The sequence below is a fragment of the Gardnerella lacydonensis genome, assembly GCF_048545055.1.
Taxonomy (GTDB): domain Bacteria; phylum Actinomycetota; class Actinomycetes; order Actinomycetales; family Bifidobacteriaceae; genus Bifidobacterium; species Bifidobacterium vaginale_C.
Window position 1 is genome coordinate 1 of the sequence record NZ_JBKQXT010000003.1, and the last position, 57,671, is coordinate 57,671.

Annotated in this window: 48 protein-coding genes and 2 tRNA genes (1 of these 50 running past the window's edge); 39 read left to right on the top strand and 11 right to left on the bottom strand. The window is 41.1% G+C overall.

Features of this window, described 5'->3' with window-relative positions; all coding sequences use genetic code 11:
• Positions 1 to 296: 296 nt before the first annotated feature.
• Entirely contained in the window at positions 297 to 1,679 is a 1,383-nt protein-coding gene (locus ACJV45_RS03890) for a hypothetical protein (protein WP_419397693.1), read from the top strand.
• A gap of 680 nt (positions 1,680 to 2,359) precedes the next feature.
• Here ACJV45_RS03890 and ACJV45_RS03895 read toward each other — a convergent pair.
• The 3 genes from ACJV45_RS03895 to ACJV45_RS03905 all read right to left on the bottom strand — a co-directional run bounded on the left by ACJV45_RS03895 (position 2,360) and on the right by ACJV45_RS03905 (position 5,531).
• Positions 2,360 to 3,190, bottom strand: a complete 831-nt coding sequence (locus tag ACJV45_RS03895) for a carbohydrate ABC transporter permease (protein WP_353582610.1) — start codon at positions 3,188 to 3,190, stop codon at positions 2,360 to 2,362.
• Positions 3,190 to 4,134, bottom strand: a complete 945-nt coding sequence (locus ACJV45_RS03900) for a carbohydrate ABC transporter permease (protein WP_419397694.1) — start codon at positions 4,132 to 4,134, stop codon at positions 3,190 to 3,192. The genes ACJV45_RS03895 and ACJV45_RS03900 overlap by 1 nt, the downstream gene beginning before the upstream one ends.
• 143 nt (positions 4,135 to 4,277) lie before the next feature.
• Positions 4,278 to 5,531 carry an ABC transporter substrate-binding protein gene (locus tag ACJV45_RS03905; protein WP_019261463.1) on the bottom strand — a complete coding sequence of 418 codons (1,254 nt, stop codon included), beginning with the start codon at positions 5,529 to 5,531 and terminating at the stop codon, positions 4,278 to 4,280.
• A gap of 311 nt (positions 5,532 to 5,842) precedes the next feature.
• Between ACJV45_RS03905 and ACJV45_RS03910 the strand changes: the two genes are divergently transcribed.
• From ACJV45_RS03910 to ACJV45_RS03940, 7 genes are all read left to right on the top strand, one after another.
• On the top strand, positions 5,843 to 7,474 hold the full coding sequence (locus ACJV45_RS03910; protein WP_419397695.1) for a glycoside hydrolase family 31 protein: 1,632 nt from the start codon (positions 5,843 to 5,845) through the stop codon (positions 7,472 to 7,474).
• A gap of 94 nt (positions 7,475 to 7,568) precedes the next feature.
• Complete coding sequence (locus tag ACJV45_RS03915) at positions 7,569 to 8,681, top strand: LacI family DNA-binding transcriptional regulator (protein ID WP_020761706.1); 1,113 nt, start codon at positions 7,569 to 7,571, stop codon at positions 8,679 to 8,681.
• A gap of 46 nt (positions 8,682 to 8,727) precedes the next feature.
• Positions 8,728 to 9,462, top strand: coding sequence for a hypothetical protein (locus ACJV45_RS03920; protein WP_020761705.1), 735 nt, complete (start codon positions 8,728 to 8,730; stop codon positions 9,460 to 9,462).
• A complete protein-coding gene (locus ACJV45_RS03925; protein ID WP_419397696.1) occupies positions 9,449 to 12,250 on the top strand; it encodes an HAD-IC family P-type ATPase in 2,802 nt (933 codons plus the stop codon). Before ACJV45_RS03920 ends, ACJV45_RS03925 begins: the two co-directional genes overlap by 14 nt.
• Positions 12,251 to 12,395: 145 nt before the next feature.
• Positions 12,396 to 13,898, top strand: coding sequence for an L-serine ammonia-lyase (locus ACJV45_RS03930; RefSeq protein WP_410311847.1), 1,503 nt, complete (start codon positions 12,396 to 12,398; stop codon positions 13,896 to 13,898).
• 260 nt (positions 13,899 to 14,158) lie between these two features.
• Complete coding sequence (locus ACJV45_RS03935) at positions 14,159 to 14,566, top strand: FKBP-type peptidyl-prolyl cis-trans isomerase (RefSeq protein WP_004112263.1); 408 nt, start codon at positions 14,159 to 14,161, stop codon at positions 14,564 to 14,566.
• A gap of 66 nt (positions 14,567 to 14,632) precedes the next feature.
• Positions 14,633 to 15,112 (top strand): GreA/GreB family elongation factor, encoded by a 480-nt coding sequence (locus ACJV45_RS03940; RefSeq protein WP_004112265.1) that lies wholly within the window; start codon positions 14,633 to 14,635, stop codon positions 15,110 to 15,112.
• Between the two features lie 163 nt (positions 15,113 to 15,275).
• Here ACJV45_RS03940 and lexA read toward each other — a convergent pair whose 3' ends face one another.
• Positions 15,276 to 15,995, bottom strand: coding sequence for a transcriptional repressor LexA (gene lexA, locus ACJV45_RS03945; protein WP_004112267.1), 720 nt, complete (start codon positions 15,993 to 15,995; stop codon positions 15,276 to 15,278).
• 171 nt (positions 15,996 to 16,166) lie between these two features.
• Between lexA and ACJV45_RS03950 the strand changes: the two genes are divergently transcribed.
• The 3 genes from ACJV45_RS03950 to nrdR are packed head-to-tail and all read left to right on the top strand — an operon-like array spanning position 16,167 to position 17,275.
• Complete coding sequence (locus ACJV45_RS03950) at positions 16,167 to 16,535, top strand: LysM peptidoglycan-binding domain-containing protein (RefSeq protein ID WP_016821296.1); 369 nt, start codon at positions 16,167 to 16,169, stop codon at positions 16,533 to 16,535.
• Between the two features lie 45 nt (positions 16,536 to 16,580).
• A complete protein-coding gene (locus ACJV45_RS03955; RefSeq protein ID WP_032812494.1) occupies positions 16,581 to 16,772 on the top strand; it encodes a hypothetical protein in 192 nt (63 codons plus the stop codon).
• Between the two features lie 53 nt (positions 16,773 to 16,825).
• Positions 16,826 to 17,275, top strand: a complete 450-nt coding sequence (gene nrdR, locus ACJV45_RS03960) for a transcriptional regulator NrdR (protein ID WP_004116911.1) — start codon at positions 16,826 to 16,828, stop codon at positions 17,273 to 17,275.
• A gap of 74 nt (positions 17,276 to 17,349) precedes the next feature.
• Here nrdR and ACJV45_RS03965 read toward each other — a convergent pair whose 3' ends face one another.
• Positions 17,350 to 19,626 carry a HelD family protein gene (locus ACJV45_RS03965; RefSeq protein ID WP_016821300.1) on the bottom strand — a complete coding sequence of 759 codons (2,277 nt, stop codon included), beginning with the start codon at positions 19,624 to 19,626 and terminating at the stop codon, positions 17,350 to 17,352.
• A 229-nt stretch (positions 19,627 to 19,855) separates the two neighbouring features.
• Between ACJV45_RS03965 and mraZ the strand changes: the two genes are divergently transcribed.
• From mraZ to tuf, 16 genes are all read left to right on the top strand, one after another.
• Positions 19,856 to 20,629, top strand: coding sequence for a division/cell wall cluster transcriptional repressor MraZ (gene mraZ, locus ACJV45_RS03970; RefSeq protein ID WP_004122312.1), 774 nt, complete (start codon positions 19,856 to 19,858; stop codon positions 20,627 to 20,629).
• Between the two features lie 11 nt (positions 20,630 to 20,640).
• A complete protein-coding gene (gene rsmH / locus ACJV45_RS03975; protein ID WP_410311848.1) occupies positions 20,641 to 21,702 on the top strand; it encodes a 16S rRNA (cytosine(1402)-N(4))-methyltransferase RsmH in 1,062 nt (353 codons plus the stop codon).
• Positions 21,702 to 22,334, top strand: coding sequence for a hypothetical protein (locus ACJV45_RS03980; protein WP_410311553.1), 633 nt, complete (start codon positions 21,702 to 21,704; stop codon positions 22,332 to 22,334). Before rsmH ends, ACJV45_RS03980 begins: the two co-directional genes overlap by 1 nt.
• Positions 22,334 to 24,427 carry a peptidoglycan D,D-transpeptidase FtsI family protein gene (locus tag ACJV45_RS03985; RefSeq protein WP_410311554.1) on the top strand — a complete coding sequence of 698 codons (2,094 nt, stop codon included), beginning with the start codon at positions 22,334 to 22,336 and terminating at the stop codon, positions 24,425 to 24,427. The genes ACJV45_RS03980 and ACJV45_RS03985 overlap by 1 nt, the downstream gene beginning before the upstream one ends.
• Before the next feature lie 28 nt (positions 24,428 to 24,455).
• Positions 24,456 to 25,718, top strand: a complete 1,263-nt coding sequence (locus ACJV45_RS03990) for a UDP-N-acetylmuramyl peptide synthase (protein WP_119675364.1) — start codon at positions 24,456 to 24,458, stop codon at positions 25,716 to 25,718.
• Positions 25,719 to 25,811: 93 nt separating this feature from the next.
• On the top strand, positions 25,812 to 27,542 hold the full coding sequence (locus ACJV45_RS03995; RefSeq protein WP_180946762.1) for a UDP-N-acetylmuramoyl-tripeptide--D-alanyl-D-alanine ligase: 1,731 nt from the start codon (positions 25,812 to 25,814) through the stop codon (positions 27,540 to 27,542).
• Positions 27,539 to 28,642: a phospho-N-acetylmuramoyl-pentapeptide-transferase gene (gene mraY, locus ACJV45_RS04000; protein WP_004116897.1), complete on the top strand. Its 1,104-nt coding sequence runs from the start codon at positions 27,539 to 27,541 to the stop codon at positions 28,640 to 28,642. The genes ACJV45_RS03995 and mraY overlap by 4 nt, the downstream gene beginning before the upstream one ends.
• A gap of 77 nt (positions 28,643 to 28,719) precedes the next feature.
• Positions 28,720 to 30,297, top strand: coding sequence for a UDP-N-acetylmuramoyl-L-alanine--D-glutamate ligase (gene murD, locus ACJV45_RS04005; RefSeq protein WP_419397697.1), 1,578 nt, complete (start codon positions 28,720 to 28,722; stop codon positions 30,295 to 30,297).
• Positions 30,284 to 31,612, top strand: coding sequence for an FtsW/RodA/SpoVE family cell cycle protein (locus ACJV45_RS04010; RefSeq protein WP_419397698.1), 1,329 nt, complete (start codon positions 30,284 to 30,286; stop codon positions 31,610 to 31,612). The genes murD and ACJV45_RS04010 overlap by 14 nt, the downstream gene beginning before the upstream one ends.
• 140 nt (positions 31,613 to 31,752) lie before the next feature.
• Complete coding sequence (locus tag ACJV45_RS04015) at positions 31,753 to 32,979, top strand: UDP-N-acetylglucosamine--N-acetylmuramyl-(pentapeptide) pyrophosphoryl-undecaprenol N-acetylglucosamine transferase (RefSeq protein WP_415683956.1); 1,227 nt, start codon at positions 31,753 to 31,755, stop codon at positions 32,977 to 32,979.
• 2 nt (positions 32,980 to 32,981) lie between these two features.
• Positions 32,982 to 34,493: a UDP-N-acetylmuramate--L-alanine ligase gene (gene murC, locus ACJV45_RS04020; RefSeq protein WP_419397699.1), complete on the top strand. Its 1,512-nt coding sequence runs from the start codon at positions 32,982 to 32,984 to the stop codon at positions 34,491 to 34,493.
• A gap of 82 nt (positions 34,494 to 34,575) precedes the next feature.
• Entirely contained in the window at positions 34,576 to 35,709 is a 1,134-nt protein-coding gene (locus ACJV45_RS04025; RefSeq protein ID WP_016821320.1) for a cell division protein FtsQ/DivIB, read from the top strand.
• Between the two features lie 279 nt (positions 35,710 to 35,988).
• Positions 35,989 to 36,360, top strand: a complete 372-nt coding sequence (rpsL, locus tag ACJV45_RS04030; RefSeq protein ID WP_003813881.1) for a 30S ribosomal protein S12 — start codon at positions 35,989 to 35,991, stop codon at positions 36,358 to 36,360.
• Between the two features lie 3 nt (positions 36,361 to 36,363).
• Complete coding sequence (rpsG, locus tag ACJV45_RS04035; protein ID WP_004112309.1) at positions 36,364 to 36,834, top strand: 30S ribosomal protein S7; 471 nt, start codon at positions 36,364 to 36,366, stop codon at positions 36,832 to 36,834.
• Between the two features lie 42 nt (positions 36,835 to 36,876).
• Positions 36,877 to 39,006, top strand: coding sequence for an elongation factor G (gene fusA / locus ACJV45_RS04040; protein ID WP_410312314.1), 2,130 nt, complete (start codon positions 36,877 to 36,879; stop codon positions 39,004 to 39,006).
• A 170-nt stretch (positions 39,007 to 39,176) separates the two neighbouring features.
• On the top strand, positions 39,177 to 40,376 hold the full coding sequence (gene tuf / locus ACJV45_RS04045) for an elongation factor Tu (protein ID WP_004122287.1): 1,200 nt from the start codon (positions 39,177 to 39,179) through the stop codon (positions 40,374 to 40,376).
• 334 nt (positions 40,377 to 40,710) lie between these two features.
• On the opposite strand, the gene ACJV45_RS04050 is transcribed toward tuf, so the two are convergent.
• Positions 40,711 to 40,784, bottom strand: a tRNA-Lys gene (locus ACJV45_RS04050).
• A gap of 147 nt (positions 40,785 to 40,931) precedes the next feature.
• Between ACJV45_RS04050 and xseA the strand changes: the two genes are divergently transcribed.
• The 6 genes from xseA (at position 40,932) to ileS (ending at position 47,184) form a co-directional block, all read left to right on the top strand.
• Positions 40,932 to 42,278, top strand: a complete 1,347-nt coding sequence (gene xseA / locus ACJV45_RS04055; RefSeq protein ID WP_419397700.1) for an exodeoxyribonuclease VII large subunit — start codon at positions 40,932 to 40,934, stop codon at positions 42,276 to 42,278.
• Positions 42,279 to 42,392: 114 nt separating this feature from the next.
• Complete coding sequence (locus ACJV45_RS04060; protein ID WP_419397701.1) at positions 42,393 to 42,701, top strand: exodeoxyribonuclease VII small subunit; 309 nt, start codon at positions 42,393 to 42,395, stop codon at positions 42,699 to 42,701.
• Between the two features lie 49 nt (positions 42,702 to 42,750).
• A tRNA-Arg gene (locus tag ACJV45_RS04065) sits at positions 42,751 to 42,823 on the top strand.
• Between the two features lie 82 nt (positions 42,824 to 42,905).
• Positions 42,906 to 43,208 (top strand): type II toxin-antitoxin system RelB/DinJ family antitoxin, encoded by a 303-nt coding sequence (locus ACJV45_RS04070; RefSeq protein WP_004124722.1) that lies wholly within the window; start codon positions 42,906 to 42,908, stop codon positions 43,206 to 43,208.
• On the top strand, positions 43,205 to 43,510 hold the full coding sequence (locus tag ACJV45_RS04075; protein ID WP_353582624.1) for a type II toxin-antitoxin system RelE/ParE family toxin: 306 nt from the start codon (positions 43,205 to 43,207) through the stop codon (positions 43,508 to 43,510). Before ACJV45_RS04070 ends, ACJV45_RS04075 begins: the two co-directional genes overlap by 4 nt.
• A 263-nt stretch (positions 43,511 to 43,773) precedes the next feature.
• Positions 43,774 to 47,184, top strand: coding sequence for a mupirocin-resistant isoleucine--tRNA ligase (gene ileS, locus ACJV45_RS04080; protein WP_419397702.1), 3,411 nt, complete (start codon positions 43,774 to 43,776; stop codon positions 47,182 to 47,184).
• A 78-nt stretch (positions 47,185 to 47,262) separates the two neighbouring features.
• On the opposite strand, the gene brnA is transcribed toward ileS, so the two are convergent.
• A complete protein-coding gene (gene brnA / locus ACJV45_RS04085; RefSeq protein ID WP_004122276.1) occupies positions 47,263 to 47,526 on the bottom strand; it encodes a type II toxin-antitoxin system BrnA family antitoxin in 264 nt (87 codons plus the stop codon).
• Positions 47,504 to 47,779, bottom strand: coding sequence for a BrnT family toxin (locus ACJV45_RS04090; RefSeq protein ID WP_004112325.1), 276 nt, complete (start codon positions 47,777 to 47,779; stop codon positions 47,504 to 47,506). The genes brnA and ACJV45_RS04090 overlap by 23 nt, the downstream gene beginning before the upstream one ends.
• A gap of 465 nt (positions 47,780 to 48,244) precedes the next feature.
• On the opposite strand from ACJV45_RS04090, the gene ACJV45_RS04095 reads away from it, so the two are divergent.
• The 5 genes from ACJV45_RS04095 (at position 48,245) to murI (ending at position 54,501) form a co-directional block, all read left to right on the top strand.
• Positions 48,245 to 49,132 (top strand): ABC transporter permease, encoded by an 888-nt coding sequence (locus ACJV45_RS04095; RefSeq protein WP_060787298.1) that lies wholly within the window; start codon positions 48,245 to 48,247, stop codon positions 49,130 to 49,132.
• Positions 49,129 to 50,136 (top strand): ABC transporter permease, encoded by a 1,008-nt coding sequence (locus tag ACJV45_RS04100; RefSeq protein WP_419397703.1) that lies wholly within the window; start codon positions 49,129 to 49,131, stop codon positions 50,134 to 50,136. Before ACJV45_RS04095 ends, ACJV45_RS04100 begins: the two co-directional genes overlap by 4 nt.
• A 141-nt stretch (positions 50,137 to 50,277) precedes the next feature.
• On the top strand, positions 50,278 to 52,026 hold the full coding sequence (locus ACJV45_RS04105; protein ID WP_419397704.1) for an ABC transporter substrate-binding protein: 1,749 nt from the start codon (positions 50,278 to 50,280) through the stop codon (positions 52,024 to 52,026).
• 16 nt (positions 52,027 to 52,042) lie between these two features.
• Positions 52,043 to 53,668 carry an ATP-binding cassette domain-containing protein gene (locus ACJV45_RS04110; protein WP_419397705.1) on the top strand — a complete coding sequence of 542 codons (1,626 nt, stop codon included), beginning with the start codon at positions 52,043 to 52,045 and terminating at the stop codon, positions 53,666 to 53,668.
• 50 nt (positions 53,669 to 53,718) lie between these two features.
• The gene (murI, locus tag ACJV45_RS04115; RefSeq protein ID WP_419397706.1) at positions 53,719 to 54,501 is read left to right on the top strand and encodes a glutamate racemase; all 783 of its coding nucleotides are present in this window, start codon (positions 53,719 to 53,721) and stop codon (positions 54,499 to 54,501) included.
• A gap of 56 nt (positions 54,502 to 54,557) precedes the next feature.
• Here the strand turns inward: murI and ACJV45_RS04120 are convergent, their stop codons facing one another.
• Positions 54,558 to 55,283: a vitamin K epoxide reductase family protein gene (locus ACJV45_RS04120; RefSeq protein WP_419397707.1), complete on the bottom strand. Its 726-nt coding sequence runs from the start codon at positions 55,281 to 55,283 to the stop codon at positions 54,558 to 54,560.
• Positions 55,284 to 55,364: 81 nt separating this feature from the next.
• Between ACJV45_RS04120 and ACJV45_RS04125 the strand changes: the two genes are divergently transcribed.
• The gene (locus tag ACJV45_RS04125; RefSeq protein WP_192381768.1) at positions 55,365 to 56,252 is read left to right on the top strand and encodes a PHP domain-containing protein; all 888 of its coding nucleotides are present in this window, start codon (positions 55,365 to 55,367) and stop codon (positions 56,250 to 56,252) included.
• 8 nt (positions 56,253 to 56,260) lie between these two features.
• Here ACJV45_RS04125 and ACJV45_RS04130 read toward each other — a convergent pair whose 3' ends face one another.
• Together ACJV45_RS04130 and ACJV45_RS04135 are read right to left on the bottom strand one after the other, a co-directional pair.
• On the bottom strand, positions 56,261 to 56,485 hold the full coding sequence (locus tag ACJV45_RS04130; RefSeq protein WP_004112344.1) for a DUF3107 domain-containing protein: 225 nt from the start codon (positions 56,483 to 56,485) through the stop codon (positions 56,261 to 56,263).
• A 99-nt stretch (positions 56,486 to 56,584) separates the two neighbouring features.
• Positions 56,585 to 57,671: the 3' portion of a phosphotransferase gene (locus ACJV45_RS04135; RefSeq protein ID WP_419397708.1), read on the bottom strand. It continues 467 nt past the right edge of the window; the window shows 1,087 of its 1,554 coding nt (coding positions 468-1,554); its start codon lies beyond the right edge, outside the window — the gene reads right to left on this strand; its stop codon occupies positions 56,585 to 56,587.

Consider the following 57,671-nt stretch of genomic DNA (forward strand, 5'->3'; position numbering starts at 1 on the left):
ATTCTTTAAAAACCTTGAAACAATGTGTTTTTACGGTTTTATTAGTGTTAATCCACAAATATTATGGTGAAAATAGTTTTTATTGTGGATTAGTTTGTGTGTAACATTATTTTTTTCTGTTTGTTTTATGTGATTGGGACTTGACTTTTTTAAACGGGGGGGGGGTATGTTAATAAGCAAACGCTAGCTGCTCCTAGTTTTGGCTGGTGTTTAAACCACTATTCACGTGTTGTGGATTGTGGAGCAAATTTTTCTCTGCGCCCCTAACGCAGAGGAGAAGAAGAAAGGAAATTAAAATGATGAATAAGAAGGCTATCGCCGCTTTCGCTGCTGGCGCTACTTTGCTTGCCGGCTTCGCAATGGCAACCCCAGCATTCGCTGAGACCGCTCCAAAGCAGGAAACCTGCACTCCAGCTGATGCTGCTAAGCTCGCTGAGCTTAAGTCTGCTGTTACCAAGGCTACTCGTGCTGTAAATGAAGCACAGTACAAGCTTGATGATGATCAGCCTGATTTTGATAAGGCTTCGAAGGAACTTACTGATGCTAAGGTTCAAGAAGCTAATGTTAAGTCTTACACCGAAGCTGAAAAGAAGGCAACTCAGGAATTCACTGATTACAAGACAGCTCATGCTGGCGACACCACTTCTGCAGCTTATCAGGCTGCTCAGCTTAAGGAAACTCAGGCTAAAGAGGATACCAAGAAGGCATTAAAGGATGCTAAGGAAGCTCTCAAGTCTGCTAATGAGTTCGCTGATCTTGATGCTGTAACCACATTTGTTGGCGGTAAGAAGACTGCTTTTGATAATGCTCGTACCAAGCATCTTGATTTGCAGTCTGCTTTAGATGAGGCTAAGGGTAAGTTGGATGCTGCTCAGAAGGCTCTCGATAAGGCTCAGTGCAAGGGCGAGAAGAAGGATCCAGAGAATCCTCCTGCAAATCCACCTGCCCATACTGCTGATCCGTCTAAGTCTGCTGCTTCTGCTGAGTTGATGCGTACTCAGGTTGTTCTTGCTGAAGCTGATGCTACTAATAAGGATGCTCAGGAGAAGTTTGTTAAGTCTAAGGCTGGTTTTGAGGCTGCTAAGACTCAGATGGCTGCTTTTGATGCTCAGGTGAAGTCTGCTGCTGATCGTGAAGAGGCTCTTCGTGTGGCTGGTAAGACTGATACTGATGCTTACAAGGCTGCTGTTATTGATTTGAAGGCTGCTCAGTCTAAGGCTAATGCTTATAGGACTCATGAGTATGCCAATGCTGAGAAGGATTTCGGCGAGAAGAGTGGTAAGGCTTTGCTTGCTGCTGCTGCTTATAATGCTGCTCTTGTGAATTATCGTTCTGCTTATAATAAGGCTGTTGAGGTTGAGGCTTCTGCTGTTAAGGGCTTTGCTGATCCTAACACTTTGAACCCAGTTTCTACTGATTTCCCTGCTGCTCCTGCTGCTGCTAAGGCTGAGGCTAAGAAGGTTGAAGCTAAGGCTGAGGCTAAGGCTCAGGCTGCTGCTCCAGCCGCCGCCGCTGGTAAGGCTGGTGCCGCTGCTGCTAAGGGTGAGCTTGCTAAGGGCGGTAATGGTCATAAGGCTGGCGAGAAGCTTGGTAATGCTGGTGTTGGTGTTGCTTTGACTGCTTTGGCTGCTTCTATGCTTGCTGGTATGGGTGCTGCTGTTCGCAAGATGCGTCACTAAGTTAAAAGGCTTGCGTTGAGCGTGTGATACGCGTGTTGTCTTTTTGCTTCACGCGTATCACAAGCTTTCAAATAGTGGCTTGGGTTTCGTGTGGTTTGCCGAAAATTTCCTTTTCTTACCATGTGGAGTTTGGGTTGCTGTTTGATTGTGCTTGATGCTTGTTGCTGGTTGGTTGTTTCCCGCTAGGGACGGGATTCTTCCTTCTGGTTTTAAGGGTTTGTTAGATTACTTCTAACAAACCCTTTTTGTGTTTTGTGTTTTATGTAGTATTTTTGCTTCTTTTATCCCGCATTTGTTTCTATTTTGCTCAAATGGTAAACAAACTTGGGAAAATATTCCTTTAGGATGAACGTAAATTAGGTCAAATCTGGTATAAAGTGCGCAATAGTTCGCGTATATTATGCAATGCTTATGTAATCAATGTTTTTGCTTATAGTCAAAAGCGCATCAATCTTTTAATATCTGATTTGGATCAAATATTAATAAGTACAGTGTCTCTATTCTCAAATGTACGGCTGTGCTTAGAATTGATTTCTAGACTGTTTGCCACCGAAAACCAGTTACTTTGTACAACACATGTACTTATACATATAGCAGAAAATATGCACATGCACTTTTTATTAAAATTGATTATCTTCATTGACTATCCTAATTATGTAAAAACATTTAGCTATAAATATTTAGCCCTTTACTGATCCAGCTAAAAGACCAGAAACTATCCACTTCTGGCAGAAGCAGAAGAAAATAAACACTGGAATCAAAGCTAATACAGTCGTTGCCATGAACAAAGGCCAGTTTGTTGTAAATTGTTGTACAGCATTGTAAACCTGTAAGACAACAGTCTGTTTGTCTGTTGATGATAAGAACACGCTTGGTAAAAGAAAGTCATTCCAAGTGCCCATTGTTTGGAAAACAACTACGGCTACAATAATTGGACGTATAAGAGGCAGAACTATAGTCCAATATATTCGGAATGGTCCTGCGCCATCAATTTTTGCTGCTTCAAATAATTCTTGTGGGAGAGCTTTCATATAGCCAACAATAAGAAAATAGCAAAAGACGCAGCTACCCATATATAGCGCTACAAGACCTGTAAGAGTATCTGTTAAACCTATTGAAGATTCCATGCGGTATAAAGGCAATAAAGTCGCTTGTACTGGTATTGCAAATGTAATCATTAGGATTGACCCAATAATCATAGTAAAAAGAGATTTTTTCTGTACTACACCATAAGCTGCAAGTGATCCGATTAATACTTGCAAAATAACAGCAACAGTAGTCACAATAATTGTGTTTATAAATGCTTGAATGATTGTTCCATCTGCAAACGCATCTATGTAATTATTCCATAACCATTGTGTTGGTAGTTGCAATGGGTGTTTAATCATGTCGATAGGTGTTTTGAATGAACTAATTACAACGTAGTACAGGGGGACAGCGCATATTAGAGCAATTGTCCAAACAACTATAGTTCGAACTGTTTGAGATACGATTTTGTGACGCTTATTCATTATTGGAATCTCCTTGCAACTGTGCTTGATACCTTCATTTGGATTGCAATAACAATTACGCAAGCAATCGTGAATAATGTAGATAATGCTGATGCTAAACCAACGTCAGATTGTCCCATGCCGCGCATAATTATCGCTTGAGTTATGGTATTTGTGGAATGACCAGGACCTCCAGCGGTCAATGTGTATGGTAAGTCGTATATTTTCAAAGCAGTTGTCATCAATAAAAATGTTGAAACAACCATTCCTGGAATTAACTGTGGCAAAGTTATATGAACGAATCGCTGTAAACCATTCGCACCATCTACTCTTGCTTGTTCATAGAGATCTGCTGGAATTGCCTGAAGCCATGCGATGTATAAAGTAGCATGCCATCCAACTTGCATCCATACTGCTACGAACATTACGCAAAAACGTGCCCAGTTATCTTGAGAAAGCCATTGAATAGAAGGTAAGCCAAATGTGTGTAAAATTTGATTGGCGACTCCAGAATCTAAAGGAGAAAAAATGTATTGCCAAATTAGACCAATTACCGCTTGTGCTGGTACTCCTAGGAAGAAGAATAATGATCGCAAAAAACTCCTACCAATCATTGCTTGATTTAAAACAACGGCTAGAGGAATTGCCAGACATGTAACTACGATGGTAACGATGAATGAATACATCAATGTAAAAATTAATGCTGAAAGTAATGATGTGTCAGAAAAGACTTGTTGATACTTTTGCAAGCCGATGAAGTGAAAATTTAAATCATAGCCATTGAAATCAGTAAATGAGTAAAAAATTGATTGCATTAAAGGAATTAAAGTTAACACAATAAAAATAATCACTATTGGCAATAGGAACCAAAATGAAGTTAAATTATCTTTAAATGCAGCTGAAGATAAAGAAAACTTACGTCTTATTTGCTCAGAATTGCTGTTATTGTTTGGTGAACACCTCATAGTAATGCCCCCTCTATGATCTACAAATCTGCTATTGCTAACAGGATTACAGATGCAAATTACTCTCGTCAATGAAAACGGGTTGCACTCTGTAACAGATTTTACTGATTTAAAATTTCAGAGTGCAACCCATTCTGCTTATACTATTTCATCGAATTCCATTTATCGTCTAACAACTTAGTGAATTCTTTTGGAGTGATTTTTCCTTGAACTAGCTCTTGTTGACGAGATGCCATCTCTGTCATCATTGCGCTAGGAGACTTGGAGAAGTTCACCCAGTAGAATTTGTTATTTTGGAAATAATCTTTAATAACTCCGGCAAGTTCAGCAGGAGGATCTGCGCGATACTTATCAGATAATGACAAAGTTCCAGCATTCGTTGTGAACGTCTTAAGACCATCCTTGCTGTTCAAATATGCTAAGAATGTTTTTGCTGCTTCTTGCTGAGCTTTAGATGCTTTAGCTGCAATAGCGAATCCTTGGTCAGGGCCACCATTAATCCACTGCTCTCCCTTCTGATAAGAAGGCATAGGAGCAACACCAAAATTAATTCCAGAGGCCTTAACATCTGCCAAATCCCAAGGACCAGAACGCATAACTGCAAGATTTCCAGTGACAAATTCTTGCTTTACCTGATCTGCTGTTAAGCCAATGCTCTTATGAGGAATGACTTTCGCGTCTATAGCTTTAGCCCATTCGCTCAATGCTGGAGTCCACTCTTTACTAAATGTTGAAGATCCGTTCCAGATTACTTCGTCTTGCTTATCATTTTTGTCAGAAGCATATTTACTTGCCAATAATGCCTCGAATGTGCCAGATGGTTGAGTGTTAAAATCTTCCAAGAAAGCGACTTTACCAGAATCATTAATCTTCTTACCCATCGTAATAAAGTCGTCCCATGTTTTAGGAAATTCAGTGTATCCAGCTTGCTTCAAAATATCTTTATTGTAAAACATCGCACCAACCCAAGCAGAAACTGGCATGCCATATGTTTTACCGTTATGTTGGAATAGCTTGAAGTTTGATTCATCAATTCCAGAGAAGAATTTTGATCCTGAAATATCCAGAGCTTGACCAGATTGCATTATGTCAGTGCGGTTATCCATTGTTAAATTGAAAATCGTCGGAGGAGTGCCGCCAGCTAGTCGAGTTTGCAGAGTTTGGATGTATTGCGTTGAATTTTGACCATATTGCGCATCAATCTTAATATTTGGATGTGCTTTTTGAAATGCTGAAATTACATTGCCTATCTGATTTTTCTTGAAGTAAGAATAAAACGAAATAGATACTTTTCCAGCAGAATTTCCATTGCCACATGCTCCCAATGGTAATAGCACTGTGGCGAGTGTCGCCAGTGCCACCGCCGTGCGCTTTAAATTTCGAAATCCACACCTCATTGTGATTTCCTTTCTTTGTGATAGCAAATTTTTTACCATCTTTTCAATACGTATTAGTACTGATAGGTACAGTATGGCACATATCTTATAAAAATGCAACTTAAATATAGTTATATGTGTTTTTAAAAAGATATATAACAAGCTTAAAAATAGTGATTTATTAAGGTATTTCGTTATTAATAATCAAGATGAATTTGTATGTATAAAGAATATTTTATATATATTAGACAATATCCATTATTAATATTATAGTAATAATACGTATTAGTAATAATTGAATGTATACAGATAATATTTTTTTAGGATGCAAGATGAACGTGGAAATTAGTCGCACAACGGATGTGCTAAATACAGCAGAGACAACAAAAACAAATGTAGTTTCAAACATGGCTTCAAACATAGCTGATAAATTTGTAACCACAATTAAACTGCTCGAAGGTGAGCGCTGGTGGGGTGGAACAGTAATTGATGGAATATATGAGCCGTTTGGAAAACAACTATTTACAAGAGATTTGTCTGAATGGACTCAAAAACTAAGAGAAGTTCCTGAAGCTTCAAATCAATCTTCTCCACTATTAATATCTACGTGTGGACGATATGTATGGTGCAAAGAACCTTTCAAATTTACATTTGAAGATAGAACTTTATCGATAAAACACTCTTCTTCATTAATTTTTAACAAAGTCGGGGATAAATTATCTGATGCTTATAAGTATGCTTGCAATAAATATTTTCCACCAAGCGATAGAAGTATACCTGCAGATCTTATTGATAAGCCACAATATAATACTTGGATCGAAATGCCTTATGCTCCAACACAAGATAAAGTAGAAAATTATGCGCGTCAGATTCTTGAATCAGGAATGCCATCTGGAATCATTATGATTGATGACAAATGGTCACCTGATTATGGTGATTGGACATTTGATATTTCGCGTTTTCCAAAACCTCGTAAAATGATTGACTCATTGCATGAACAAGGCTTTCGTGTAATGCTTTGGCTCGTGCCTTTCATTAGTCCTGATTCTGAAAATTTCCGTTATTTGGAAAAAGAAAATCTTTTATTGAGAAGTGTAAATGGGGAAACAGCAATACGACGATGGTGGAATGGATTGAGTGCTGTTCTTGATTTGTCGCATCCAAAAGCAATCTCTTGGTTAGAAGAGAAGCTTGATGCTCTTAGACAAATAGGTGTTGATGGGTTTAAATTCGATGGTGGTGATTTTTATGAGTGTCATAACGATGACATTTCATACGAATCAATGACGTCTGCAGAATTTTGTGAGCGATGGGCGAAATTCGGGTTGCGCTACTCTTACAACGAGTTTAGAGCATGTTGGAAAATGGGTGGTCAGCCTTTAGCGCAGCGCTTACGAGATAAGCCACAATCGTGGGGGGTTGAAGGTCTACAATCGCTGATTCCAGAAATAATAGCTCAAGGTCTTATTGGTCACGCATTCACATGTCCAGATATGATTGGTGGAGGCGAAATTGAATCTATGCAAAATGCTAATAGTATAGATCAAGATTTCTTTATTCGGTATGCACAGATTGCAGCATTATGTCCTATGATGCAATTCTCTACTTTACCTCACCGTGTTTTAGATAAAGAGCATATGAAAGCTCTAATTTGTGCTATAAGAACAAGAGAAGCATATTTGCCGACGATACAAAAGTTTGCATTAAATGCTGCTAATACTGGTGAGCCAATAGTACGACCAATGTCTTACCACTACGATCATTGTGAAGATATAATTGATCAATTCTTACTTGGAGACAGAATTATAGTGGCTCCAGCTCTTAATAAATATCAAAAACAGCGTTCTGTTTATATTCCTGATGGAAGTTGGGAAAGTGATGATAAAATTATTTTTAATGGACCAACTACTATCATTGTTGATACGCCGTTGGATCGAATTCCAATATTCACAAAAAAAATGTAGAGTATATTTTGTATATAATATATATTCTGTATATTTTGGGATTGATGGCAAGTAGTACAAAGGTTGTAATTGCTTAGCGATAGGTTGTAATGCAATGAGAATTTCACAAGACGGTTTTGCCTACAAAGCTCCTACAAGTAAAGATGTAGCGACTTTAGCCGGAGTTTCGCAAACAACTGTTTCGTTTGTTATTAATGATAAAAACGGGATTGCTCCTGAAACACGTAACCGTGTACTCAATGCAATGCGCACACTTAACTATCATCCTAACGCTGGCGCTCGCATTCTTCGAACATCTAAGACGAACATTATTGCACTATTTGCAGAGATGTGTAGCGATAAAGATGCAAATGAAACTACTCCTTACATAGATACCATAGTTCGTTATGCTGAAGAACATGGATATGATGTTATTCTTAACACAACTGCACATGATTCAAAGAGTATACAAAGATTAGCTAATAAGACACTTTGTGATGCTTTTATCCTTATGGATATTGAGACTAATGATCCTCGTATACCAGTAGTTTGCCAATTGACTCAGCCAACAGTGCTGATTGGAAGACCTAGAAATGCGCAGGGCTTGGATGTCGTAGATTTAGATGCTCGTATTGCAGGACGTATGGCAGTTGATGAACTATATGAGACAAATCATCATCATATTGCTGTAATAGGGGAGCCTGTGAGTAACCCGTACTCTATAGACTTTGAAGAGCCTGAAAACATGTTCTTTATTCACGAGTTCCATATGGCTATACGTCAAGAATGTGAAAAGCTTAATATTCCGTATTCTATAGTCCCAAGAAAATCTCCAGACTGGACAGGTTTTGTTGAATGCGCTGACAGATTATTGAAGTACAAAGATGATAGGCTTGGTATTATTGTTCGTCAGCCTAGTGTAGCTCAGTGGTTGTTATGGTATTTGAAAGAACGAAATATTCAGCCTGGGAAAGATTTATCGGTTATTTTACATTGTTCTGATGATTATGCAGAGAGTTTCCCAACGCCTATTACTAATATTTCAACTGTTCCAAGAAAAGTTGCAAAGACTGCGATTCAACTAGTACTTCAGAGACTAGATAGTGAATCCAATCAACAGCATTCTGAATTTAAACAAAATAAGATTATTCCTAATTGCACTAATCGTGAGATACTTGTGGCTCCATCTAATATACATAGGAGAGCAACGACTGTTACATCATGGTAATACGCCTTTTAAGTATTTCATATGCAATTTGTGATATAAAAGTCTTATGTCTCTTATGCGCAAAACAAAGCACGTGCTTATGAATAAACTTAAACGCGTGATATGTTTATGTGCAGCTGCGTCGATTTCTCTATTGGCGGTAGCGTCTTTGAGTGGGTGTGAGCCTAAGAATCACGCGGTTGGGGATACGGGTAAGGCAGACGACATAGTTCACGATGGCATTGACGTAGAAGATATCAAGCTACTTATAGTTGGGTCAAAATCCGCATCTCTTGATTCCAAACTCCTTCATTTATGCGAAAAATCTGGTTTGAGTGCAGCTTATGCTTCTGTGTCGGATGTTAAGAACGCTAATGAGGCTGCAAGGGATGCGATTAAGTCTGCTTCCGAGCAGCCTGTTTCTATGATATTGATTAACAACATCAATATTGATGCTTCAGATTCTACAGATTTAGGTGTTAAAAGCAATGCTGGTGGAGCGCATGTAGATTTAAAGGCTCGTGAATCTTGGATTGATGCGCTTAAATATGCTCGTTTTGCTGGAATACCAGTAGCTCTTGTGAATCCTAAAAATCCTCCGAAGGATTCAACTTTGTATGCTGCAAAATTGTATATTTTCAAGGATTTAGACAATCAAGCTTTGTTTGAGTTTAATAGGGATAATAAGTCGAATGTAGATAAATTGGGAAAAATTCAACATTCATCTCTTCTAAAAATCGTTCAATCATTAATAGATAATACGCCTCACAGCAGGGATGTGATTATAAATGACAAGAACTAGCGTAATTAAGAAAGATTTGCCAGAGACTTCGCGGAGGCTGCAGATGCGTGATTTGGATAATTTGCGTGACATAAGTGACATGTCTGATTTGCCAGATTTGCCAGAAGTTAACGAATCTGGTTTAAATGCAGATGAAGTTTCTTATGCTGTGGAAAATGGCGACGTTAACATTACGACTAATCGAACATCTAGGTCTGTGCTTTCTATTGTGCGCGCAAACGTGTTTACACTTTTTAACGCAATTATCTTTGTAGCAATGGTGGTTGTTCTCGCTACTGGATCTTGGAAAGATGCCGTTTTTGGTTTTGTTATTTTGATTAACACTGGTATTGGCGTTGTTACTGAGTTGCGTGCAAAACACACGCTTGATAGGCTTTCGATTCTTGTGGCTTCGCGATCGATTGTGCGACGAGGCGGCAAGAACGTTTTTATAAACCATTGCGATATTGTGCTTGGTGATTTGTTATGGGTTCGTGCTGGAGACCAGGTTCCTGCAGACGTGCAAGTGCTTGAATCTTGGGGTTTGGAGATGGATGAGTCAATGCTTACGGGCGAATCTGCAACTGTACGTAAAGCTGCAGAGGATCGCGTATATTCTGGCTCTACCGCTGTTTCTGGTGTTGCTTTGACTCGTGTTACGGCTGTGGGTGGCAACAGTTATGCTGCTAGATTGGCTGCTCAAGCAAAGGTTTACACTAAAACAATTTCGGATTTGAGCCGCGGAATTAACACGATTTTAAAGTGGATGACGATTGTTGTTGTGCCTCTTTGCGTTTTGCTTGTATGGTCTCAGATTAGTAAGGTTGGTGGTTTTGCGCTTGCGTGGCAAACTGGCCATTGGCGTAGTGCTGTGGTTTCTGCTGTCGCTGGTGTTGTTGGCATGATTCCAGAAGGTCTTGTGCTTTTAACTTCGCTTAATTTTGCTGTTGCTGCTATGCGCCTCGCTCGAAAGAAGACTCTGATACAAGAGCTAGAATCTGTGGAAACTTTGGCGCGAGTGGATTGTTTGAATTTGGATAAAACTGGCACTATTACGGATGGTGGAATCGCATTCGTAGGCGTGGATTTGCTTGATGACAATTTAAGTGATGTTGTAAAGCAGAGCAGCTCGGATGCTTTCGACTTGAATGATGGTTTGCGCGGTTTTGTAAATCAAGCTTTATTTGATTTGTCTAATGAAGAAAATCCAAATGCTACTGGTATAGCAATTATGGAAGGTCTTGGTAGTAAAGATACTTTTAGCAAAGGTCTTAATGATAAAAACGTTGAAAATCAGGGTGTATCCTCTGGCTGCGTAATAAATAATCGTCTTCCGTTCTCGTCTTCTAGAAAATGGAGTGCTATTAATTACAAGCATAAAGATGGTAGTTTTGAAACTTGGTACATGGGTGCTCCAGAAGTTTTGGTTAGTGCGATCCGTGAGTTTCGTGATTGTTCTGACGGCAATTCTGATTCTAACTATTCTAATATGCGCTCGCATGAGCAGTTTGATCGTATTTTGCATCGCGTAAATGAATATGCTCAAAAAGGTGAGCGTGTGCTTCTCCTTGCTTTAGATGACAGCGATTCATGTGATTCTACTTTTTCTGATTCTCCTACTATTTCTTCTAATGCGCGTCCTGTTGCCTTGGTTCGTTGTTCGGAGAAAATTCGTTCGGATGCTAGACAAACGCTCGCATGGTTTAGGCAGCAGGGAGTTAGATGCCGTGTTATTTCTGGCGATAATCCTATAACAGTTGCTGCGGTGGCTGAAAAAGTTGGATTAACTGGCGATTCTAAGCCTATTGCTATGGATGCTAGGAATCTTCCTAAAGATGTTAATCAGCTTTCTCAGGTGCTCGAGAATGTTGATGTTCTTGGTCGTGTTTTGCCAGATCAAAAGAAGGCGATTGTTCAGGCTCTGCATGCTAAGGGTCATGTTGTTGCTATGACTGGCGATGGTGTTAACGATACTCTTGCGCTTAAAGAAGCGGATTTGGGTGTAGCTATGGGGAATGCTGCTCCTGCAGCTAAGGCTGTGGCTCAAGTTGTGCTTGTTGATTCGCGTTTTTCGCATCTTCCAGACGTGGTTGCTAGGGGTCGTCAGGTTATGGCAAATATGGAGCGTGTTGCAGGATTGTTCCTTGTTAAAACTGTGTATTCTGCACTTATTTCGGCTGGTGTTGTTCTTCTTGGTCTTCACTTCCCGTATCTGCCTCGTCACATAACTTATATTGGCTCGTTAACAATTGGTATTCCAGCGTTTTTGCTGGCTTTGGCTCCTAATTCAAGACGTTATATTCCAGGGTTTTTGCATCGTGTTGTGCGTTTTGCTCTTCCTAATGGTGTGGCTGTTGCTATATCTGTGTTGGTTACGGCTGTTTTTGCTCCTATGATGTTGGCGCGTGGTTTAGATGCGTCTGGTGTGAGTGCTTCCAAGCTCATTGTTGGTGCAGCCAAGTCTTTGGGTGTGACTCGTAGTATTTGTGCGGTTGTTGTTTTTGCGCTTGGTGTAGTGGTTTTAGCTACTGTTTCTAAACCTATTTTTTCTTGGCGCGGAATAATGGTGTTGTGCTTTGCGCTGGCTGGTGTTGTGGGCGCGTTTATACCGTTTGTCGCTCATTTCTTTGATTTGCACATTCCAACTAATGGAAACGATATGTTTGTTATGATTTGTGCAGTAATGTTTGCTTTTGTTGTGTGGATGCTTTTACACTTATTTAGCAGACTAATCGTAAGTTGGTTAGACAACAGTCATTCTTCGGATATTTCCGCTGCCGATATTTCTATGGATGAAGACGCTGATTAGCTTTTATAAACTTTTATCAACTTTAGTTGGTTTTTGGGTTTTGTAGTGCATTTTATTTTTATGTTGAACGCAACGTATATCGAATCGCTGCGTGTCGTGACTTTGAAATTATGCTTACAATGTATATGTGTTCAGTATTTTAGAAATGTTTTCGATTGGTGTAGGACCTAGTTCTTCTCATACTGTTGGTCCTATGCGCGCTGCGAACGCTTTTGTTACTTCGTTGAAGGAAAGTGGAAAGCTTAATAATGTTGCGCGAGTTCATGTTACATTGTACGGTTCTTTGTCTCTTACAGGTTTGGGCCATGGCACGGATCGTGCTTCTGTTGCAGGTCTGGAGGGTAATTTACCTGACGATGTTGATACAGAACACATGATGACTATTCGCGAATATTGTAAGAAAACTGGTACTTTGACTCTTGCTCATAGTCATACTATTGAATTTGATTACGATTCAGACGTGATTTTTGAAAAGTGGAAGCGCATGGTTGCGCACCCTAATGGCATGAGGTTTGTGGCTTTTGATTCTCAAGGTGATACTGTTGACGAGCAAGTTTGGTATTCAATTGGAGGTGGTTTTATTCGCAAAGGTAACGCGAATGATGCAATGGTTGGGTTGCATGATCGCGTTTTAGATGATGCGAATAATGTTGATGATTCTAAGTCTGACTCGACAAATGATTCTGTAAATAGCGATTCTACGGCGGCTGGCGATTCTTCCGTAAATTCTTCCAATGATTCAACTGTTCCTTATCCTTTCTCGACTTGTAAAGAGCTTATTTCAATTTGCAAAAAAGAGCATAAGAATATAAGTGATATTGTTTGGCAAAATGAGCTTGCTTTGCATGAGGGGGATGCGCATTACGTTCGCTCCTATTTGCTACATGTGTGGAAGGTTATGAGCAAGTGTGTGGAAAATGGTTGTAATTCTAAACAGGAGATTCTCCCTGGAGGACTTGATGTTCCTAGGCGTGCTCCAAATATGTATGCTCGTCTTGCCGCTAATTCAGATATGCTTCGTCAGAATCATCGCAGGGCTGATTCAGCTTTAGAAAGCTCCGATTCTGCGTGGGTTAATCTTTTTGCGCTTGCTGTTAGTGAGGAGAATGCTGGTGGTGGTCGTATTGTTACGGCTCCTACTAATGGTTCTGCCGGAATTATTCCAGCTGTTTTGCAATATTATTGGCGCTTTGTAGATAGTGCTAGTGAAGATGGAATTGTAAGATTCCTTCTTGCTTCTGGCGCTGTTGGATACCTGTTTAAACGCAATGCTTCGATTTCTGGTGCAGAAGTTGGATGCCAGGGAGAAGTTGGTTCCGCGTGTTCTATGGCTGCTGCTGGATTATGTGAGGTGCTTGGCGGCACTCCTGAACAGGTTGAAAATGCTGCGGAAATTGGTATTGAGCATCATCTTGGTTTGACTTGTGATCCTGTTGGCGGTTTGGTGCAGATTCCTTGCATTGAGCGCAATGCTATGGCTGCTAATACGGCGATTAATGCTGTAAGAATTGCTTTGCTAGGTGATGGTTCGCATATTGTTAGCCTTGATAATGCGATTAAAACAATGAAGGAAACTGGTCAAGATATGATGTCTAAGTACAGGGAAACATCTAAAGGTGGACTCGCCGTAAACGTTGTTGAATGTTAGATTGAATTTTAGATTGAATCCTAAATTAAATTTTGGATTAGATTAGGATTTAACTTAGGATTTAACTTTATATTATTGGCATAGGTAGCGGTTGAGTGCTAATCTAAATCACGCTATAAGATTACAGAACTGTTATAATGTTCGAATATAATGTTCGAAGTTTTTGGATAATGCTATTAAACATTAGTTGATTTTTGCAAATGTTTTAAGCATTTACATATGGCTGTAAGGGATTGGAAAAGGTTATAAAGGAGGGCAATATGGCACAGGATATGCCAGAAGTAGTTGCGGAATTTGGTACTACGCCAACGGTGACGTTCCCAGCGTCTGAGCCGCCAGCGGGGCTTAAGGTTGTTGAGTTAGTAGAAGGTAATGGTCCTTTAGTTCGCGCTGGAGATACTGTGACTGTTAATTATCATGGTGTTGTTTGGGGTGCGGATAAGCCGTTTGATTCTAGCTTTGATCGTCATAGGCCAGCAAGTTTTGGCATTGGTGTTGGTCAGGTGATTCAGGGGTGGGATCGTACTGTTCCAGGTCATAATGTTGGCTCTAGGCTTCTTGTTTCTATTCCGCCTGAGTATGGTTATGGTTCTCGTGGAGTTCCTCAGGCTGGAATTGGTGGTTCAGACACTCTTGTGTTTGTGATCGATATTATTTCTACGCGATGAATATTGCGTGTGATTGATTTTTAATTTGCTGTTTTATTCTTTGTTCTTTATTAAGGAGATTACAAAATGGCTGAAGAAAAAACGATTTTGTTGACTAAGGAAGCTTACGATAAGCTCAAGGAAGAATTGGCTCATCGCGAAGGTGAGTATCGTGATGAAATTACTGAACGTATTGCTGCTGCGCGAGCTGAGGGTGATTTGTCTGAAAATGGCGGTTATCAGGCTGCTCGTGAGGAGCAGGGCAAGAATGAGGGTCGTATTAATGAGCTTATTGTTAAGCTTCGTAATGCTAAGATTCTCGAAGCTCCAGAAGCTGGCAGTGTTGGGAATGGCTCTCTTGTAACTTTGGAGCTTGCTGGCCGAGAAATGACTTATGTACTTGGATCTCGCGATATTGCTGTTGCTACAGATTACGATGTTATTAGTCCAGAATCTCCAATTGGTGCTGCAATAATGGGTGCTAAAGCAGGTGATACTGTTAGCTATTCTGCTCCAAATGGTCGTGAGATTTCTGTAACTATCAAGGATTCTCATCCTCTTGCATAATAAATTTTATGTGACAGGAAAGTTCATTTTTTAATCGCTGTGATTTTAAAGCTCTTATAGCTGCTAATCACAGCGATTTTTTTATTGTTTGTTTTACATATTGAGAGAGTATTTGTAATGTTTTGCGTTTGCTAGAAATTTAGTTCTAGTTCTGCTTAAAACGTTAAATTTTTCTTAAGATAGTAACAACTTTACCCATTATTTTTGCATGTGATCCATCAATAGGTGAATACGCTGGATTGTGTGGCATAAGCCAGACGTGACCATTGTCTTTTCTAAACGTTTTTACAGTAGCCTCATTATCTAGCAGTGCGGCAACTATATCTCCATTTGTTGCTTCATTTTGTTCTCGTACAACAACGTAATCTCCATCGCAGATTGCTGCATCGATCATTGAATCTCCATGCACTTCTAGCATAAATAGATTTCCGCTTCCAGTAAGTCTTTCTGGCAATCTCATAACATCTTCAACGTGTTGCTCTGCTGTTATAGGTGTTCCAGCTGCAATTCTCCCAACAAGTGGTACATCGTGTGAGTGAATCAATGAGTCGTTGTTGTATATGCTCACGTCTACTGCTGATTTTGTAATCAGTGTATGAGCTTTCTCCTTATTTTTCTTTAAGAAATCTCCAATAACCTCAATGGCACGCCCTTTATTGGCGCTTATTCTTATTAGTCCTTTCATTTCTAAGGCTCGCAATTGATGTTTTACGGAAGAAGGACTTCTTAAGCCTACAGCTTCGCCTATTTCTCTAAATGATGGAGGAAATCCATGTTCTTCAAGGCAATTTTGTATGGCATCCATGATTTTGCGCTGACGATCTGTTAGCGGTTCTGTGTTGTGCGCCGCGGAATCACTAATCTCGTTTGTGTTGATATTCATGGGGTCTCCTTTCGATGATTTTATTCTATGACAAACTCGCAAAAAAATCAAACATATGTTCGACACGCCGTTGCATCTTTAGAACAGATGTGTCAAGATTGATACACCTGTTCGATAGAACAAATGTTCATACGGATTTATATTGATTTAAATTTGTGAGAAAGGGTAATTATGTATAAGAGATCAAAAGCAACTGGTGCTTTATATAGTCAGTTTGCGAACAACGGTACTTGCGTAGATAAAACCTGTTTAAAGCGAAATAAGCATAGTAAATCTTTTATTAGATTTATTGTTTTTGTTGCTTTAGTGTGTTTTGCGTGGATTATTTTTACTCCAAAGCCAGCAGTTTCTGCAGTGTCAAAATCTTTTGTAACATACACTGTTCGTCCTGGAGATACTTTATGGAGTTATGCAAAAACTATAACAAACAAAGACGGTAATATTTCTGATTCTGTAGATTATCTCATGCAAATTAATAATTTAGATTCAGCAGATTTAGAAATAGGTCAGTCTATAAAAGTGCCGTTTATAGACGATTAATCAATGTAGATAATTTTATTCGATAGTTAAAATATGGAGGTTTATATGGATTGGACTTGCGAATGTGACTCGTATGATGAAGATTATAACAATGTTGTATTTATGTCTTCGTCGATATATGAAACAAGGGTACGAGTAGTTGCAGATATGGTTTTATATCCATCAATTCAGGTATTTATTGGTAAAATTTATCAAGAATATGGACAAAAATATGAAAAAATCGATTTATTTATATAACAAATATTAAAGCATATATAACATATTTTAATAATTTTTAGTATGCTAGATGTATGCATTGTCCTTTTTGTAAGAATTCCGATACTAAGGTTATCGATACGCGAATTAGTGAAGATGGATATTCGATTCGTCGCAGACGTGAATGCCAGATGTGTGGCAACCGCTTTACGACAGTTGAAACTACTCAGCTGCTCGTTATGAAACGATCTGGTTCAATTGAGCCATTCGACCGAGCAAAGGTGGTTGCTGGTGTAGGAAAAGCTTGCCAGGGTAGACCTATAGACTCTGAAGCTTTAAAGACGTTGGGAATGGAAGTTGAAGCTGATTTGCGTGCTCGCGGATTAGCGCAGGTTACATCTGAAGAAGTTGGAAAAGCAATATTGAAACCATTGCGAGAACTGGATGAAGTAGCTTATCTTCGTTTTGCTAGTGTATATCAGAACTTCGCTGGCTTGAAAGATTTTGAACAAGCCATTGAGGATCTTAAAAAGAGTAAGCAATAACCCTTCTTGTTTGACCCATATATTTCAATAGGTCAAACAATGTACTAGGTTATTCGGGTTTAGTGTTTTTGTGTTTATTTTGAAAAATCAGCATCATCTTGTGTGCGCAAGATGACTAATCGCTGTGTTGGTCTTGTCATAGCAACGTACAGATTTGCTGCTGCTGTAAGCATAGATGCTGCCTCTTGTTCTATTTTAGAAGGTTGTATCAGAATTACGGCATCGTATTCTAATCCTTTAACGTCTTCAGGCGTGCAAACGCTAATCTGACTATCGTCTGAATTCTGTTGAAGTATACGATTGTATTCTTTATCGGAAAGATTTTTACGAAGAGTATCTTTAACGATTTTATCAGTATGGTCTAATAGTTCATTAGGAACTATTATCGCTACGCGACCACTTCCATCTTCTGATACGAATTCTTTAAACAAATCAATGCAATATTTTGAAAGTGTTCTATCTAGTTCATCTTGATGCTTAAGTGTATGGGTAACAAGAGAATCAGGAACAGATCGTACAGCATTAACTGTGGAAATGTACAATCCAGAGTTGTTTGCCACTTTTCCTGCAGCATCTGAAACTTCTTTAGGGTTACGATAATTAATGGTCAACTCGTAAAGATCCCAGTTTGCATCTCCAAACAGTGAGCTCATATTCTTTTGCCAATGATGCGTTCCACCTAAAGCGGATGTTTGAGCAACATCACCAACGATTGTAAATGATCTAGAAGGGCAGCGACGGATTAGCATTCGCCAATCCATTGCTGTAAGCTCTTGAGCTTCATCTACAACCACATGACCATAAGTCCACTCTCTATCTGACGCAGCAAGATTGGCTACCATGCTTGTATCGTCACCTTGAATGTTCTCTATGAGCATATCTGCGGTAACAATTCCATTTCCAATGCCATTTTGAGCAAGTGTTTCAGAAGCGTATTGCTGCTCTTCGAGCTTTTTGCGAGCATTTGCAGCATTTTGTGCCTCAACTTTTGGATCTGCGCCTAGAAGCTCCATAGCCTCATCAAGAAGCGGTATATCAGAGCGAGTTAGAGGACTACCTTTTGGTCTAGTTAATACACAAATATCGTCTTCACTTAACCAAGGAGCATATATGCGAAGTTGTTCAGGTTTAGAAAACAGCTGGTCAATAAGCCACGTGGCAGTCATAGGGAGCCAAGCAAGATTCAAAGTAATCTTAAGTTTCTCTTCCATACGAAGCTGCGATGTAATATCGGATATTTCAGACTGCGAAGGAGTGTAATCTAACTGTTCTAGGTATCTATTTCTAAGTGAACTTATAACTGACTTTACGAAGGTTTTGCGAGCCTGATTATGAGGTTGGTGTGTTCGTTGAGCATCTGATTGTGCAAGCTCAATATCCTCTTTTTTGAGTTGCACAGCAAACCCGTTTATGCGTAGCGTTGGTAAATCTTTAGGAACACGTATTCTTGCACAAACAGCGTTCTGAATAACGTTTTTCATGCGATACATTCCCTTAAGCTTTGCCGCATGTGGAGTATCTTCTGCAACAGCATGAACATTTGGGATCAAATCAGAAATTGTTCTACTTACAACACCAGTTTCACCCAAAGAAGGCAAAACTTGATCTATATATCTTAAGAATGCCGAGCTTGGTCCTACAATCAGAACGCCTGATTTTTCAAGTTTTCTACGATGTGTATAAAGAAGATATGCTGCCCTGTGCAATGCTACTGCGGTTTTGCCAGTACCAGGTCCACCTTGTACAACAATAGTATGGTCAAGAGGAGCGCGAATAATGCGGTCTTGTTCAGCTTGAATAGTTGCAACAATATCCGTCATTTTTCCAGTTCTACGAGAACCTAGTGAAGCTAGTAAAGCACCTTCGCCTGTTAGAGTTCCCTGCTTAGAAGCCTTGTTTACCTCGTCTGCATGAATATCAAGAATCTCGTCTTCAACTCCAACAACCTCGCGGAATTTAAGAGTTATATGCCTACGCATAACGATGTTTCCATGGTGACGTGGCGTCGCCTCATAGAATGGTCGCGCAGCTTCTGCTCGCCAATCTGTAAGAATAGGATCGTGATTTTCACTGAGTAGACCAATCCTACCTATGTAGTGTCTTGTCCCTTCGCGATCGTCAAGTCTTCCAAACACAAGCCTGTCTTCTACGGCTCTAAGTTGAGTTAACCGATCCTCATACATTGTTGCAAATGAATCACGTTCGGTGCGCTGAGTAGGCGACCCGTGTGATCCTGCAGCTCGTACAGCGTCAAGTCTTGTACGAACCGTAGAGCGCAAGTCATCTAAGCGTCCGTAAGCGCAATCAACTGCTTGTTGTTCTTCGCTAAGTTGTGAGGAGTACGTAGACATTTGTGTCCGTTCTTCTTAAATGTTGAGCTAAAAACTAGGCGTTTAAGTATATCTCGAGGCTTATACACGGTATTTTCTAAGAAAGTTTTTGCGACGAATGCATAAAGTGGCACTTTTATGAAAAAAAATATTATTTTTTTATAAAAAGTGGGGATTTTTGGTGAGGAATGGGGTAAAATGGTGAACGATGTGCAAGTGGCATATTGCATGTTGAAAAGGAGGTGGAGTTATGGCTCGTAATAATGCGGATGATAATGCGCAGAATAAAGCCAATTCCTCCTTTATGCATGCTCAAAATCTCTCTGACAGTGATTCACAAAATATTGCTCAAGCTAATGCTCAGGAAATGCATATGCCAATGCAAAATCCTCAAGCGTACGCTCAGCCTTATTATGTGATGCCACAGATGTATCAGCCACAGCAGATTCCGCCAATGCAGCAGATTCCTTTTGCGCAACCCATTAGCCAGGCTCCATATTCGGCTTTTAATTCCACTCCTTTACCGAATAATGAAGATTCTCGTGGTAATGGCATAAGCAATCAGAATCAGCAACAGAATCAAACCCCAATTCTTCTTGGTACATATGCTCCAAAAATTGATGGAAAAGGTCGTGTAGCTTTACCAGCGAAATTTAGATCTCAATTAGGGAATGGTTTTGTTATGGCGCGCGGTCAGGAACGTTGCGTATACGTACTGCCAATGCAAGAGTTTCAACGTATTACAACGCAGATTCAGCGCACATCTATGAGCAATAAGTCTGCAAGAGACTATTTGCGAGTGTTTCTTTCTGGCGCTGTAGATCAAGAACCAGATAAGCAGGGACGCATAGTAGTTCCACCAATGTTAAGAGATTACGCAAATCTTGGAGACGAGATTGTTGTAATTGGTGTTGGCACTCGCGCAGAAATATGGAATAAGTCTGCTTGGAACGAATACCTTGCAGATCGTGAGCAAGATTATGCAGATATTGCAGATGATGTTCTTCCGGCGGTGATCCAATGAAAGGTGATCCGATGAAGGACTTATCTACAATACACGCACCAGTATTGCTCGACGATTGTGTAAATCTAGTATCTCCAGCGTTAAACCACAAGAATTCTGTTGTTGTGGATTGCACGCTGGGTCTTGCTGGTCATGCAACAGCTTTTCTTAAAGCGGCTCCTCTTGCAACGCTTGTAGGCATAGACAGAGATGGCGAAGCTCTTGAGCTAGCTACGAAAAGAATGCGTGAAGAAGGATTAGACGAACGTTTTATTCCAGTACATGCAGCATTTGATGAAGTCGACAAAGTTCTTGAAGATTTAGCAATCTACCATATTGATGCAGCATTTATGGATTTGGGACTTTCTAGCTTGCAAATAGACGAAGAAGATAGAGGATTCTCATATTCTCACAACACTGCATTAGATATGAGAATGGACACTACACAAAGCATAACAGCTGCGACTATTCTCGCGACTTATGATTCGCATAAGCTTGCGAATATTTTCCGAGAATATGGTCAAGAGCGTTTTTCTGGTCCAATAGCTCGCAAAATTGTTCAAGTTCGTGAAGAGACTCCGATTACCACATCTGGTCAGCTGGTTGAATTAGTTGATAACGTCATTCCTCGTTCTCATCGTGCTCCAGGAAACCCAGCTAAGAGAGTTTTCCAAGCTCTTCGCATTGAGGTTAATGGAGAATTAGACAAGCTTGCTAGGACACTACCAAAGTTGGCTCTGCGTTTAAATCAAGGTGGCAGGATTGTTGTTGAATCTTATCATTCGCTAGAAGATATTGCGGTTAAAAGATTCATGAACAATGGCTTGGAAGTAGATGTTCCAGCGAATATGCCTATTGTTCCAGCAGATGCACAGCCTTTCTTTAAGTCGCTAACTAGAGGAGCTGTAAAAGCATCTAAGGAAGAAATAGCAAATAATACTAGGTCTTCGTCTGTTCGCTTGCGTGCAGTGGAACTGATTCGAGATATTCCAGAACGTTGGATTAAGGAATTTGAATCTATTTCTAAAGGTATTGAAGAATCATCTAATTCTTCGACTATACGATTTGCACATAAAAAAGGGGGTAGGTTCTAATGATTAAGCCATTAAAAAACCGTGCTCCTGGATTGTCTACTGTTACTGCAACAGCAGCTCCTGCAGGTCGTGTAAAAGAAAAAGTTGTTGGAGATTCAAGGAAAAATCGTGTTCTAAAATCCCTTCCATTGGTATTTAGCGCATCAGACCGCAGATCTTACACAGTAATGAACCGCTTGCATAAGGTTATAGAGTGGAGCAATACTCGTAAAGCGCCTCTTTTTAATGTGATTATTGTTGTTTTGTTCTTAGTAATCACTCCTACAACATCTCTATTGTTGCGCACAAAAATGGCAGAAATATCTTTTGAACAAGCTGCTACACAATCGAGTATTTCTAGGCTTCGTCAAGATGTAGAAACAGCTCAAACAAAATTAGATACTTTAGAGGCGGATCTTCCAGCAAAAGCGCAAACGATGGGAATGGTTCCGCAGCAAGGTGCAATAACCGTTGATTTAAGCGATTATGCAAATAAAAAGAAAGCTGAAAAAGCAATGCTTGATGCTAAGAAAGCTCAAACACAGGCTAGTTCTAAGAATCAAAAGTCGCAGCCCAAACAGCAGACGCATGATTCACAACAATCTAAACAACAATCTAAACAACAAAAACCAAAGGATAAGGAGAAACATTGATGAGCCGCCAAATCAAGCAACGTTTCGCCAAATATTCAGGCAAAGTTAATGGAGTTGTTAATTCTATTAAAGACAAAGTTAATAGAACAAGCAATTCCAGTGGATTTTCAAAAACCAGTAAGTCTCTAAAAGATGGTATTAGTCGCGTTTTTAGCTTACTGAAGCTGATTAAAAGAAAATCGCAATTTACAAGGTTTAAAAAGGCCAGCACATACAATGCGAATTCTTATGATGCTTACGGATCCTATAATAGGTCTGCTGCTAATAAGACTGCTGCGATGAATAGCACAGTTTTTGCAAAGAAGTGCGTAATTGTTGCAATTATTTTTGCGTTTGTTGCAACATGTGCAATAGTAAAACTTAGTTTTATACAGCTTATTAATGCTCGTTCTACTGCTCAGGCGGCTCAAGCAGAACGTATTAGGACAAAACCAATTCTTGCTAGAAGAGGTCGTATTTTAGATACAAACGGTTCAGTTCTTGCTCAAAGTGTTGAAAGATACAATATAATTGCTGATCCTATGAATGCGCAGGCGTTTAAACCTACTCCTTGTACAAAACAAACTGCTGGTAATTGTCATTCGATTAATGGTAAGGATGTTGAAGGTACTGGTGCCGTGGCGGTGGCACGTCTTTTAGCTCCAATTCTTCATATGAGCTCTGTTGAAATCGGCGGAAAGATTTCTGGATTGGGTCGTTACGCAGTTATCAAGAGGAATGTGAAGCCTTCTGTTAAGCGTGCAATTGACAGACTCAACCTTTCTGGTTGTGTTTATGCAGAAAACAGTAGTGAACGAGTGTATTCAAGTGGTCCTATTTTGGGTGCCCTAATTGGTTCTGTCAAAGATGCCGAAGAAAGCTCTAGACCAGAGGCAAAGGGTAGAAGAGGCGAAATAGGTGAATCTGGATTAGAGCTTTCGCAAGATAAAGTTTTAACTGGTACAGATGGATATCAAAAGTATCAGGGAAACAATGTTGGAAATGAGAAAATTCCTGGCACTGTTAGCGAATATAAAGATGCTGTAAATGGTAATGACATAAAGTTAACCATTGACAGCGATGTAGATTGGTACGTTAAAAAAGTTCTTCTTGACGGAATGAAGCAGTACAAAGCTGGATGGGGAATTGCTGTTGTTCAGGATATTCGCACTGGTGAGATTCTTGCGTTAGAAGATACTGACGATATTAAAGCTGGTTCTTCAGCTGCCAGAGCATCTGTTTCTAAAGCAGTTAGCCAGATCTTTGAGCCAGGTTCTATAGGCAAAGTGTTTGCCATGGCTGGAATGGTTCAATCTGGTGCGCGTCAACTCAGCGACAAATTCTCAGTTCCAGGTACAATAGACAAACAAGGTCAGGTTTTCCATGATTCTCACAGTCATGGTATCGAACGTTTAACATTAGCTGGAATTTTAAAGGAATCTTCTAATGTTGGCATGATTTTAGCTGGCGAAAAATATCCTAATAACAAGCGTTATGAGTTTTTGTCTAAGTTTGGAATTGGGCAATATACTGGTTTAGGTTTACAAGGTGAATCTCCTGGTCTTCTTCCAAGCGTACAAGCATGGGATGGTCGTAAGCAAAACACTGTTTTGTTTGGTCAGGGTTATGCCACTAACGCTTTACAAATTACTAATGCTATTGCGACTATTGCGAACAAGGGTGTAAGGCTCCAACAGTCAATAATCAAATCTGTAATAGATCCTCATGGACGTGTCTCAGAGCACAAGAGACCTCAGGCAACTCGCGTTTTGGATGAACATGTAGCATCGCAAATGTTGAATGCTATGGAAAGCACAGCGGAATCTTACAAGAACTTTATATCAATTAATGGATACCGTGTTGCTGCTAAGAGTGGTACTGCAGAAGTAGTGGGATTCGGTGGAGGATTAAGTTCTATCGTTGCAGATTGTGCTGGAGTAATTCCTGTGGATAATCCACGATTTGCTATTACAGTGGCATTAAGTAATCCTCAGGGAACTTTCGGCGTTGTTGCAGCAGCACCTCTTTTGAAAGCAATTGGAGAATTCTTGATGCAAAAGTATGATGTTCCAGTTTCTACTCCTCGTAGCAACCCTATTGCTGTAGAATGGTGATATACAACAAATAAGGGCGAGTGCGAGTATGAATGCTGTTGATGAATTTTCCAGAACCAGAGTGACGCTTGGTTTTGCTGCTGAACAGTATGGTTTTGAGGTAATTCCTTCCTTTGCATCTGGTGTGACTATTACATCATTAGCTTGTGATGTTAGAAGTGTTAAACCAGGTTGTCTTTTTGTTCCTTCATCTCGAGTAGATAAGAGACAATTAGAGGCTGCTAGAGATGCTGGAGCCTATGCTGCAATGGTTCCTCCAGAGTTTAGATCTGAAGCAATGAGTGTAGGCATTCCTCTGCTGGTATCTTCTAATAATCCAATAACTCTCGGTAAGCTAGCTTGTGATGTTAATTGCGATCCGTCATCTTTTATAGCAACTTTTGCAGTTGCAGGAGATAGTGATGATGAGATTTATGCAAATGTTATACGTTTGGCTGATTTTCTTCATATGCTCGGCAATCCAGTCGGTATTATTAGTGCAGCTGGGTCTAGCTCTCTTCAAAGAGAGCTAGATTTAGAGTATCCTATGGGAATAATTGATATACAGCATAACTTGTCTGTGTGTGTAGAAGATGGCGCTGCAGCTGTTGTAATAGCATTAAATTCTGCAACTCTTAGTAAAGATGCATTGCAGTCTGTTAACGTTGATGTTCTTGGAGTTGAAAGCAATAATGCTTTAGCAATGGCTGGAAGCCTTGACTTATATGCAAGCGACTCTTCTTATTCTGATCCTTACTCTAATACTTCAAAATTTGATAGTCATGCAAATCATGCAAATCATGCAAATCATGCAAATCATGCAGATGATAATGCAGATAATCATTCAGATAATAAAAAGAAGTATGATTCTGATACTACATCAAATCAGAATTCAAAATCGCAGCAAAAAGTCGAATCACTTAATTCCGATAGTGAATCTCATAGTGAATCCGATAGTGTATCTGATATTTCTTCTTCTAGAACTTCTGCTAATAAATCTGATAAACATTACGACAATAGTTTTATCAAAAATCAAAATGATGATTCCGCTATAGATGAAGAAAGTATGAAGTCCGCGCGACCAGTAATAAGTTTTTATACTCTTCAACAACGTTATGGGTTTGTAAGTCATGAAAGATCTTATTGCGTTATGCGTTCTCGTGAATCAGATGAGTTAGCTGCTTTAGCAGATCAGATTGGTGGTAAGGATGTTCACAAACATCTTTCTCTTTCAATAGCGATGGTTCTTGCAGCTGGAGTTAGAAGAGGAACTATTAAAAGCGCGTTACGAGTGTCTCATGAATTAAAGTAGTGTTAATTAAAGTAGTGTTCAGAAACGTGTTGATGATTAATAGATTTGTTGCAAAGCAAATGAAACCAATGTTGGGAAAATAACGAGGTTATGATGCAAAATAAGACTTTGGGCAATAATACAACGACCAATAATATGCGTATGATGCCTATGAGTGTTAAGGAAGTAGCTGCTGCGGTTAATGGCAGACTTTTTATAGGTGGTTGTTTAGTAAAAGAAAACCACAGTGTTACTTCTGAGAAATTTTGCATAACAAATAATGATGTTGTTATTTCAGATAATGATGTTGTTATTTATGCAACAAGTGATTCTCGTAAAGTTGTGGATTCTTCCATATTTGTAGCAATACCAGGCGATCGTGTTGATGGTCATGATTTTGTTCAAAAAGCTGCAGAACTTGGTGCAAAAATTGCAATAGTGGAGCATTTTGTAAAGTTAGATGAGTCTAATAATAGTAAAATTGCTCAAATAGTTGTTGAAAATTCGGTTGAAGCTCTTGGACTTTTAGCAAAACACAATCTTGAGCGTCGCCGCGCGTTAAATACACCATTTAGTATTATCGGCATAACTGGTTCAGTAGGAAAAACCACTACAAAAGATATGCTCAAGGCTCTTCTTTCAACGCTCGGTAACACTGTTGCACCAATTGGATCTTTTAATAATGAAATTGGTTTGCCGTTAACATCTTTGCAAGTAAATGAAAACACGAGATTCCTTATTGCAGAAATGGGAGCAAATCATGTTGGCGAAATCGCAAAACTAACCACAATAGCTCCTCCTGATTTAGCTGTTGTATTGAAGGTGGGTGTTGCGCATTTAGGTGAGTTTGGTTCTGTAGAAAGAATTGCTCAGGCAAAAAGTGAGATTGTTAGAGGTCTTGTTGCACACGGAATAGCAATTTTAAATGCTGATGATTTTCGAGTATCTGCAATGCGTTCTTTAGCTGATCAAGATAAATTGCGTTGGTTTGGTAAAAACAGCAATATGGAAGGTGATTTTGACGCATCTAACAATGGCAATTACCAATTGTCTGCAAGTGATATTTCATTAGATGAAATGGGTTGTGCAGAATTTGTTCTTAATGAGAAGAATGAGGATAAGTCTAAAAACTCAGTTAGAGTCCATCTTGCTATACAGGGACAGCATAATGTTATGAATGCAATGGCTGCTTCTAATGTGGCAAGATATTTTGGAATGAATCTTGATAGTATTGCTAAAGTTTTGCATGAAGTTTCGCATATTAGTCCGCATAGAATGCAGCTTTCTAAAATTTCTAACAATAATAATGTTTTTACGCTTATTGACGATTCATTCAATGCAAACCCTGATTCCATGAAGGCTGGAATTGATGGATTGTGTTCTTATGAAAATCATGACTTACATGATTTAAACGTTAATGCTGAAGAAGATCTAACAAGTAAAAAGAATAATATTTTTAGAATAGCAGTTCTTGGATCTATGTTAGAGCTTGGTTCTAATGAGAATAATATGCATGAATCAATAGGCGAATATGTTGCAAAGCATAATATTGATGCACTAATAGCTGTTGGTTCTAAGTTTGATAAAAAATTAGATGAACTAGCTGGTTGCATTTATAAAGGTGCTAAAGATAATTGGCAGAATAAGAGCCTTGATGTTGAAAATGGCGTATATTTTGTCCATGATTGCACTGAGGCGGATAACGTTGTGTGGAACCTTGTGGCCGCGCATTCGAGTAGTGTTGTGTTATTGAAGGGGTCTCATGCTTCAGGCTTGAGCGTGTTAGCTGAACGCTGGTCTAAACTTAATGAGAGTCTTAATGAACATACGGAGGTTAACCTGTGATTGCGCTTATCGTGGGAATTGTGGTATCGCTGATTGTTACTATTGTCGGTACGCCGCTTTTAATCCGCTTAGTACACCGTTTAAATTACGGTCAGTACATTCGTCAGGACGGTCCACAATCTCATTTAGTTAAACGTGGAACTCCTACAATGGGAGGTGTTGTTATAAACCTTGCTGTTGTAGTTGGTTGGGCTGCTTCTGCTCTTTACAGATACTTCTCTGTTGGGCGTACTCCATCTTGGTCTGCGGTTCTTGTGCTTTTTGCAATGCTTTCTATGGGTTTCCTTGGGTTCATTGATGACTTTGCAAAAGTTCGTAAAAAACAGAATCTTGGTCTTTCGGTTCGTGCAAAGCTGGTTGGTCAAATTATTTTTGCAAGCATTTACGCACTTTTGGCTCTAATGCTACCAACTCAGTCTGGTATTGCTAGTGCTCAGGCTGGTATGAGCTTTATTGAAAAACCATTCCTTGATTTTTCAATGTTTGGGCAAGTCGTAGGAATTGTGGTTTTTATTATTTGGGTTAACTTCTTGATGGCGGCTTGGTCTAATGCTGTAAATCTTACAGATGGTTTAGATGGTTTAGCTTCTGGCTCTTCAATGATTGCTTTTGCTGGTTACGCTATGATTGCGTTCTGGGAAAGTTACCACGTTAAAGGTGGCGGTCATTTTGGTTTCTCGTACGCAGTATCTGACCCTCTTGATTTGACTATTATTGCTGTTTGTGCAGCTGTTGCCTGCTTTGGATTCTTATGGTACAACTCAAATCCTGCTCAGGTATTTATGGGAGATACGGGATCATTGGCATTAGGCGGTCTTTTTGCTGCTCTTTCTATAGCTACTCATACCGAGTTCCTAGCTGTTATTTTGGGCGGACTATTTGTTATAGAAGCATGTAGTGATGTAATTCAGGTTGGATGTTTTAAGCTTACGCATAAGCGAGTGTTTAAAATGGCTCCTATACACCATCATTTTGAGCTTGTTGGCTGGGCAGAAGGTAAAGTCGTTGTCCGTTTTTGGATGATTGAGCTTATGTTTGTACTTTCTGCATTGATGATGTTTTATGCGGATTGGGCTGGTCATTCTGGGTTACTGATTTAACGATTAGTTCTGACTTAACGATTAGCATTGACTTAGTAATTGAGTATCTACTTGGTAATTGGTGAGGGTTAAATAATATGAGCAGCGTTGCAGAAGATTGCTTGCTTAGGGAATTGTCGTTCCACAAGAAGTTCCCATTCAATAATGTTCTTGTGGCGGGTCTTGGTGTTTCTGGCATTGGTGCTGTAGAAGTGCTTAAATCTGTTGGTGCTACAGCGATTACTGCAGATGAGCGTAAGGAAGAGGCTCAGGTACACGATTTTTCCAAGATTGATTGGGATAATATAGATGCTGTTGTAACATCTCCTGTTTTTAATCCTCGTACACCTTTTATTCTAGAAGCGCAGAAGCGTAATATTCCAGTTATTAGTGAAGTGGAGCTTGCTTGGCTTGTTCGTGTAAACTCAGATAAAACCAATAATCCTGCACCTTGGGTTGGAATCACTGGTACGAATGGAAAAACTTCCACTACAGAGATGACTTCCGAAATGCTAACTGCTTGTGGTTTTGATGCTCCCGCAGTAGGAAATATTGGAAAATCGGTTTCTCACGCTGCTATGGAATCAGAACATGATGTTTTGTGTGTAGAATTAAGCTCTTTCCAGCTTCATTTTACTGATTCGATGAGGTTGGATTGTGCAGCTATTACTAATATTGCTGCAGATCATTTAGATTGGCACGGTGGGCTTGAAGCTTACGCAAAAGACAAGTCTAAAGTTTTTAATGGGGTTAAAAAGGCTCTTGTTTATAATGCTCAGGATTCTAGAGTAAGTGAACTTGCAGCTAACGCTCAAGTAGAAGATGGTTGTAAGAAAATTGGTTTTACACTTGAACCTCCAGAATCTGGGGAAATAGGTGTTGAGAATGGTTGGATTGTAGATAAGAGTGGCGTTGCGGGCGGAAAAGTTGGAGATCTAGTTAAGTTAGTGGAGCTAAGGGATCTTAAGCATTTATGCGAACCAGATGGAAGCGTATATCCTCATCTTCTTGCAGACGCTTTAACTGCTTTAGCTCTTACGTTAGGGTTGAATCCAGATGTTGAAAATGCTGTAAAAGCTTTGTGTAATTTTGCTCCGGGAGGTCACAGGATTCAGACTGTTGCAACTTTAAATGCTGACGATAATCTTCCTGAACACTCGATTCGTTTTGTAGATGATTCAAAGGCTACTAACGCTCACGCTGCAGCAGCGTCGATTTCTAGTTTTGGCAAAAAATCTGTAATTTGGATCGCTGGGGGACTTGCAAAAGGCGGTTGTTTTGAAGATTTGGTTAAAGATAATAACAGCATTATAAAGGCTGCTGTTGTGATTGGTGTAGATCAAAAACCGATTATAGAAGCTCTTAATGCTAATGGAAAAGATATTCCAGTAACTATTGTTTCTCCAGATGGAACAGGCTGTGAGTCTTTTGATTATGCGGATGATTCTGTTCTTAAAAAAGTGGAAAGCGATAAGATTATTAGCCCAGATTCTTCTCTAGGTCAAAAAGTTATTTCTACAGCAGTTGATGCTGCCGGATGCTATGCAGAACAAGGAGACGTTGTGTTGCTGGCTCCAGCGTGTGCGTCCATGGATCAGTTCGTGTCTTATGCGGATCGCGGATCTCGTTTTGCTAAAGAATCTGAGCGATGGGTTAATAGTCATGAACGTGAATAGCAAAAAATCTAATACTAACAATGCTAATAAAAAGCCTTTGCGATTGTTTTCTTCTAGTAAAAAACCGCGTTCTACTAAATCGTCAAGATCGTATGAAACTTTTAATGAAAACAGTCATGCTTTTAAACAATATGTTGGTATTCGTAGCATATTTAACCCATTATGGTGTTTGTATGGTTTAAGAATATCTGTTGCAATGCTTTCCGTTTTCGGCTTATTCATGGTTTTTTCAAGTTCCTCAGTGACGATGATTACTTATGGAGCAGGTCCTTGGGGTTCTGGAATAAGTCAATTAATTTATTGCATTATTGGATTTATTGGTTATTTGATTTTTTCTCGTCTTCCAGTCGATTTCTATAAAAGTAAGATTATTGTTATTTACGCAATATCTGTTTTTATGCAATTTTTGACTTTTGTGCCAGGAATTAGACATGAGGTTAATGGTAATGCTAGCTGGATTAAAATAGGTCCTTTTACAATGCAGCCTGCAGAAATAACCAAGTTAGCTATATGTATTTGGCTTCCTATGGCTCTTATATTGGCTAAAAAAGCTTATGAGCGTGTTCAAATGCGCGCATACATTCCGTCTGTAGCGGCTCTTGGAGTTTCATTGCTTCTTGTTGTTGCTGGTAAAGATCTTGGTACTGCTTTGATTATTCTTCTTATAGCCGTAGTCGCATTTTATATAGGAGGATTCCCTACAAAGTGGCTTGTTGTCGCTCTCATATCTGCATCTGCAGCTGTTTTATTGTTGGTTGTTACTAGTCAAAATCGTATGAGGCGTATTCTTGCGACTATCCATGGTTGTGATGCTAAGTCTATAAAAGGCGTGTGCTTCCAAGCTATTCATGCGCAATATGCTATGGCTTCTGGCGGTCTTATGGGTGTTGGTATAGGTAATTCTCGAGAAAAATGGAATTATCTACCTTATGCTCATAACGATTTTATTTTTGCGATTATCGGCGAGGAAATGGGATTCTTCGTAGCGTCTTGTGTGATTCTTCTTTATATTGTTATTGGCTGGTGTTTGTTGACTTCCGCATTGCAATCTCATAGTAAGTTTGTTTCGATATCTCTTATAAGTATTGCTACATGGATTGTAGGTCAGGGTTTAATAAACATATTGGTTGTGGTTCAAGTTCTTCCTGTTATGGGTGTTCCTATGCCGTTTATTTCTGCTGGTGGTTCCTCTTTAGTTATGTGCTTGTTGAGTATTGGCGTTGCGGACTGTTTTATTAGAAGTAACCCTTATATTAAGCCTAGTGTTAATAGCAGTATTAAGTCAGTTTCTAGTGAGGATGACAATAAACGTTAAAGTCTAGTTATTGTCTAGTTATTGTCTAATTGTTTAGTCTTAGATTAAAGTTTTAGATTAGGTTAGAAATTATAATTAGCGGTTTTAGATTGATTTAAATTTATTTTAGATTCACTCTAGCTTGAATGTAGGTGATTTATATGGAAGATGTGAACTCTGATTCCTCTGTCGATAATGTCGATGAAGATTCTTTGCATGTTGTTTTAGCAGGAGGCGGAACAGCAGGCCATGTTAATCCTCTTCTTTCTGTAGCTAGCGCGTTAAAAGATTTAGATGAATCTGTAAAAATTAGTGTTATTGGAACTAATGTTGGATTGGAAAAGACTCTTGTTCCACAAGCTGGTTTACCGCTTGATGTTATTGAGAAAGTTCCTTTTCCTAGAAAACCTAATTTATACATGTTTAAGTTTCCTTTTAAATGGGTTCGTGAAAAGAATAAGGTTCGTGAAATACTGAAAAAAAGACGCGCTGATGTTGTTGTTGGTTTTGGTGGTTATGCTTCTGCTCCTGTTTATTCGCAAGCTCACAGCATGAGATTGCCTATTGTTATTCATGAGCAGAATGCTCGTGCTGGAATGGCAAATAAACTTGGTGCGCGTTGGGCTAACATGATTGGTTGTGTTTATGATGGCACTGGTTTATGCTCAAAATTAGGTTCGTGCACAAAAGCGTTACGAGTTGGTTTGCCTCTTAGAAAAGCTATATCTGATTTATGCGCACAAATTACACAAGATTCTGATTTAGCTAGGGTAGAAGGTGCTAAAAGGCTTGGATTAGATCCAAGTAGACCTATTGTGCTTGTTACGGGTGGGTCTTTAGGTGCTAAAAGTTTGAACGATTCTGTTTCTATTGCTGCTGGCGATTTGCTTAAGTGTGCTCAAATAGTTCATCTTACGGGTTCTGGAAAGTCTAAAGAAGTTAAAGATAATGTTGCGCGAGTGGCTGGTCTCAATCAAATAAACGACGTTAAGCCAGAGCATGCAGGTTTAGGTGATTATCATATTTGTGAATATTTGGAGAGGATCGACTGGGCTTTTGCTTGTGCAGACTTGGTGATTTGTAGGTCTGGCGCTGGTACTGTTGCAGAAATATCTGCTATTGGTCTTCCTGCAATTTACGTTCCGCTGCCGATTGGTAATGGTGAGCAGCGTTTTAACGCACAGCCTGTTGTGGATGCAGGAGGAGCGATTATGGTTAGCGATTCTGATTTTACTGTTGACTGGATTCGTGACAATGTGTTGGAATTGCTTGACAATACAAATCGTCTTGAACAAATGCGTGAAAAATCTTGGAAATATGGCATTCGTGATGCTGCAAGCGTAATGGCAAAATATATTCTTGATATTGCAAAAGAAAGCAGAAGATAATTATGGATATTAATATGAATCCTATGCGTTCAGCATTTGAAGCAGACCAGACTATATCTTCGTTAGGCTCTGTTCACTTTATTGGAATAGGCGGAGCTGGAATGAGTGTTTTGGCAGAAATGCTACACGAAGAAGGGGTAGAAGTAAGTGGATGTGATTGTCAAGAAAATGACCACACAAGACGCTTAGAAGAACTTGGAATAAATGTAAAAATAGGTCAAAGTGCAAGTCATGTAAAAAATGCCGATATTCTTGTGTATTCTAGTGCGATTAAGCCGAGCAATCCTGAAATTATTGCTGCTTATCAAAATGGTGTGAAACTTGTACACAGAAGTGACATCTTATCCCTGCTTTTAAGTGCTAAAAGGGGAGTAACTGTTGCTGGAGCGCATGGCAAAACTACAACAAGCTCACTTTTAGCACATATTTTGCGAGTTTGTGGTAAAGGTGATTTAGCAGACCCGAGTTATGCGATTGGTGGATCTATTCAAGCACAAGATGGTGGTGAAATAGACGGAGGCCATGCTGGCAGAGGGAACGTTATGATTGCGGAGGCGGATGAATCCGACGGCAGCTTTGAAAAATATAATCCGTATATTGCAATTGTTACAAATGTTGAAGCGGATCATTTGGATCATTATGGGAATGCGCAAAATTATCGCTCGGCTTTTGTTGAACATTTAAGCCATGCTCTTGGTTATATTGTGATTTGTGCAGATGATGATGGTGCTCGTGCTGTTTTAGATGCTTTAAGCGATGATTCTCTTAAAAAAACAATTGTTTACGCAAGTAATAAAGATAATGTTTCTTTGTTGAATAATCGAGTGAAAAGTTTTGTAAAATTTGCCTTTATTGAGCATGAAAGTGAAAAAACGGGTAGCGGAAGTGAATCGTTTGTTATTGAATTTAATGGCGATTTTATAGACGTTAATCTTATAATTCCAGGATTGCATAATGCTAGGAACGCATGTGCTGCTATTATTGCTGCGATGCTTCTGGGTATGAGTCCTAAAGATGCGGCAGATGGGGCTTCTAGTTTCCGTGGGGCTTCTAGGCGATTTGATATTCGTGGATGTGTTAATGGAGTAACGGTTGTAGACGATTACGCGCATCATCCTACGGAAATAGATGCTCTTTTGCGCGCTGCAAGAAGAAGATATCCGAATGCTAGTATTCGTGTTCTTTTCCAGCCTCATCTGTTTTCTAGAACTCGCTCTTTTGCACACGAATTTGCATCTGCATTATCTCTTGCAGATGACGTGATCGTCACTGGAATTTTCCCAGCTAGAGAAAAACAGGAAGATTTCCCAGATATTCACGCGTCAACTATTGTTGATGTAGCTAGAAAAGATGATATTACGTCTAATATCGAGGCAGTGGAAGATATGCGTGAAGGTGCTCTAAAATTAGCTAGTCGAGCAAAAAATGGCGATGTGCTGTTTACTGTTGGAGCAGGAAGTATCACAGCTATGACATCTGTTATGCTTGAAGCATTGAGTTCCAAAAGTTTGTGAGTTTATAAGAATTTATAAAACTTTATAAGAGTTTATAAAACTTTAAAGCATAAAGGTCGTAAGCTGATTTAAGAGGTAATGTATGGGGCGTGTGATTTTTAGCAAGTCTGAAGGTCGTACTGTATCTAGTACGACTGGAAACGATGCGGAAAATCGTAACCTGATTTCTAAAAAATCATTGCGCAAAAAAGGTAGAACAGCAAAATCGAATTTAACTACATCTGATAATTCTATTGAGTTTGTTACGTCTTCCATTCCTACAACTGCATCTAAATCTTCTGCGTCTTCTGTAACTGCAGAGTTTTCTGTATCGGGTGAATCTACAAAAAATAATGCTTCTAAAAACACTTTTGTAGATGCTAGGAGGCTTTCTGTAGTTGATTTTGTAAAACAGACTTTGCGTTCAACCGCTGGACCATTGGGTATTGTTTCTAGACCTAAAGTTATAGATTTCAGTGCTAGAGAAAAAGAAAAAAAGTTCGCTAGTTTACGTACGATTCTGTTGAGATTTCTCTATAGTTTTCTGATAATTGCAGCTATAACATTGCTATGCTGGGTTCTGTTCTTTTCTCCTATATTTAGGCTTAAGTCTGAGAATATTAGTATTTTTGGCTCGAACGAATGGGTTAGTGAGCAAAAAATTTCGTCTATTGCGTCTAATCAGGTAAATAAATCGCTGTTTTTAGTGTCATCTCAAGAAATAATTGAGCAACTTAACAACATACCTGGTGTTACAGAAGCTAAGGTTTCAAAAAAATTCCCTCAAGGATTGCAAATAACGGTTAGGGCGCAAAAACCTGCTGCTATGCTTAAAACTCACGGTAGTGAAAAATTAACGGCTGTTGACGTTAAAGGTAGAGTGCTTAATGCAGTTGAAAATGTTCCTACTACAGGCATTCCAGTTATTGAAGTTACAGACGTTCATAAGAGCCTGAGCAGTAAGGCTGTACGTGAAGCGTTGAAAATTGTAAGTTCTTTGTCTGAAGATTTTCGTTCACATGTAATGCGAGTTAGTGCCAGAACTCAGGATTCTGTTGAAACTGAGATTTCTTCCACTGTTTCTAATGTAGAAATTCATCGTGTAATTGTTTGGGGTGATTCTTCAGATTTAGATCTTAAAAAGGCGATTGTAGACGTGATTATCAATGATCCTAGCAAAATTGGGAACAGACAACGTCTTGATGTTTCTGCCCCCGCGAGACCTATTTTAAAGTAGTTCGTTTAAGTGGAACTTATTTAAGCGTATTTTAATTGTCAAGTAAAGATGTATAATAGTAATTCGTGTGTGCCAACAGTGCGCCTTATGTTATAGGTGTTCTCGTTGGGATATCCCAAGTGCCAAAGATAGCGTGCAGTAATGCGTGGCTGGAGGCACGAGGGCCATCGGGCCGGTGGACTGTGGCTTTTACTCTTTTAACCGATTCATGGTTTAAGGTGTGCTGCAGTGTGGCGGTTTTCACCAAATAGAAGATAACAATGAATCGGAGAACTTAAGTTGCCTACGATTGAACAACTCGTCCGTAAGGGACGTCAGGCCAAGCCGAAGAAGTCAAAGACTTTGGCCTTGAAAGGTAGCCCGTTGCGTCGTGGCGTGTGCACCCGTGTGTACACCACCACTCCTAAGAAGCCAAACTCTGCGCTTCGTAAGGTTGCTCGTGTGCGCCTCAGCTCGGGTATTGAAGTAACCGCCTATATTCCAGGCGAAGGTCATAACTTGCAGGAGCACTCCATTGTGCTCGTGCGCGGTGGCCGTGTGAAGGATCTCCCAGGTGTGCGTTACCACATCGTGCGTGGCGCTCTCGATACCCAGGGTGTTAAGGACCGCAAGCAGGGTCGTTCCCTGTATGGAGCAAAGAAGGCGAAGTAAAACATGTCACGTAAAGGACCTGCAAAAAAGCATCAGCTGCTTCCTGATCCAATCTACGGCTCGACCGTCGTGGCTCAGTTGATTAACAAAATTCTTCTCGATGGCAAGAAGTCCATCGCAGAAAACATCGTCTACACTGCTCTTGAGCAGGTGAAGGCAAAGACCGAGCAGGAGCCAGTTTCTGTTTTGAAGCGCGCTCTCGATAACATTCGTCCAAGCCTTGAGGTTCGTTCCCGCCGCGTCGGTGGTGCAACCTATCAGGTGCCAGTCGAAGTTAAGCCTGCTCGTGCAAACACTTTGTCCTTGCGCTGGCTTACCGACTTCTCCCGCCTTCGTCGTGAGAAGACTATGGCTGAGCGTTTGGCTAACGAAATTCTCGATGCCTCCAATGGCTTGGGTGCTTCTGTAAAGCGCCGCGAGGATACCCACAAGATGGCAGAAGCAAACAAGGCTTTTGCTCACTATCGCTGGTAATCCACAAGATAATCGGTATCTTAAAGAGCTAAGGATATTAATATGGCACAAGATGTGCTTAACGACCTGAATATGGTTCGTAACATCGGCATCATGGCGCACATCGATGCTGGTAAGACTACTACCACCGAGCGTATTCTTTACTACACTGGTAAGAATTACAAGATCGGTGAAACTCACGATGGTGCATCCACCATGGACTTCATGGCACAGGAGCAGGAACGCGGTATTACTATTCAGTCTGCTGCAACCACTTGCTTCTGGCAGCGTCAAACCCATGACGTTGATGATCGCTACCAGATCAACATCATCGATACACCAGGACACGTTGACTTTACCGCAGAGGTTGAGCGTTCTTTGCGTGTTCTTGACGGTGCTGTAGCAGTGTTTGATGGTAAGGAAGGCGTGGAGCCTCAGTCTGAAACCGTTTGGCGTCAGGCAGATAAGTATAGCGTTCCACGTATTTGCTTCATCAACAAGATGGATAAGCTTGGCGCAGATTTCTACTATTCTGTTAAGACCATTAAGGAAAAGCTTGGCGCTAAGCCTCTCGTTATTCAGCTTCCAATCGGTGCTGAAAACGACTTCCTTGGTGTTGTTGACTTGATTCGTATGAAGGCTTACGTCTGGAATGATGTTAAGGACGATATGGGTGCCCACTACGACACCGTTGACATTCCTGCGGATTTGCAGGAGCGTGCAGAAGAATATCGTGCCGAGCTTATGGATCAGGTTGCAGAAGCTGACGAAGAGTTGCTTGAGAAGTACCTCGAATCTGGAGAGCTTTCTGAAGAAGAAATGCGCGCCGGTATTCGCAAGCTTACTATTGCTCGCGAAGCCTTCCCAGTAACTTGCGGTTCTGCATTCAAGGATAAGGGCGTTCAGCCAATGTTGGATGCTGTTGTTGACTTCCTTCCAAGCCCAGAAGATGTTCCATCTATTAAGGGCTTTGATCCAAGCGACGAATCCGTTGAAATTGACCGTAAGCCAGTAAACACCGATCCATTTGCTGCATTGGTCTTTAAGATCTCCACCCATCCATTCTATGGAAAGCTTGTGTTCGTGCGCGTTTACTCTGGTGAAGTTAAGCCAGGTGATTCTGTGTACGATTCCACCAAGTCCAAGAAGGAACGCGTTGGTAAGATCTTCCAGATGCACGCAGATAAGGAAAATCCTGTAGATTCTGCAGAAGCTGGAAACATTTACACCTTTGTCGGTTTGAAGAATGTCAGCACTGGTGATACTTTGTGCGACGAAAAGAACCCAATTTCTTTGGAATCCATGACATTCCCAGATCCTGTTATCGAGGTTGCTGTGGAGCCAAAGACGAAGGCAGATCAGGAAAAGATGAGCTTGGCTTTGGCTAAGCTTTCTGACGAAGATCCTACCTTCCAGGTTAAGACCGATGAAGAGTCTGGTCAGACTTTGATTTCTGGTATGGGCGAGCTTCAGCTCGACATTATTGTGGATCGTATGCGCCGCGAGTTCAAGGTCGAAGCGAATGTTGGTAAGCCACAGGTTGCTTATCGTGAAACCATTCGTAAGGCTGTTATGAACCAGGAATACACCCACAAGAAGCAGACTGGTGGTTCTGGTCAGTTCGCAAAGGTTTTGATGAACTTCGAGCCAATCGATCCAGAATCTGGCGAAGTCTATCAGTTCGTTAACGAGGTCACTGGCGGCCACATTACTAAGGAATTCATTCCTTCCATCGACGCAGGTGTGCAGGAAGCTATGGAATCTGGCGTTTTGGCAGGCTTCCCAGTGGTTGGCGTTAAGGCAACCGTTACCGACGGTCAGACTCACGACGTTGATTCTTCGGAAATGGCCTTCAAGATCGCAGGTTCCATGTGCTTCAAGGAAGCTGCTCCTAAGGCTCACCCAGTAATCCTCGAGCCAATTATGGCAGTGGAAGTTCGTACTCCAGAAGAGTACATGGGCGACGTTATGGGCGATTTGAACTCCCGTCGTGGAAACATTCAGTCTATGACCGACGCCACTGGCGTTAAGGTTATTGACGCTAAGGTTCCACTGAGCGAGATGTTCGGCTACATTGGTGATCTTCGTTCCAAGACTCAGGGACGTGCAATGTTCACCATGCAGATGGACTCTTACGCGGAAGTTCCAAAGGCTGTTTCGGACGAGATTATTAAAGCCCAGCGCGGCGAGTAAAAGCGCACGCTACTTCGGTGTTTTGTGTCCCTAGTCAACGCTAGAATTTCGTACGTTGACTGGGTTCTGGCACCGAAGTGGCACCTAACCCAGAAACCCAGTAAATATGTAGCGAGAGGCTTCACATAAGATTGTGAAGCAAACTACGAGACGTCCAGGAGGACAAACACATGGCAAAGGAAAAGTACGAGCGTACTAAGCCGCATGTTAACATTGGTACCATTGGTCACGTTGATCACGGTAAGACTACCTTGACCGCGGCTATTTCTAAGGTGCTGCATGGCGAGTATCCAGATCTGAACCCTCAGTATGACTTCGATCAGATCGACGCCGCTCCAGAAGAGAAGGAGCGCGGCATTACCATTAACATCGCCCACATCGAGTATCAGACGGATGCACGTCACTATGCTCACGTGGACGCCCCAGGCCACGCTGATTACGTTAAGAACATGATCACTGGTGCCGCTCAGATGGATGGCGCAATCCTCGTGGTTGCTGCTACCGACGGCCCAATGGCTCAGACCCGTGAACACGTCTTGCTTGCTAAGCAGGTCGGCGTTCCAAAAATTCTTGTTGCTTTGAACAAGTGCGATATGGTTGACGACGAAGAGCTTATCGACCTCGTTGAAGAAGAGGTTCGTGACCTCCTCGAAGAAAACGGCTTCGATCGCGATTGCCCAGTCATCCGTACTTCCGCTTACGGCGCTTTGCATGATGACGCTCCAGACCACGACAAGTGGGTAGAGACCGTCAAGGAACTCATGAAGGCTGTTGATGAGTACATTCCAACCCCAACTCACGATCTTGACAAGCCATTCTTGATGCCAATCGAAGATGTGTTCACCATCTCCGGTCGTGGTACCGTTGTCACCGGTCGTGTTGAGCGTGGTAAGCTCCCAATCAACACCCCAGTTGAGATCGTTGGTTTGCGCGATACCCAGACCACCACCGTCACCTCTATCGAGACCTTCCACAAGCAGATGGATGAGGCCGAGGCTGGTGATAACACTGGTCTTCTTCTCCGTGGTATCAACCGTACCGACGTTGAGCGTGGTCAGGTTGTGGCTGCTCCAGGTTCTGTGACTCCACACACCAAGTTCGAAGGCGAAGTTTACGTCTTGACCAAGGACGAAGGTGGCCGTCACTCGCCATTCTTCTCCAACTACCGTCCACAGTTCTACTTCCGTACCACCGATGTTACTGGCGTTATCACCTTGCCAGAAGGCATCGAAATGGTTCAGCCAGGCGATCACGCAACCTTCACTGTTGAGTTGATCCAGGCTATCGCAATGGAAGAGGGCTTGACCTTCGCAGTTCGTGAAGGTGGCCGTACCGTTGGTTCTGGTCGTGTGACCAAGATTCTTGCCTAGTATTTTTTCTAACTGAAGATATTAGTTAAGTCCTAGAAAAGACCCCATGAGGAAACTCGTGGGGTCTTTTTGTATTTTCTGTTGAAGAATTACACATAGATCGCTTGGTGTTGTTTGGTGTTGTTTGGTGTGTTTTTAATTTTTATTTTTTTTTATAGTTATCACAAAAATTATCACAACATTGTGTTTTAAATGTTATTGTACAAATGCTGAAAGCGTGTCTGAGATTCAGGCTTTTGTGGGAATATTGGGATAAATCGTATAAATCATATGTGAATAATGAAAAATCTAAATACGAAAAAACCCAAGCCGTAAAGCTTGGGTTTTCAACAAGTGCCCCCTCAGGGATTCGAACCCTGGACACGCTGATTAAGAGTCAGCTGCTCTAGCCAACTGAGCTAAAGGGGCGTTGGCGTTTTTCTTGAGCCGAGTAATAACTATACTCAGAATCACTTTATTTGCAAGTCACGGCGTGTCGTGTTTTGCGTATTTTTTCGGCATTTGTTTTGCGTATTTTAAACTCTTGTTGTCCATCTTCTAAAAGAAACTTAGTGTATGCCTTTGCTAAATATGACGCTTTTCAATCAAGATTCTGGCTATCCTCACAATGACAACGTTAGTCAAAATGAAGTTAGTCAAAATAGCTACGATAGTCAAAACAGTAGTGCTGCGCGCACGCTACCTTTGCGTGCAAGTGAAACAACTGCTGAAAATCCTTGGCCAGTAAGCGTTATAAGCCAAAAGTTCCATGGTGCTGTAGAAAAGTGGCCTGCGGCTTGGGTAGAAGGTCAGATTGTTGAAATCAATATGCGAAGGTCTACGTCTGGCTACATAACTCTCAGAGACAGCAATGAAGACGTCTCAATCTCAATAATGGGCTTTAGCAAGTTTGTTCAGCAAGCTAAAGATTTGCGACAGGGCGATAGAGTAGTTGTTCACGGTAAGGCGGATATTTGGGTAAAAGCCACTAGATTGAGCTTTGTTGCCGACGAAATTAGACGTGTTGGCGCTGGCGACTTAAAAGCGCAAATAGATGAGTTGCGTAAAAAGCTTAAAGGTGAAGGCTTGTTTGACTCGGAAAATAAAGTGCAGCTGCCTGAGTTTCCAAAGTGCATTGGTCTGGTGTGTGCGCCTCAAGCTCGCGCAGAGGGCGATGTTATTACAAACGTGAATTTGCGCTGGCCTGTAACGCGTTTTAAGGTGGTTCACGCGCATGTTCAGGGCGTGCAATGCCCAGCGGACGTTATTGCGGCAATTAAGCAGCTAGACGCCGATCCAGAGGTTGATGTGATTATTGTTGCGCGCGGCGGCGGCAGCTTTGAGGATTTGATTGGGTTTTCGGACGAAGGCGTGGTTCGCGCTACGGCTGCTTGCGTAACTCCGATTGTTTCTGCGATTGGTCACGAAGATGATTGGACGCTTATTGATTTGGCTGCAGATATGCGAGCCTCTACGCCTACAGACGCAGCAAAGCGCGTTGTTCCAGATGTTAACGAGCAATGGCAGTTGATTGATAACGCTTTGCAACACGCGCGCATGAGGATTTCTGCGCGAGTGGACAATGAGATTCGACTTGTTGAAGGCTACGCGAACCGTCCTAGCCTTACTAGACCGAGCACTATGCTGGAGCCGCATGAGTTGTTTGTGCAGCAGGCTGTTGAACGAATGAGGCATGGTTTGGTGCGGTTGCTTGACGACGCTAGTTTGACTGTTGAAAAGGCACATGCCAGTATTACGGCTCTTAGTCCGCAATCAACGCTTAATCGCGGTTACGCGGTTGTGCAAATTAGCGGCGGGAAAGTGCTTGACGATTCTAGTCGTGTAAAAACTGGCGACGATATAACAGTTACTCTTAAAAGTGGTTTGATTACAGCTAATGTTACGTCTGTAGAAAAGTCGTAAAGTATAAAGCTGTAAAGTCGTAAGGTCTAAAGCTTTTAAAACTAAAAACACAAAAATTTTAAATAAAAAGTCTTAAATAAAAAAATCTTAAATAAAAATTAGAAAAGGATAATTATGAGCGACGAAACAAAAGACGCAAGTGCAAAAGTTGACGCGATTAGCACACTTAGCAGCGAAGAGCGAGCTGCGATTAACGCAATGCCTTACGAAGAGGCGCGCGAAAAGCTTGTACAAGCTGTTAAAGCGCTTGAGGCTGGCGGTTTGACTTTGGATCAGTCTATGCATCAATGGGAGCTTGGAGAAGCTTTAGCAAAGCGTGCGCAGGGCTTACTTGCAACGGTTCGTGCTAAGCTTGATGCGGCTCAAGCGGAGCAGTCGGCTACGGCTGCAACCGCTGGAACGCAATCAAATCTTGAATCTTGAGCACGTTATAGCGTGTAAACCACGCTATAGTGTATAATTGCCATTTGTTGCCTCGGTAGCTCAGTGGATAGAGCACCACTCTCCTAAAGTGGGTGTCGTCAGTTCGATTCTGATCCGGGGCACTTTTCTTATTTATTGCAAGTGTCATGCGTGTGTATAATAGACATATATTGTATGTAATTATGACAATGGATGGTGTTTTTTATGGTTGTTTCAGCGGTCGCAAGAATTAATTTCAGAACAGATGAGAAAACTAAGCAAGATGCAGAAGTCTTATTTGATGCTTTAGGTCTTGATATGTCTACTGCTTTAAACATGTTTCTTAAGCAGGCAGTACGTGAACAAGCTCTACCTATTAGTCCGTCGCTCGTTACGTCTGTTCCCAACGAAGCAACGCTTAAAGCTATGAATCACGCTAATCAAATTATAGATGGCAAAATTTCTGAAGACGGCATTGTCTTTAGCAATGCTAATGAAGCTAAAGCATTTTTGGATAATATGTCATGAAAATTATTTTTGATACTCAATTCCAAACAGATTTACGGAAGTTGCTTCGAGAGAATACATCAATTAAACACGAATTAGAGGACTTAATTGACAGTATTTATGAATTTGAAGAAGTTCCTGAATCTTACAATCCTCACCAATTGAGCCATCCTCGTGGGATGTACAGCGGATATTGGGAATTACATTTGCAAGAAGGAAAATTTGATGTAATTCTCATTTATAATTATCGACATAATGTGCCTGTTATTAGGTTTGTGCGCATAGGATCTCATAATAATTTATTCCATAATGGGCATAAATGAGATTTTGAAAGTTGCTAATGTTAGGGGATAGTGTTAGATTGTTCCTAACTTAAGCGATGATCCGTTATCGGCGGGGAGTTTTCGGAAGAACGGCGAGTGTTCGTAAGATTCTCGCTTATTAGAACCGACGGGGTTGGCCCGTATAGCCAAACACGAGAGGCTGCAAGAGTTGCGTAAGCATCTTGTAGCAAGCGAGGTGGTACCGCGGCAATAACTGTCGTCCTCGCAGGGAAATATTCACCCTGTTGAGCGAGGAGAGCACAGTGAGCGAATCCACTAATCCAGCAACTAGCGCGTGCGCAAATACGTCTGCAAATCACGTATATCCGAAAGCAAATGTAACTGCATCAACGCAAGAAAACGCCGCCGCACAAGTTGCACCAAATCCTTCCTTCCCAAAGCTTGAAGAATCCGTCCTTCAATACTGGGATGCAAACAACACTTTCCGCAAGTCAATCGAATACCGCCCGTCTGGCAAGGGAAGCCAAAACGAGTTTGTGTTCTTCGATGGCCCTCCATTCGCAAACGGTCTTCCTCACTACGGTCACTTGCTAACAGGCTACGCAAAAGACGTTGTTCCGCGCTATCAGACTATGCGCGGTCGCAAAGTAAACCGCGTTTTTGGCTGGGATACTCACGGTCTTCCTGCAGAGTTGGAAGCGCAGAAGGAACTCGGCATCGAGTCGGTTGAGCAAATCGAAAAAATGGGCATCGCAAAGTTCAACGATGCTTGCCGCGCCAGCGTTTTAAAGTACACGAACGAGTGGCAAAACTACGTGCATCGTCAGGCTCGCTGGGTTGATTTCGAGCGCGGCTACAAGACGCTGAACATTCCATACATGGAATCCGTAATGTGGGCATTTAAGCAGCTTTATGATAAGGGCTTAGCTTATAAGGGTTACCGCGTGCTTCCGTACTGCCCGAAGGACCAGACTCCGCTTAGCGCACACGAGCTTCGTATGGATGCGGACGTATACCAGAATCGCCAGGACACCACTGTTTCCGTGGCTGTTAAGCTTCGCGACGAAGACGATGCTTACGCAGTCTTCTGGACAACTACTCCTTGGACCGTGCCAACCAATTTCGCAATCGTAGTAGGCGCAGACATCGACTACGTGGAAGTTCGTCCAACTGAAGGCAAGTTTGCTGGCAAAAAGTTCTACATTGGTAAGCCTTTGCTTGGCTCCTACACTAAGGAACTTGGCGAAAACTACGAAGTTGTGCGCGAACTTAAGGGCGCTGAGATGGCCGGCTGGCGCTACTACCCAGTATTCCCATACTTTGCAAGCGATTCTGCGCTCGCAGAGGGTGGCACTCCTGGTCCTAACGCTTTTACGATTTTCACAGCAGATTATGTTGATACCGCTGAAGGTACTGGTCTTGTTCACCAGGCTCCTTACGGCGAGGACGATATGAACACGCTTAACGCGCACGAGATTCGCAGCGTTGACGTGCTCGATGCTGGATGCAAGTTTACAAGCGACTGCCCAGATTACGAAGGCTTGTACGTTTTCGACGCGAACTTGCCAATTTTGCGCAACTTGCGTGCAGGAGACGGTCCGCTTGCTCAAATGCCGGAAGATCAGCGCGCGTTGCTATTCCAAGAAAAAAGCTACGTGCACAGCTATCCTCACTGCTGGCGTTGCGCAACCCCGCTTATTTATAAGCCTGTTTCTAGCTGGTTTGTGTCTGTTACAAAGATTAAGAAGCGCTTGCTAGAGCTTAATCAGGAGATTAATTGGATTCCTGGAAACGTTAAGGACGGCCAGTTTGGTAAGTGGCTTTCTAACGCTCGCGACTGGTCGATTAGCCGTAATCGCTTCTGGGGTTCGCCAATTCCAGTGTGGGTGAGTGACGATCCAAAGTATCCTCGCGTAGACGTTTACGGCTCATTGGATGAGCTTAAGGCTGATTTTGGCGATTATCCTCGCGATGACGACGGCAATGTGAATATGCACCGCCCGTATATCGATCGCCTCACACGCTCAAATCCAGACGATCCTACTGGAAAGTCGCAAATGCACCGTATTACGGATGTTCTCGACTGCTGGTTTGAGTCTGGTTCTATGCCTTTCGCGCAGTTCCATTATCCGTTTGAAAATAAGGACTTCTTCGAAGAGCACTTCCCATGTGATTACATCGTTGAATATATTGGTCAGACTCGCGGCTGGTTCTACACGCTTCACATTATGGCCACGGCTCTATTCGACCGTCCAGCTTTTAAGAACGTGATTTGCCACGGCATTGTGCTTGGTTCCGACGGTCAGAAGATGAGTAAGCATTTGCGCAATTACCCAGATGTTAATGGCGTTTTCAACGAGTACGGTTCGGATGCTATGCGCTGGTTCCTTATGTCTTCGCCAATTTTGCGCGGTGGCAATTTGATTGTTACTGCAGACGGCATTAGGGATACGGTTCGTCAAGTTATGCTTCCAGTTTGGAGCTCTTACTACTTCTTCACTTTGTATGCGAACGCTGCAAATGGCGGCAAGGGCTACGATGCTCGCAGGCTTCGTGCGGATGAGGTTGCAGGACTTTGCAACATGGATCGCTACTTGCTTGCGCGCACGCGTTTGCTTGTTGAGCGCGTAGAAAAATGCTTGAACGAGTTTGCGATTAGCGATGCTTGCGCGGCAGTAAGTGATTTTATTGACGTGCTTACGAATTGGTATATTCGCGGCAGCCGCGACCGATTCTGGAATGAAGACGAGACCGCTTTCAACACGCTTTACACTGTGTTGGAAGTATTTATGCGCACGATTTCTCCTCTTGCTCCTATGGAGGCAGAGGCTGTGTGGCGCGGTCTTACTGGCGGCGAATCCGTGCATTTGGCTGATTGGCCTTATTTGGTTGAGCCGCAAATGCTTTCGGATGGTGAGAAGAACCCTAAGGCTGGCGAAGTGACTGAGCTTGGAGCGGTTCTTGCGCACGACGATGCTTTGGTTGCTGCTATGGATAAGGTTCGCGAGGTTGTGTCTTCTACGCTTTCTTTGCGTAAGGCGGAACAGTTGCGTGTGCGCCAGCCGTTGGCAAACTTGACGGTTGTTGCAGAAAATACTGCTGCTGTAGAGTCTTACGAGCAGGTTCTTGAGCGCGAGCTTAACGTGAAGAATGTTACATTCTGCACTTTGGAAGACGCTAGCAGCCATGGTTTGAAGATTGTTCACGAGCTTAAGGTGAACGCGCGCGCGGCTGGTCCTCGTTTGGGTAAGCAAGTGCAGTTTGCTATTAAGTCTTCTAAGAGTGGCGATTGGCGAGTTGACGAGTCTGGTGCTCCTGTTGTTAACACTCCAAACGGCGAAGTTGCGCTTGTTGAGGGCGAATATGAGCTTGTGAATCGCGTTGAGTCTTCGGATGCTCAAGCGGCTGCGAATACGGCTTCTGCTGCAATGCCAACTGGCGGTTTCGTTATGCTTGACACTGCTTTGACTAGCGATTTGCTTGCGGAAGGTTATGCTCGCGATGCTATTCGCGCTGTTCAGGATGCGCGTAAGGAGAACGGTTTGGATATTAGCGACCGAATCGCTTTGACTTTGAGCGTGCCTAGCGCGGACGTTGCTAAAGTTGAGCAGTTCCGTGATTTGATTGCTAACGAAACTCTTGCTACAAGCTTTGAAGTTACAGAGGCTGATTCTAGCGCAACCGAGCTTAGCGTAAGTCTTAAGTGTGCGTAAAACACAGCTAACAGCTAATTAACTAAACAAAAACGTGCCGTTGTATGATTCAATACTTCGGCACGTTTTGTTTTATCTCTAGTTTTGCTTCGAACTTTCTAGTTTTTCTGCAATGAGTGTATTGACGACTGCGTTTCTGCTAATAGCAAGAATTTCTGCACGTTTATCAAGTTTTTCAATAATCCATTCTGGCATAGTAAATGTGACGCGTTTTTGCACATTTGAGCGGTGCTCTATAGTTGGATGCTCCAAATCAAAGTACTCAAGTACGTCTTCGCCGTTATCGAATTTTTTATCGAGTTCTTTGCCGCTTATTTCCTTACTCGTTGTAGTGCTCTTCATAATATTGCTCCTCATTTTTACGCGATCTTCTTACAGAAATAATACGAATTCGATTATTCCTTTTTGTTATTATTGCCGTCCAATGCTTATTGTTTATTTTTCCAAAAACTAAGTAGCGAGAGTTGTCGTTTCCTGAATTTTTGGATTCTAATGTAATTGTCGTATTCTCCCAAAGTAATTGGGCTTTTTTGAAACTGATACCGTGTTTAGCTAAATTTTTTAAGCTTTTTGCAGGATCGTGTTCAAAATCCATTCTCACCTCCTAGTGTGTATTTTACATCAAAACAACATCAATATGAAGCAATTTTTTAATGATTGTTGTTTTGTATTAGGTATCGTAAGTGATTTAAGTTAGCTTTCCTAGATTTTTTACGCATTGTGGTTAGAGGTTATTTATAGAAGCAAGCGCTATCGCATCGATTTGTTTTGTTATGTGCGTTTTGCTGGTCTTCGGATTTCGCCTAAGTGTAGGCGAAATCGGGGTCGCGCTTGCGTGGAAAGCGTATTAGCTTTCCACTTTGAGCAAGCGCTATCGCATTGAGTCGCTTTTCGCGCTACGCTCTAAGCGAAAAGCGAAGCAATGCGACACTCCGATTTGCTCACTTCCACACCTTCCTATAAATTCGTTATGACAACAATACAAATTTATTCATGTTTGTATTTGTTAGTTTTATAGAAAAATTGCAATACGAAAGTGCAGGTAACGAAATGAGTGGCGATGAAAAGGGGCGGTGTATTTTATTCGCGTAGTAAGCGCGACTTATCAAGTGTTACCGCAATTGTTGGAATTGCAATAATATCACTGTTTGTTTTATTGGCGATTTTTGCCGACCTTTTTACTCTTATTACAGGTAATGATCCATATAGCGAAAATCCCGATGTTTTATCGGATTCTTCGTTGCCTACAGGCATAGGCGGAATAAGCTCAAAACATTGGTTTGGTGTAACGCCATTGCGCGGAATTGACTTATTTGCAATCATCTCTCACGGCGCAAGAATCTCTCTTGGAATTGGCTTAGCTTCTACTGCGATCTCCGTTGTTTTAGGCGTTGTAATTGGCGTTATTGCTGGTTATTTTGGTGGTTTTGTTGATTTTGCAATTTCTCGCATTATGGACGTGTTCTTTGGGTTTCCGTTCCTAATCTTTGCGATTGCGCTTTCTGCGATTGTGCCTCAAACTTTCCCGCGTCCGCTTCTTTTAACTCTTGTAATCGGCTTTTTTGGTTGGCCTAGTATGGCGCGATTGGTTCGCGGCGAAACACTTAGCCTTAAAAATCGCCATTTTGCTGTGGCTTCTAGAGTTATGGGCGCTAGTGCTTTTCATGTTTTGCGCAATCAGATTTTGCCAAACATGCTTCCAATAATCATTGTTAATACAACACTTTCTATACCAGGCCGTATTGCACTCGAAGCGGCACTTTCATTTCTTGGCGTTGGCATGAATCCGCCTTCGCCTTCGTGGGGACGCTCAATATCCGACGCAGTGCAGTGGGCATTGGTAGACCCGTGGTATTTAATATTCCCAGGTTTATCTTTGTCCCTGCTTGCGCTCGGGTTTAATATGCTGGGCGATTGGCTTTCTTCAAAAATGGAGATAGCAGCATGAGCGTTTTTCTTTACATTATTAGGCGCGTTGCAAGCGCTTTGGCTGTTATTGCTGTTATTGCAATGGCAATGTTTTTGATTTTCTTTATGACTCCAACAAATCCTGCTCAGCTTATGTGCGGCAAACCTTGCACGCCTGAGCGTTTAGCACAAGTTTCTGCGTTTATGGGAACTGATTTGCCTTGGTATAGTCAGCTTTTTAACTATTTGCAGGGTATTTTTGTTGGCCGTACTTTTGGCGATTCTGCATCTGCCAGCGCAATTGTTTGCGCGGCTCCTTGCTTAGGATGGTCTTTTGCGCTTAATGAGCCTGTTACTGGTTTGATTTTTAGTCGTTTTCCAGTTACAGCATCAATCGCCATTGGCGCTGCTGTTTTGTGGATGATAATTGGCGTATTTGCAGGCGTTTTGCAAGCGGTTAAGCGTGATTCGTGGATTGACCGCTTAATTGTAGCAATATCTTCGATTGGTATTTCGTCTCCTACCTACTTAATTGGTTTGCTGGCGATTATTGCTTTTGCGGTTTACATTCCCGTTTTTCCTACGGGTGGATATGTTAGCTTCTTTGCTAATCCTTTTGACTGGGCTTGGCATCTGCTACTCGCTTGGATTGTTTTAGCGTTGATAAATGGCGCTTTTTATGCGCGCATTACTCGTTCTACAATGATTAGGGAATTTGGTAAAGATTATGTGCGAACTGCAAGAGCAAAGGGCATGCCCGATTCACATGTTGTAGTAAATCATGCTTTGCGAAATGCGATTTTACCAATATTTACAATGTTTGGTTTAGATCTTGGCGGTCTTCTTGGTGGAGCGGTTATAACTGAGCGTGTGTTCTCTATGCACGGGTTGGGTTCGCTTCTTTTAGACGCTGTTAAGACTTTTGATTTGCAAGTTTTGGTTGGAGTTACGCTGTTTTCGGCAGCTCTTGTAATAATTGCAAATCTTATTGTTGACCTCTGTTATTGTTTGCTTGATCCTAGAGCGGCTAAAGTCGCCCTTTAAAGCGGTGATTAGCGAGCGTTAAAATCGCCAGCAAAATCGCCATTAAGGTTGCAACTAAAGTCGCTACTAAAGTCTTCTTTAAATCACAATAATAAAAATTTTTAATAACTTTATAACTTTATAAAAAATTAAGGAAAAATCATGCAAAATACACAAAATATGCAAAATTATTATCAAATCATCAAAAAAGTTAATCGTGGTTTTGCTCTAAATACATTAAGAGCAATTTCCGTAATTCTAGTGTTTTCACTGGTTTATGCATTTTCTGCTTGCGGATCTGCTGTGCAAAGTGGTCAAAATCTACAAAAAAGACTCCCTAATGCTTCTGTGCTTAATAGTAATCCAAAAAAGGGCGGAACGCTTACGATTCTAAGCTCCGAATCAAAAATGGATTTTGATCCTGCAAGAAGTCAGGGTTTACCAATAACCTCTAATAGCCTAGTTTTCCGCGCTTTAACAACGTGGAAAGTAACGCCAAGTGGCAAAACGCGTGTTGTTGCCGATTTAGCAACAGATACAGGAACTGCTTTAGACGATGGAAAAACTTGGAAGTACACTCTTAAAAAAGGCATTAAATACCAGGATGGAAGCCCAATAACGTCTAAAGATATTAAATATGGTATTGAGCGTTCTTTTGCAAACTCGCTTACAGGCGGATTTGGTTACCACAAAGCGCTTTTACAAGGCGCTAAAGACTATGTCGGTCCGTTTAGTGGCAAATCTTTGGATTCGATTGAAACTCCAGACAATCAAACAATCATTTTTAAGCTAAATGCTGCTTTTGCTAATTGGCCTTGGGTTGCGTCTTTGGCTGCATTCGCTCCCGTTCCACTAAATTCTGGGAACGCGCAGGATTATGGCAAAAGCCCAGTTGCTTCTGGACCGTACAAAATTGTTGAAAACGAAGTTGGCAAGCAAATTGTTATGGTTAGAAACACTAATTGGGATTCCAGCGCGGATTCAATTCGAGCTAATTACCCAGACAAGATAATTTGGAAGCTTGGCGTTGATCCTTCTGTTGCTGCACAATCTATGATTCAAGGCAATTCTGGTGCAGACAATGCTATTCTTGCAGATTTTGTGCCTCCAGCTCAACGCGCGCAAGCTAAAGCAAGCTACAAGTCAAGCAATCTTTTAATTACAAGCGGTGACGGAGCGTTGGAATACTTGGCCATGAACAATCGACGTATTAAAGATGTTAAGATTCGCAAGGCAATTCAGTACGCTGTAGATAAGCAGTCGTATCAGCGAGCAAAGGGCGGTGCGGTTGCTGGCGGCTTTGCAACAACGCTTATTACTCCAGGCGTAAGCGCGCGCAAAGTCTATAATCTATATTCTGCAAATCCACGTGGGGACGTAGAAAAGGCTAAACAATTATTAAAGGAATCGGGTAAATCTAAACTAAAGTTTAGTCTTATTGCTCGCCCAGATCAGGCGCAAGTGGCATCTTCTATTCAAGCAAGCTTAAAGCGCATTGGAATTGATGTTTCTATACGAACTGTGGATTCGCAGATTTTTACAGATATGATTACTGGCGATTCTGGCGACTACGATTTAGCTTTGTCTAAATGGCAGCCTGATTTTCCTTCTGCGTATGCAAATATTGGTCCGCTTTTTGATTCTTCGCAAATAGGTGGCGGCAATTGGAATATATCTCGCTACTCGAATCCAAAAGTGGATTCCTTGATTCGCCAAGCTGTTGGCGTTATAGATAAGTCGCGTGCAGATTTGCTTTGGCAGCAGGTTGATAAAGAGATTATGCGCGATTCTCCAATTGTTCCGCTTATTTACTCTAAGAACACTTATATTCACGGAAGCAATGTGGAAAACTTCTTCGTTGGGTCTTTCCCGGCTTATCCAAACTATGCGCGAGTTTCGCTTAGAAACTAGAAAAGGATTTAAGAAAATGTTGGAAAATCGCGAAAACCCAGTGCTTAGCGTTAGTAACTTGTCTATTGCGATTGGCAAAAATCAGATTACGCATAACGTATATTTAAACTTATATGCGGGCAAAATTAGTGCGCTGGTTGGCGAATCTGGTTCGGGAAAGTCCTTAACTTCGTTGGCGTTAATGGGTCTTCTTCCAGGCGATTTTAGTGTTTCTGGCAAAGCGGTTATTAATACAAGCGCTAATGACAGTTTGGATTTACTAAGCAATAATGCTCCGTATTCTTATATTCGTTCGGGGCTTATTTCAATGGTATTCCAAGAGCCATCTACCGCATTTAATCCAGTTATGCGTATTGGCAAGCAAATTGAAGAGTCATTAAAATATCATCCCGAAAAGTTTGGCAAGACGAGCGCTCGCGCTAAAAAATCGCGAGTTCTTGATTCCCTTAGCGAGGTTGGCCTAAAGGATGTAAATCGCGTTTATAGGTCTTATCCGCACGAACTTTCTGGAGGGCAGCTTCAGCGCGCAATGATTGCAATGGCAATTATTAATCGACCTTCTTTGCTTATTGCAGACGAGCCTACAACAGCTTTGGATGTTACAACTCAGCGTAAGATTTTGCAGCTTTTGCGCGATTTAGCTAAAAAGCATAATATTGCGGTTTTGATTATTACGCATAATATGAGCGTTGTTAAGGCTGTTGCAAACACAGTTTATGTTATGAACAGTGGCAGTATTGTTGAAAGTGGGCTAGTTAAAGATGTGTTTTCTAATCCTAAAAACAGCTATACGTGCTCTCTTTTAGACTCTATTGTTGATTTTGATATTAGTAATTTAGCTAGCGAATCAACTAGTTCGGAGGCTGGCGATTTTTGCGTAAACATTCAAAATGTTTCTGCTAAATATGCTAAGTATTCTAAAATTTTCAACCCTTCTAAATACGCAATAAGTGATTTGAACCTTAATATTTTAAAGGGGAAGACGCATGCGCTGGTTGGTGAATCTGGTGCTGGAAAAACAACGATTGCAAAGCTTATTTCTGGTCAGCTTAAGCCAGAATCTGGCAGCATAAGCATAGAGGGTCTTAATTTATACTCCGATTGCAAAAAGCGCGCAAATCGCAAGATTTTAAGCAATATTGGGTTCATTTTTCAAGATTCTGGCTCGGCGCTAAATCCTTTAAAAACTGTAGGTTGGAGCATTGCCGAGCCTCTTATTGTCAATAAAAGTCTTAGCGAAGAAGAGCGCAAAAAGCGCGTGGAGCTTGTTTTTAATCAAGTGCATTTGCCATTAAGCTTAATAAACAGGTTCCCGCACGAGCTTTCTGGCGGCCAAAAACAGCGAGTTGGCATTGCGCGAGCGTTAATAAATCGTCCTTCTTTGATTATTGCAGATGAGCCGACTTCGGCGTTAGATGCAAATCATTGCCTAAAAATCCTAAATCTTTTAAGTAGCTTGCAAAAGCAGTACAACTTTTCGTGCTTGTTTATAACGCATGATTTGGCTTTAGTAAGCCGCATTGCTAGCCAAGTTAGTGTTATAAAAGGCGGAAGGATTGTTGAGCAGGGAAGCGTTAAAGATGTATTGCGTTTACCTAAAAATCCATACACGCGCAGTTTTATTGATGCTGTTTTGCAATGATTATGTTTGTGCTAAAAAGTACCATTGTAAGAGTTTATTAGGAGGTTTTTATGTCTTCATGCGCTCCAATAGGTGTATTTGACTCTGGGTTAGGTGGTATTTCTGTAGTCCGTGAGCTTCGAGAAGCAATGCCAAATGAGCGCATTATATACTTTGGGGATTCTGCTAATGCTCCATATGGCATAAAAACTCCGCAAGAAGTGCGTGAGCTTAGTTTTAAGATTGTTGAGCATTTTGCAAGTCTTAATGTTAAAGCTATTGTGATTGCTTGCAATACTGCCACTTCTGCTGCTGTTAAAGATTTGCGTGAGCATTATAGTATGCCGATTATTGGCATGGAGCCTGCTCTTAAGCTTGCTTGCGATTTAGGTGGCGGCAAGCCTCAGCGCGTGATTGTTGCGGCTACTCCTTTAACGCTTAAAGAGCGCAAGTTTGCGGAACTTATGAATCGTTTTACGCAAGATCACCAAATTTTTTCTAGACCGTGTCCAGATTTGGTAGAAATTGTGGAAAATGGTGATTTAGGCAATAAAAATATTGTTATGAGTGCTTTGCATAAGTATTTTGATTCTTATGATTTAAAAAATGTTGATTCAGTTGTTTTAGGCTGTACTCATTTTGTGTTTTATAAAAGTTATTTTCGCGAGTTTTTGCCTGATTGCGTGAAGATTGTAGATGGTAATGCTGGCACTATTCATCATCTTAAAAGCGTGTTGGATTCAATGAATCTTCTTGCGGATAAAGATGACGAGGGGAGTGTTGTGCTCACTAACTCCGATTCAAGCGATCGTATTGCTAAGCTATCGCAATCGCTGCTTAATAGTGAATGCTGATTATAACTTTAATTTGAATTGCAGTTTATAAATATGTGATGAAATATGTGATGAATTTAGTTGTATGAGATTTTGATCCAACTAAATATAGCATGACCGTATTTGCTTAAAATTAATAGCACGATTACGAATATCCATAGTGAGTCTACGATTAAATCGTAGTTAATTCTGTAGTACGCGTTTAGAATTTTATTTTTTAATCCAATTCCTTGCGCGCTAACTGTTGCATGGCTAAGTGACATGAACTGTAGAGTAGTGCAAAACATTAGTACTAAGCACCATGGGCAAAGAACTTGTATTACGAACATTGATTGAGAAAACAGCCAATACGCGTACGAGAGTGCGCATAATCCGCCTACCCAACTAAATATCGCTAGCCATTTTGGAAGTTTTACTTTTGCTATTCCAATTACAGCAAGTGTTACAAATACGCTTTCGGCTGCTATTCCAAAGAAGGCGTTAGGGAAGCTTAGTTCGCCAAATCGTATGAATTCTGCTTGCCATGTTTGAGCTACTTTAGAGCATGATACGAGAGTGTTTATATCGCATCCAAGCGCTTTGTGCGGTGTGCGCGCAAGAGCTAAAGTCTCAGAAGATAATATTAGAGATGTTAGAAGGGCTATTGCAGAAGTAACTAGCATAATAGCGTAAACCCAAGTAGCAGAATGTCTCCAGCTTTTTAATGAGTTTGTTTCGCAAAGTGTTTTTCCGTCTACATCGTTTTCCGTTTTAGATAGCTCATTTATATTAGTGAGTTCTGTTTGTGAATTACAGCTATCCATAAGTACTCCTGTAAACGCTAATAATGTAGGGATTAATCGTTTATAAGATAAACGTTACATGCCACAGTTTACGATAATTGTATGACTGTAACTAGCACTAGCGCTGATATTGATTTTTTTGCAAACCCTGATGAGAATAATTCTGGTTGGGATTTGCATTGTCATACCTTTTATTCCGATGGTACAAAGTCGCCAGAAGATTTGGTAAATGAAGCTAAAACTATTGGTCTTAAAGGTGTGGCTATTACAGATCACGATACTACTGCTGGTTGGAGTGATTTTAAAGAAGCTGCTAAGATTGCGGATTTTCCAGTTATTTTTGGATCCGAAATCACATCTGTAGAAGGTAATATATCTGTTCATATGCTTGCTTATCGTTATAATCCAAACGACGAGTGCATTATTGAAATGTTTGATTTAACAAGGAAACGTCGTTTAAATCGTACGCGTAAAATGGTGGAGCTTATGTCGCACGATTTTCCGATTACTTGGCAAGATGTTCTTGATCAAGCAGGCAAAGGGAATCTGACTACGATTGGCAGACCGCATATTGCCGATGCATTGGTTGCTGCAGGTGTTTTTGAAACAAGATCTCAGGCTTTTGCAGGGCCAGTAGCGCCTCATGGACCTTATTACATTCCTACGCCATCTCCCAGCGTTGATGAAGTTATTAAAGTTATTAAACATGCTGGGGGAGTGAGCGTTATTGCACATCCTGCGGATTATAGTAGGAATCCTGTTATACTTTCAGACTCTCAAATTGCTTATTACGCTAGTTTAGGTCTCGATGGTTTAGAAGTGTATCATCGTGGTAATTCTTTAACTCAAAGACAAAGACTATTTGGATTAGCAAAAGACTTGGATTTGCTTGTTACTGGCGGCTCTGATTGGCACGGAAGCGGGAAACCAAATAGTCTTGGTGAAGAAACAACTAGCGACGAAGTAGTGAGTAAAATCCTAAATCGCTAGTTTTGTAATTACAATGCGTTGAAACCAACAGTGTGTGTTGGAGTATCTCCGATTATTGCATAGGCAAAAGAGTTGCTAGGTACAACAATTTTCCTGTTATTTTTATCTGTAATGGTGATTAATTTTTCGTCTTTAATTGCATTGGTTATAATATTCTGCACGTCTTCTTCGCTTTGTTCTGATTCAAAGCTGATAGTGTCGTTTACGTGTTTAACTCCGATTGTTACCTTCATTTTGTTTCCTTTAATACTTTTGATACTTTTAATACCTTAATACTTTTAATACTTGGTTTCTTCGATTTTACTTAATATTTAGCATCTAATATTTAGCATTTACGAATTACTCAGTTTGTCTTTAGCATCTTTAATAGCTTGATCTGCATCTTTTAGCATTGGGATAATAATAGTTGCTGGCTTATCTAAATCTTCATTATTATTTTCGCCAGTATTTTCTACATTGTTATCTTTACTTTCGATGCTGTTATTGCTCTCGATCTTGCTTTCGATGCTTCCGTCACTATTCTTGTTGCTATTATCGGCGTTATTGATAATGCTATTTATAACTTGTGTTTCTAGATTATCAGCAACAGATGTAGTTTTAGTAGCATTCGTATTATCAGACTCTTTGTAAGAATCTTCTTGTGCTTGTGAATTTGAATAGTTCACTTTTGTAGGGTTTTCACTCGTGCTGTCGTTATTGCTGTTTAAAGCAATTGTCTGACTTTTAGCACTTATATTGCTCTCATTTGTGGCATCAGAAGATTCAATAGTATCGTCTTTAACTATATCTCCTACTGTTAGAGAAGACGCAGGATTTTCGCTTGAATTGTTGTTTTGATTAGCGTTTGCGTTTCTAGAATTGTTTATACGCGTAAGCTCGTGAGCAAGACGTTCTACTTGTGCTTTAAAGCGCATGATTCCAGTTGTATCTGCACGCTGCAAAGCTTGAACGAAGTCGCCAACCTGCTCCATTTGAAGCCATAGGTTTGCGCGAAGCATAATCATGCTGTCTAATCTGGCTCCAAGCATTCTTCCGTAAGCGCTAAGAAGTGCATTCCTATGCTGTTCATTAAGTTTTGCAAAAATCCACGCTAAATCTCGCGCAGGATCGTTGATTTGCATGCTCTGCCAATTGGTTATTGCAGTAATCGTAGATCCAGAAAATAGAAAATCTCCATCTTTAAAACCGCCGTGAACAGGGCAAGTGTCAAATGCCCACAATCCATCGGTTTCAAGCACTCTGGACCAGTTATCGGTGATTTCAGTAGGAATGTGACCAGCTTGACGTAGCCTTTTAATCCAAGATGTTAATTGTGCTCGAATCTGACCAGTAGTAAAAGTAGGGTAGCCGCCTTTTGTTAAAAATGCTGGGCTTAGTCGGTGAATCGCGCCCATGGCTGTGCCAGCGTTTACGCAATCG

Excerpts from the sequence above, each read along its gene's own strand:
- xseA (WP_419397700.1), top strand. The coding sequence starts at position 40,932 with ATGCCTTTGCTAAATATGACGCTTTTCAATCAAGATTCTGGCTATCCT.
- mraZ (WP_004122312.1), top strand. The coding sequence starts at position 19,856 with ATGGCTCGTAATAATGCGGATGATAATGCGCAGAATAAAGCCAATTCC.
- ACJV45_RS03910 (WP_419397695.1), top strand. The coding sequence starts at position 5,843 with ATGAACGTGGAAATTAGTCGCACAACGGATGTGCTAAATACAGCAGAG.
- ACJV45_RS03900 (WP_419397694.1), bottom strand. The coding sequence starts at position 4,134 with ATGAGGTGTTCACCAAACAATAACAGCAATTCTGAGCAAATAAGACGT.
- ACJV45_RS03965 (WP_016821300.1), bottom strand. The coding sequence starts at position 19,626 with ATGTCTACGTACTCCTCACAACTTAGCGAAGAACAACAAGCAGTTGAT.
- ACJV45_RS03990 (WP_119675364.1), top strand. The coding sequence starts at position 24,456 with ATGAATGCTGTTGATGAATTTTCCAGAACCAGAGTGACGCTTGGTTTT.
- ACJV45_RS03940 (WP_004112265.1), top strand. The coding sequence starts at position 14,633 with ATGGCTGAAGAAAAAACGATTTTGTTGACTAAGGAAGCTTACGATAAG.
- ACJV45_RS03955 (WP_032812494.1), top strand. The coding sequence starts at position 16,581 with ATGGATTGGACTTGCGAATGTGACTCGTATGATGAAGATTATAACAAT.
- brnA (WP_004122276.1), bottom strand. The coding sequence starts at position 47,526 with ATGAAGAGCACTACAACGAGTAAGGAAATAAGCGGCAAAGAACTCGAT.
- ACJV45_RS03950 (WP_016821296.1), top strand. The coding sequence starts at position 16,167 with ATGTATAAGAGATCAAAAGCAACTGGTGCTTTATATAGTCAGTTTGCG.
- ACJV45_RS03935 (WP_004112263.1), top strand. The coding sequence starts at position 14,159 with ATGGCACAGGATATGCCAGAAGTAGTTGCGGAATTTGGTACTACGCCA.
- ACJV45_RS04070 (WP_004124722.1), top strand. The coding sequence starts at position 42,906 with ATGGTTGTTTCAGCGGTCGCAAGAATTAATTTCAGAACAGATGAGAAA.
- ACJV45_RS04090 (WP_004112325.1), bottom strand. The coding sequence starts at position 47,779 with ATGGATTTTGAACACGATCCTGCAAAAAGCTTAAAAAATTTAGCTAAA.
- murC (WP_419397699.1), top strand. The coding sequence starts at position 32,982 with ATGGATATTAATATGAATCCTATGCGTTCAGCATTTGAAGCAGACCAG.
- ACJV45_RS04095 (WP_060787298.1), top strand. The coding sequence starts at position 48,245 with ATGAAAAGGGGCGGTGTATTTTATTCGCGTAGTAAGCGCGACTTATCA.
- ACJV45_RS04110 (WP_419397705.1), top strand. The coding sequence starts at position 52,043 with ATGTTGGAAAATCGCGAAAACCCAGTGCTTAGCGTTAGTAACTTGTCT.
- ACJV45_RS03925 (WP_419397696.1), top strand. The coding sequence starts at position 9,449 with ATGACAAGAACTAGCGTAATTAAGAAAGATTTGCCAGAGACTTCGCGG.
- rpsG (WP_004112309.1), top strand. The coding sequence starts at position 36,364 with ATGTCACGTAAAGGACCTGCAAAAAAGCATCAGCTGCTTCCTGATCCA.
- ACJV45_RS03915 (WP_020761706.1), top strand. The coding sequence starts at position 7,569 with ATGAGAATTTCACAAGACGGTTTTGCCTACAAAGCTCCTACAAGTAAA.
- fusA (WP_410312314.1), top strand. The coding sequence starts at position 36,877 with ATGGCACAAGATGTGCTTAACGACCTGAATATGGTTCGTAACATCGGC.
- murI (WP_419397706.1), top strand. The coding sequence starts at position 53,719 with ATGTCTTCATGCGCTCCAATAGGTGTATTTGACTCTGGGTTAGGTGGT.
- ACJV45_RS03995 (WP_180946762.1), top strand. The coding sequence starts at position 25,812 with ATGCAAAATAAGACTTTGGGCAATAATACAACGACCAATAATATGCGT.
- ACJV45_RS03985 (WP_410311554.1), top strand. The coding sequence starts at position 22,334 with ATGAGCCGCCAAATCAAGCAACGTTTCGCCAAATATTCAGGCAAAGTT.
- nrdR (WP_004116911.1), top strand. The coding sequence starts at position 16,826 with ATGCATTGTCCTTTTTGTAAGAATTCCGATACTAAGGTTATCGATACG.
- ACJV45_RS04130 (WP_004112344.1), bottom strand. The coding sequence starts at position 56,485 with ATGAAGGTAACAATCGGAGTTAAACACGTAAACGACACTATCAGCTTT.
- ACJV45_RS03890 (WP_419397693.1), top strand. The coding sequence starts at position 297 with ATGATGAATAAGAAGGCTATCGCCGCTTTCGCTGCTGGCGCTACTTTG.
- tuf (WP_004122287.1), top strand. The coding sequence starts at position 39,177 with ATGGCAAAGGAAAAGTACGAGCGTACTAAGCCGCATGTTAACATTGGT.
- ACJV45_RS04060 (WP_419397701.1), top strand. The coding sequence starts at position 42,393 with ATGAGCGACGAAACAAAAGACGCAAGTGCAAAAGTTGACGCGATTAGC.
- ACJV45_RS03930 (WP_410311847.1), top strand. The coding sequence starts at position 12,396 with ATGTTTTCGATTGGTGTAGGACCTAGTTCTTCTCATACTGTTGGTCCT.
- ACJV45_RS03980 (WP_410311553.1), top strand. The coding sequence starts at position 21,702 with ATGATTAAGCCATTAAAAAACCGTGCTCCTGGATTGTCTACTGTTACT.
- ACJV45_RS03905 (WP_019261463.1), bottom strand. The coding sequence starts at position 5,531 with ATGAGGTGTGGATTTCGAAATTTAAAGCGCACGGCGGTGGCACTGGCG.
- ACJV45_RS03920 (WP_020761705.1), top strand. The coding sequence starts at position 8,728 with ATGTCTCTTATGCGCAAAACAAAGCACGTGCTTATGAATAAACTTAAA.
- ACJV45_RS03895 (WP_353582610.1), bottom strand. The coding sequence starts at position 3,190 with ATGAATAAGCGTCACAAAATCGTATCTCAAACAGTTCGAACTATAGTT.
- ACJV45_RS04025 (WP_016821320.1), top strand. The coding sequence starts at position 34,576 with ATGGGGCGTGTGATTTTTAGCAAGTCTGAAGGTCGTACTGTATCTAGT.
- lexA (WP_004112267.1), bottom strand. The coding sequence starts at position 15,995 with ATGAATATCAACACAAACGAGATTAGTGATTCCGCGGCGCACAACACA.
- ACJV45_RS04010 (WP_419397698.1), top strand. The coding sequence starts at position 30,284 with ATGAACGTGAATAGCAAAAAATCTAATACTAACAATGCTAATAAAAAG.
- rsmH (WP_410311848.1), top strand. The coding sequence starts at position 20,641 with ATGAAGGACTTATCTACAATACACGCACCAGTATTGCTCGACGATTGT.
- ACJV45_RS04075 (WP_353582624.1), top strand. The coding sequence starts at position 43,205 with ATGAAAATTATTTTTGATACTCAATTCCAAACAGATTTACGGAAGTTG.
- ACJV45_RS04105 (WP_419397704.1), top strand. The coding sequence starts at position 50,278 with ATGCAAAATACACAAAATATGCAAAATTATTATCAAATCATCAAAAAA.
- murD (WP_419397697.1), top strand. The coding sequence starts at position 28,720 with ATGAGCAGCGTTGCAGAAGATTGCTTGCTTAGGGAATTGTCGTTCCAC.
- ACJV45_RS04015 (WP_415683956.1), top strand. The coding sequence starts at position 31,753 with ATGGAAGATGTGAACTCTGATTCCTCTGTCGATAATGTCGATGAAGAT.
- ACJV45_RS04100 (WP_419397703.1), top strand. The coding sequence starts at position 49,129 with ATGAGCGTTTTTCTTTACATTATTAGGCGCGTTGCAAGCGCTTTGGCT.
- ACJV45_RS04120 (WP_419397707.1), bottom strand. The coding sequence starts at position 55,283 with ATGGATAGCTGTAATTCACAAACAGAACTCACTAATATAAATGAGCTA.
- ACJV45_RS04125 (WP_192381768.1), top strand. The coding sequence starts at position 55,365 with ATGACTGTAACTAGCACTAGCGCTGATATTGATTTTTTTGCAAACCCT.